Genomic DNA, 57,671 nt, shown 5'->3' on the forward strand with positions numbered 1-57,671 from the left:
GATAGCATCGCCAGGAAAGATCTTGAAGAAAAAATGATTAAAAAGGATTTAATTCACAAGAATAAAACATGATCATCTCAGCCATCGTAGCAATGAACAAAGATCGCATCATTGGTCTCAATGGTCAAATACCCTGGTATCTTCCGGCAGATTTAAAATATTTTAAAAAAATGACTTTGGGACAGCACGTGCTGATGGGCAGAATTTGCTATGAAAGCATTGGCAAACCATTGCCGAAAAGAGCCAATATAATTATCAGCTCCAATCCATACTTTGTTGTTTCCGGATGTTATACCTGTCATTCGATTGAAGAAGGAATTACTTTGGCATTGGAACAGGGAGCCACTGAATTGTTTATCATCGGAGGTGGAGTCATCTATCAGCATACAGCCCATCTTTGGAACAGAATCTATCTGACGCTTGTAGATTATCAGGGAGAAGGAGATGTTTTTTTTCCGCAGATTGACTGGAAAGAATACAAATTGGTTTCTGAGCAAATGGGTGCAATAGATTCTAAAAATTCACTGGGCCATTCTTTTCAGCAGTTTGACCGAATTCGGTATGAATGAGGCATTGATCAGTTTTATTTGGACGAGTAAGAAACTACTGGCTAAGTCATTGTTCTCGACCTCAGGAAAAAAATTGAGAATCATTCACCCCGGAACAAAAAACCACAATCAAGGTCCTGATTTCTTGTTTGCCAAAATAGAAGTGGACCATATTTTATGGGTTGGACAAATTGAGATTCATGTTAAAAGCTCTGATTGGTTTAAGCACAATCACCAGGGAGATGCAAATTATCAAAACTTGATTTTACACGTTGTCTGGGAAAACGATCTATTGCAGGAAGACGCAATGGAAAAGTTTCCAGTATTAGAACTGAAATCTGTAATTTCTGCACAGGATTTTGAAATTTACAATAATTTGATGAAAGAGCCCCATCCGATTCCCTGTATCAATCTCATTCATCAAGTTTCTTCCCTGGTTTTGACAGATCAGATTGAGAGAGCCTCCGTTGAAAGACTACAAATAAAATCCAATCAGATAGACGAGGAATTGAGTGAAAATAAATTTGACTGGGACTCCTTGTTTTATCAGAAAATGTGTTACTATATGGTAAGTCCGGTAAATGTAGATGCCATGAATCAACTCACAAAGCGGGTCAACTTCAGGCATGTTCTGAAACTTTCAAGTGATGCATTGGCTCTTGAAGCATTGATGTTCGCCGTATCTGGATTACTACCTTCACACAGTGACCATGAATGGATTCAACAATTGATATCAAAAGGGCAGTTTTTCATTGACAAATTTAATCTATCAGCCATGCAAGCCCATAATTGGTATTTTCTAAGAATGAGACCAGCTCATTTTCCAACAATTCGCATCGCCCAGATTGCTTCTTTCTTTCATCAAACGCCCAGACCATTCGAAGAATGGGTGGACTGTTCTTCGGTTAAAGAAGCCAAAAAACAATTAAGGGTAAAAGCATCAGATTATTGGGACAGCCATTATCAGTTCTCAGATAGGACACACCCTGCAAGCAAAAAATGGATTGGGACCTCGACGGCAGATTTGATTCTGATCAATGTGATTTGTCCTATGTTGTTTAAATATGGTCAATATTACAGCAAACCAAAGTTGATTGAGAAATCTTTGAACTGGTTGGAACAATTGAAGCCGGAAAATAATAAGCCCATAAGAGTCTGGTCACAAACAGGATTTAAGACTACAAACGCCAGACAGAGTCAGGGTGTTTTACATCAACTCAATGGGTATTGTAATCAGAAAAAATGTCTGGAGTGCAAAATTGGATTTAAATTGATGGAAGGATTTTAATTATCATATATAAAAATAATTAATATTATTATCTTTGTATTTCTAAAAATCAGATTTATGAAGAAAATAATAGGAATAATTTTGGTCGTATGGTCGATCGGCATTCAGTTAATTGCACAAAAGTCTCCCTTATGGATAGGATTGGTGCTTGGCCCGCAAAGTACTTGGATTTTTAATCAAGACGATTTTGATCGCGGAGGGGAGTTGGATTTTACCAGCAGTTTTGGTTTTTCATCTGGTGTAGAGTTGGGTTATCAGATAAAAGGAAAATCTTCACTTCTCAGCGGTGTGATTTATTCAACTCAGGGACAAAATTATATCACAAAGAATAATCCAAACGCCGATTTCAAAACCAATCTAAGCTATTTGAAAATTCCGCTGCTTTATCAATGGAATTCTTCCGGTAGTAGCAGATGGAAATTTTTATTGCAAACAGGATTTCAACTCTCTCTCTTGTTAAGTGCAGAAAGCAGCCGATTGGATAAATTTGGTATTTATAGTCCGGTTACCAATGACGTGAAAAAAGATTACTCTTCTTCTGTCATTGATTTTGTTTTTGGCATTGGATTGCAATATCAATGGAATAAGATTTCCATCGCTGCATTAATAAGACCGGATTATTCATTAAACGACATTGAAAAAACAGGAATAAAACCCTCGAGTAGACCACAATCGCAAAATTTTACCGTTGGCCTTCCTCAATTGGTATTTAGATACTACTTTGCACCATAAGGATTCATTATTTTGAATACACTGTTTAGAATATTATTAGCGCCTCTTTCTTTGATCTATGGAATTGTGGTAGGCATCTATCAAGGCTTGTACCTTTCAGGTGTTCTGAGGTCAGTCCGCTTCAACCTACCGGTAATATCCATTGGTAATTTGACCGTAGGTGGAACCGGCAAGTCCCCTCACGCAGAATATCTGATCCGATTACTTTCTGATTATTTTCCCGTAGCTTTGATCAGTAGAGGATATTTGAGGAAAACACGAGGTCACCGGGAGCTGACATTGAACTCTTCTGTTGAAGAAGTGGGTGATGAGCCCCTTCAAATCAAGTTAAAGTTTCCTGAACTTCCGGTAGCAGTCAATGAAAATCGTGCTTTTGGAATTCCGCTGCTGCTCAAGAACCATCCAGAAGTACAAACCATCATCATGGATGATGGTTTTCAACATTTGCAGGTAAGGCCGGGATTAAATATTCTATTGACTGAGTTCAATCATTTGTATTCAAAAGATTTTCTATTGCCGGCAGGTAGATTGAGGGAATGGCGGTATGGCGCATCGAGAGCGGATGCAATTGTGGTCACGAAATGCCCGGAGAAAATGGATCAAAAGCTGAAAGACGAAATCGCTGAAGAGCTCAAACTATCGCCTCAACAAAAATTATTTTTTAGTAGGATTAAATATGGACAACCTTATAATATATTCAAACAGGATGAAGAGTTTGTCCTTAACCATGGAATAGAAGTCATTTTGATATCAGCCATCGCCCAGAGCGAACATCTGATCAATTATTTAAATGCTTCTGCTGCAACTGTAAGGGAATTTAAATATGAAGATCATCATTTTTTTACAGAAGCTGAGCTCATGCAGGCCATTCAAGAGTACAAAAAGATTTCACATTATAACAAGATATTATTGACGACCGAGAAGGATGCCGTAAGGATCAGAAAATTCAATTCTTTGCTTTTGGAAAATGATGTTAGAATATTTGCCATCCCCATTGAGATTGAATTTTTTGAGAAAGAGCATTTTGATACTTTTATCAAAGATTATCTTTTAAATTTTAAAGCCTGAGTGAAATTATTAAAATTTCTTTTATTTCTTTTGAGCGCAGAGTATTTGCATTCGCAGGCTGTTTTTCATTTGAAATTAAGCGAAGAGCAAAATGAGTTGGACCGAAGAGAAATTTTGGGTCATAGATTGTTTAGCATTCATCGCGATCTGCCGGATCAGGGTTTGAATAAACTGGCCCTGGACCTGAGAAAGTTTGATGATTCAACCTCAAGCGAAGTTATACCTACAATTGATATTCTGGGAGAATATCCGGAATATATTTATTACCAAGACAATCATTTTTTAAATGGTTTTGGAGGAAATTCAAGAAAGAGTTTATTGTCCTCCCTATTCAGAGACAAACATTTTCTGTCTTCATTTGGCAAGGATGGTTACATCACATTGGATCCGTTGTTGGAAGTAAAAATGGGATTGGGAAATAATTCGATCAGCAGAATTCCATTTATCAATCGACGTGGAATTCGTATGACAGCAGGGATCGGACGAAAACTTCATATTTATACCCAACTGGTGGAAACACAAATTGGAACCTTAAATCATCTGGAAGAATATGTAAATCTCAATGGAAATTTCCCGGGTGCTTCCTTCCTTAAAGATTACAGCCCTTCATTCATTAAAAATGCAAAGGCATACGATTTTCTGGTGGCTCAGGGCGCAATCCGATACGAGTTCAATGATTTTCTTTCTTTTACTTTTGGTCAAGGAAAGCATTCCTTCGGCGAAGGGTTGAGAAGTCTGTTTTTATCTGATTTTGCCGCCCCGCGGTTTTATCTGCAGATGAATGCCAATATGGGTCCCGTCAATTACCAAAGTCTGTTTTATGAATTGGTGGGTGAATCAAGGTACCAAAATGGCGTCGATCGATTGCTGAGAAAAAAATACATGGTTTCCCATTATCTGAGTTTAAATCTCACTGATCGTTGGAGCCTTGGGTTTTTTGAATCTGTTGTGTTCAACAGGTCCAACGAATTTGAATTGCAATATCTGAATCCGGTTATTTTCTACCGCTCCATAGAACAAGCCATTGGAAGTCCGGATAACGCACTGCTTGGAATGAAAAGCTCTGCACTGGTTTCCGGAAATTTGAAAGCCTATGGTCAGCTTCTTTTGGATGAATTCATTTTTGGAAAATTATTCTCTTCTCCCCGTGGTTGGTGGGGAAATAAATATGCAGTTCAGCTGGGTTTAAAATGGGTGGATGTGATGGGATTTAAGCACCTCAACCTTAGAGCGGAATACAACATGGTCCGACCTTTCACCTATTCCTATTCTGATAGCCTGTCCAATTATTCACAGCTTCATCAATCACTGGCTCATCCTTTGGGTTCCAACTTTAGAGAGGTCCTGGTCCATTTTATATACCAACCTTCAAAGCATTGGAGTTTTGAATGGATCAACCTCTATTATCACAAGGGTTTGGACAATGATCAGGATAATTTTGGTGGAAATATACTTAGGCCCAATCTGATCAGATATTCCGATTACGGTAATCATACAGCGCAAGGAGTCAGGGAAAAAGTATTCTATTCCACAATGATGGTTTCACGCAGAATACATCATCGCTGCTGGATTGATCTTGACCTGACCGGCAGAAAAAGCAATCTATCATCCTCCGGATTTGACTTTTGGTGTCAACTGGGACTTAGATGGAATTTAGAAAGGGAAAGCAGAAATTGGATTTTTTAGAACTTATACGCGTACAATGTTTGCACCAATGGCATTGAGTCTTTCGTCAATGCGTTCATATCCCCGATCTATTTGGTGCACGGAATGGATGGTACTTTTTCCATGGGCTGATAATGCAGCGATGAGAAGTGCGACACCTGCTCTGATATCCGGTGAAGTCATTTCAATGCCCTTTAGTGGAAATTTTCGATTTAAGCCATTGACTGCAGCGCGATGCGGGTCACACAATATTATTTGCGCTCCCATATCAATCAGCTTATCCACAAAAAACAATCTTGATTCAAACATTTTTTGATGGATTAAAACATTGCCCTTTGCCTGGATCGCCATGACAAGCAAAACGCTCATCAGATCGGGAGTAAATCCGGGCCAGGGTGAGTCGTAGATGGTCATGATGGACCCATCCATAAAACTTTGAATTTCATATTCATCCTGAGCAGAAATCAATATGTCATCATTTTCCATTTGCAGATGTACACCCATCCTTTCAAATATAAAAGGTATAATACCAAGCTCATTTACAGCTGCATTTTTTATGGTAATATTTGATTGTGTCATGGCTGCCAGACTAATAAAGCTTCCAATTTCAATCATATCTGGCAACAATTGATGTTGGGTTCCGCCCAATTTTTCTACCCCTGTGATTGTGATCAAATTGGATTTTACGCCTTCTATTTTGGCTCCCATTCTGATGAGCATTTTGCACAACTGCTGGATATATGGTTCACAGGCTGCATTGTAAATAGTTGTAGTACCAGATGCCAGTACCGAAGCCATAATAACATTGGCAGTACCTGTTACAGAAATCTCATCCATTAAAATATCACAACCCTTCAGATTGTCTGCTTTTATGTGATATTGATTGCTGTTTTCATCGTAGTTAAACTCTGCGCCCAATTTTTGCAAACCAAGAAAATGGGTGTCCAGCCGCCTTCTTCCAATTTTATCACCACCCGGTTTTGGCAATACGGCTCTTTTAAATCTCGCCAGCAGTGGGGCAAGAAGCATGACAGATCCCCTGATTTTTTTGGCTTTGTTTTGAAACTCATCGGTTCCGAAATATTCCAAATCCACCTCATCGGCTTTGAATGAATAAGAATTGGGCCCCAATTTTACCACCTTTACACCAAGACCGGCAATCAGATCGATGAGATGGCGGATGTCCAAGATATCCGGGACGTTGCTGAGGACGATTTCTTCAGAGCTCAACAAGGTTGCGCACAATATTTGTAGGGCCTCATTCTTAGCACCCTGTGGGTAAAGCTTTCCGTGTAAGGGTCTGCCACCTTCGACGATAAAACTATCTCCGGTATTCATATTCAAAAATTTAATTAAAGATCAAAATCAATGGTATCTCCGGCTTTGAGCGTTTTATTTTTGGAAGTGGAAGGAGGAACAACATGTTCTACCACCTTCGTTAATGGAATATCTTCTATCTTATTTCCCAATGCTTTCCATCCTTTGATGTCCACAAATTCAGCAATGGTCAATATCTCTTCGATTTTTTCATTTTTTCTTTTATAAGCAATCAATACTTCCGGATTTGATTGGGTACTTGCATAATACAATTTGGAATCTTTATGATCAGAAATAAACTGGAATCTCTGATTGGTACTGCTGGTTTCAATATTAAATCGCTTGGCCATAGACCAGCGTTTTTCCCCTTCAAAGTAAATCGCAGATACTACCAAACCTTCCTTGTATTTTTCAATGGAGATCAAATCTTCATACGAAAATCTAAGATTGAGCTCATATTCAACCATCTCATAGGTTCCATTTTTAAAAATGCACAACAAAATATCTCCACGATTGAGCCCTCCCAGAGATTTTCCGCGACCCTCTGAATTTAATCGACCTGTGCTGCTGTCATACCAGACTTGTTGTGCTCCGATGGTAGATCTTCCTTTTTCTTTAAGGACAATCTTGCGCACGGGATATTTTGTCACAATATTTCCAAGAGAAGTTCTTCCCTTGATCTCTATCGTTGAAAAATCAAAATCAAAGGATTTAATTTTAGCCGAACATCCTGGAGTTAATTGTATGGTGACAATTTCTGCTTCTCCTTCCGGATTTACAGAAAAGTACAAAACCTTTGATTTGGCATGACCTTTGGATAATTCGTATTCTTTGTCTCTGGTGATGGCAGTTACATTGAATCTCTTGGCCATGGCCCTGCCGGTTTCACCATCAACATAAATCAGATTGTAAGTGGTTCTTTCATCCGATTTTTTCCAGACATCCACATGAATAATATCTTTCCCAACAAAAGTCTTTTCTGCTATCCTACTGACGACAAATTTTGCATCACTTCTAAATACGATAATGTCGTCAATGTCAGAGCAATCTTTGACAAACTCATCTTTTTTCAAACCGTAGCCAATAAATCCCTCCTGACGATTGACATACAATTTCGAATTATTAGCGGCCACCTGTGTTGCCTGAATGGTTTCGAATTCAGTAATTTTTGTCAGTCGCTCACGGCCTTTTCCAAATTTTGTGAGCAGGTTTTCAAAATAGCTGATGGTATATTCTGTAAGATGAGTAATATGATGATTGACTGATTCCAACTCTTTCTCCAAAGATTTTAGATGTTCCTCTGTCTGGAATTTATTGTATTTTGAAATCCGTTTGATTCTGATCTCTGTCAAATGGCTGATGTCGTCAATGGTCACTTCACGATTTAGACGGATTCGTTTATCGGAAATTCCGGCCTTGACAGACGGCGTTATAATGTATTTTTTTAAACCAGCATCGATCACTTCAAGGACTTCTTCCCAGCTTTTGCACTCCTCTATGTCTCGATATATTCTGTTTTCAATAAATATTTTTTCGAGACTGGTAAGATGCCATTTTTCGAGCAGCTCAGATTTCTTTATCTGTAATTCCTTTCCCAGCAAGGATCTGCTGTTTTCAGTAGAAATTTTTAGAATGTCCTGAACTGAAAGGAACATGGGTTTATCATCTACGATTACGCAAGCATTTGGAGAAATCGAAACCTCACATTGTGTAAAAGCATATAATGCATCAATGGTTACTTCAGGTGAAATTCCAGGCTGAAGCTCTATCCTGATTTCAACGTCTTTAGCAGTGTTGTCCGATACTTGTTTAATTTTAATTTTACCTTTTTCAGATGCCTTGACAATAGATTCTATCAAGGATGTTGTGGTAATCGAGAAAGGCAGTTCCCTAATCACCAGGTTTTTTTTGTCCTCGACTTCGATCTTAGCTCTGATTTTTACTTTTCCACCTCTTTGACCCTGTTGATATTCTGATACATCGATCGATCCACCTGTTTCAAAATCAGGATATATTTTCACCTTATTTCCTTTCAATAGCTGAATGGAAGCTTTGATGAGTTCTATAAAATTGTGGGGCAAAATTTTTGTAGCCAATCCCACCGCAATTCCTTCAACTCCCTGGGCCAAAAGCAGAGGAAATTTCATCGGCAGTGTTTCAGGTTCTCTGTTTCTGCCGTCATAAGAAAGTTGCCAAACTGTTGTCTGAGGATTAAAGGCTACCTCCAGCGCAAATTTCGATAATCGGGCTTCAATATACCTGGGAGCGGCAGCAGAATCTCCGGTTCGGGCATCACCCCAGTTTCCCTGAGTTTCTATCATGAGATTTTTTTGACCCAAATTGACCAATGCATCACCAATTGCTGCATCTCCATGTGGGTGGTATTGCATGGTATGACCAATGAGGTTGGCTACTTTGTGAAAGCGTCCATCCTCCTTTTCAAACATACTGTGCAAGATTCTTCTTTGTACGGGTTTTAGTCCGTCTTCAATGGCCGGCACGGCCCTCTCGAGGATGACGTAGGAGGCATAATCCAAAAAATAATTCTGATACATCCCGTCAAGGGTTAGTATATGCCCCTGATCTTCAGGATCATCCGTATCAAATAACAGTTTCTTATCCATGAGTTATAGGATTGGCCACAAAGTTAAAGGATTTAAACATATTATAAAATATATTTATATGTCTTGACTGATTGGATGGTTAAATTAGATTTAAAGTGATTGGAAGACTTAACCTTGCTTAAAACAACAGGGTCCAATGGTTAAATTTTAAAATTATGAAAAAAGTTATTTTGATTTCAGGTCTTTTAATGTTTGGTATTGCAAACATCCTCAACGCACAGGAATCCAGGGATGCAATGGCTTATGAAAGACAAAAGGCAGGTCGGGATTATGAAAGGGGCAGATTTTCCAAAGCTGAGATTAGAGAGATGAAAAGAGATCATCGGAAGCTCAGAGCCTACAAACGAGCAGCCAAAGCGGATGGTTATATCTCAAGAAGAGAAGCCAATCAGTTAAGAAAAATGGAGAACAGAATTTATCACAAACAACGCTTTGCTAGCAAAAAGAGACACAGAAGCTGTTTATAATAGCCTTCATTGTGATTATTAAGAAAAATGGCAATCAATAAATCATTTTGTCATTTGGAATGGGTGATGGAGTTTATGATTTCTCCAAAACCCATTTTTTTTTCTCTAGCTTTGGTTTTGTTATGTAATAGCCAATCTTCAATATTGTGTTTAAGCTCACACAATTGCTAAAGTACGAAAATGCAATTCGGAATTTTGATTCGTTCACCCAAATTACAGGGTAGAAAAGAAAATTCTTTTAACAACGATTGCTAAAAATTTTCTTCAATATTTCTTTTTTTTGATTCTCTATAACTCACATTATTGTCCGATCTGAATTCAATCCATTTTTTACATTGTGACGAACCACATTTGCATTCAAAAGCTTCTGATTCATTGTTCAAAAACTCTGAATAATCCAAAGTAAGTTCTTCCCCTTTGGAAATTTCTTTGCTTGCGATGACATTCAGTCCGGAATATAAGGTATTGGGATCGCAACTATGATTCTGAGGTGCCCATTCGGTGGGGTTTATGTCCCAAAGACAATAGACTTCCTTACTGAGTGGATATGCATATTGTCTAAAAATTAATTTTTCTTTTTCATTCCAGTTGTTATCCACATGGCTTTTGGTAACTATTCTCTGGGCTCTTTCTTCGCCTTTGAAAATAACATCTCCTTTGCGAAATGACTTTAGTGCATATATACCAAATCCAGAAATGGCATTACCTCTCATTTCATAGCATTTCTTTTTTGATTGATGGCGTTGGATTCCTTCTTCGACGATGGCTTTCAAAAATTGATCTTGACCAAAACCACTGATCTTCAAAATATGATCAGCAGAACCCTCAAATCCATCGGGGTAGAAAACCGAACAAGTAAAATTAACTTCCAAAAAATATATTTCACCTTTTGGGTTAAGCCTAAAATCCATCCTGGCATATCCTACCCCACTGAATGCTTCAAATATTTTACAGGCAGCTTGTTTTAAACGTTTGGTCAGATCTATGTCAGAACAAGCCTGGTTGGCATCTGAATGCAATTCCGAAGTTTTAAGGGCATAAGTTTTAAAAGAATATCCACTTGGAAATTTATACTCTATTGGGTGGAGGCTCATACATTTTTCAGGACCATTTGGGGTTGAAATCACCAATACTGTAAATTCTCTCCCTTCAATAAATTCCTCCACCAGAAGTTTCGGATATTCTTTTAGCAAATCCATCGCCTTGCTGTAAAGTTGATCTTTGGTTTTGACCAACGAATTCTGGTCAATCCCCAACGAATCTCCGGCTTTAATTGGTTTGACAAAAAGAGGGAATTTAAGGGCATCGATATTTGGATTTTCGACAGAATCCAAATCGAGAATGGTATAAGCAGGAGTTTGGATACCTTCGCAATAGGCAATGTATTTCATGAGATCTTTTGGAGGATCGTACAATTCAAGGTTTGGTCCGGTGTATGGAAGGTTCAATTGTTCGAGCGAATAAATCACATCAATGGAAGGTATGTCCCATTCCAGATATCCCTCACACAGATTGACATAGATGTCAAAATTTTGTAAGGATAGATTCCTAAGCTGTTTGTACACAGAAAGCTTGTTGAGAAACTCATGATGGAAACTGGCTTCAGGCCACCACTTGGAAAGATCCCTTGGTGGATCATAGTGTCTGTAGTCTAAAACAGATTGACCATAATCAGCTTGTAAAATACAAATTTTCATTGGGTTCTTCTTCTTAATGCGTCTTCAATGATTTCCAAAATCATTTGAGAAAAAGTATGTCCGCTGAATCTAAGGATAGCGCCGATGCTCGTAAAATTTTCATCCTCACTTAATCCGCACTGAGCGTTGGCTTCCAACACATACAACTCACCGGTTTTTTCTTTTTGTCGAATATCAATTCTGGTGTAGCCAGTACCTTTCAAACAATGGTAAACATCCAAGCTGAGTTTATGGAGTGGATCGATCATTGCTGATTCGCAAGCAGAATAATTAAACAGAAATTCTCCTCCCTCTAATTCATCTTCTTCTTCATAAGTTTCCCACAATCTGTCAAATGATAAAATTCTTTCTGTGGCGGGGATATTTTGGCTAAACAATCTTTCGACCGGAGGATAGATTTTCAAGAACTTTGGTTGGTGAGCGGATCCTGTCAACAGGGTGGTAAATTCGCGTCCATCGATAAACTCCTCTGCTAAAAATCCATCAATGTCGAGTTTCCATCCCTTGTACCCGTTTTTCAATGATTCATAAACTTTCAACGCATCTTCGACTGTGTAAACCACATTCTTTATTCCCAAACCCATGCTTCCTCCGGATACAGCAGGCTTGATAATCAAGGGTGCATTGAGCTTATAAAAAATTTCCTGAAATTGGTCTTGATGACCCGTCAAAATCTCCCATCTGGGAGTTTTAATCCCTGAAAGATCAAATAACTTTTTCATGGGAATTTTGGAAGTGGTAATCTCATAGAAGAATTCTCCGGCTCCAGTATAAACCATACCCATTTGCTCCATTTCCTGCACAAATTTTAAACCAGGAGCTCCATTCACTTCATCTCCATCGCAAAGGTTTATGATTAATGGATTTTTGGGCAGAGACTCTTGCTTTATTAATTCCAATTGTTCTATGTAATTGGATTGGGTAATGTATCTCCATTTCCAATCCAAACCCAATTCCATAAAACACTTTTTGTATTCAGCATGACTTTGCTCAAAATCATAATAGTATTCCAAATAGTCATCATGATGAGGTATAGAAGGAACAAGTACCCAGATCAAATATTCTTGTCTAATTTCAGCTATCGAGGTATTCACTTTTTTTCCTGAGGATATGATTACTGATTTTGTATCGAAGCAATTTTGATAGATCAATGCTATAAGCACCTTTGATAGATTGAAAACAATCTGCCGAATGGCAAAAACAATCAAACGCCTGATCCATCTTCCATTCGGTGGACGGATAAAAATAACAAAGTTGTTCTCCTGCATTAATATCAGTCAGGGCAATCAATTGGAAACTGTCAGGATCTGGGAAACAATTGGGAGAACAGGAATGGTTAAGGTATTGAAGAAATTCTGGTTGAAGTTCAATGTGTTGCTGGTCGTTGATTTGGATGGTGAGATAAGTAGGAGAATCCAAAATCACCGAAGCACCGAATTTTTGGAGTACCTCCCCTTCTTTACAAAATCGCTTTGCAAACAATCCTTTTTGTTGATTGCTGGGGTTGATTCTTAGTTCTATGCTTTTGTTACATTGTGTTAAAGGAACCCATTCTCTGGGATTCACTTCAACGATTGGATCAGGCATCCGTTTTTTTTTGTAAAGATGATATTATTCCTTAATATGGATCAATAATTATCACCCAAACTTTATTCTTATCAATGAAGGATTTTTATGTCATTGATAACCAGAATATTTAATCTGCTCTTCAGCTTGAACATTTCACCTGAAGGAGCTTAACTTTAGTTATTCTAAGCTTGGATTATTTCAGGCCCAACAAAAACCCAATGGTAAAATTGGCATCCCAATCAAAGATAAAATTTTTGCAGCCGGTTTCATCTGCTATCGCTTTGTAAATATTGATACCAGCCTTTTGCTTTTCTCCGCTCGTAGAATATTCCGAAGGAGATTTAAGTACAGTGTACCTTTCTTTGCCATTTCGCACTTGTTTGGCCAATTCAAAAGGAATTCCGCCAATGATAAAACAATAATCTCTATGACTGACCGGGACTTGTCCCACAACTTTGGAAACATCGGAGGCAACCTGGCTATCTGATAGTCCTTTTTGAAAATATTTGGATCCATGGGATTCCAATGCGGTCATCTTACCAGCTAACTTAAAGGCAATTTTGGTATTGCCGGAGCCCATGTCCACCATAAATGCTTTGTCTTCAAAACTACTTGGCAAGGCACATTGGAAACCATAGGTTCCTTCCTGGGCGGGTGTTACTTCATTGACATAATAACCTATCTCCTTTAATCCTTTGGCTATTCTCACCACCTTTTCTTCGTTTTTCGCACCGGAACTCACTACAAAGTGTATGTCCTTGCCGGCCACCCCATAATCAAGCATTCCCCGGATATAATTTTTCAGACCGCTGCGAATATCGTCATCTGTAACCATTTTTTCATGCACTAAACTGGATCCAAACTCTGCTTTTTCCAATTTCCATCTTTTCTGATCATCAATCAAAACAATAAAGGAGTTAAATCCTGCAGCACCAAGTTCAACAACACCCCTGAGTTTTCCATTTACAGGAACCGGGGCCGTGTAGTTAAAAGAAGTGCTTGTGGCAGTGCCTGACGCCTGTTCTGTACCATTTGGATTGCTATTCTCGGCGCTTGCTTCTGTATTCGGACTTTCAGTACCGGATGGTGCATTAGAATTGGATTGAACTCCAAATTTTTCCTGAAGCGTCGGTTCATATTTCTTATAGACAAAAAACAAACCACCCAAGATGATGGCAATGATCAGGATTTTTGAAAAAGCAGTTAGTTTCATATTAACAAGTTTTGTGTGTTTGGCAGAAGAATTGAACAAATATCCATGCGAAAATACAACTGGTCGCCAAATTGATGAAAGAATTGTTTGTTATTTAAGGTTAAGAATCTGTAAATCAATAAGATTTATTTAGACCTAAATGGCGTAAATTAAAAAAGGCCGGAGTAATACTCCAGCCTTTGATTTGCTACAAATCCCTGCTAAACCTATAATGCGATATTGGATTAGTTTTTGAGGCATTATTTGGGCAAAACCCCACTCATTCGATGATGATTTTTTCCTGCAATACCTTTTCACCCTGGGTAATTTTGAGTACAACTGTTCCCTTGGCGTGTTCAATGTTAATTTCCTTTTCGTAGTTTCCATTAAAGTCATTTACTTTCTCGGAGTATATTTCTTTACCTGAGAGATCCACCACAGAGACATGGATGGGTGATTTAGAACCAGAATAAGAAATTTTTAAAAGCCCCTGACTTGGGTTGGGTGATCCTGAAAGATACCTGATTTCAAGATTTTCTGAGGACTCCTGTTGAGAGGATTCATTTTTCTGTTTCCACTCCATTTCGAGTTCCTGCTTCAGCTCTTTTGCCTTCTCTTTCAATTTAATGGCTTCTTCTTTAAGCTCTTTTGCGCCCTCTCTCATCTGTTGCTTGAATTCTTCAGAATCAAAATGAAAATTTTTAAAGCCAGCCGGTTTGCACATTTCAGGAGTGCAGGCGCCAAGCGTTACATTGGTTTTTTCTGTTTCACCATTGCGCAGATAACTGACTTTGATTTTGTCATTAATTTTTAATCCGGATAGGGCTCCTATCGCGGACTCAACATCGGTAATTTTGGTGTTGTTGATTTTTAAGATAATATCACCTTCCTTCAATCCGGCGGCACTGGCACCACTGCCTTCAAAAATGCGTTCAATGGCAGCACCATTGGCGCCACCTGCATTTCTTAAGACGACTCCCATCACAGCCTTGTCTGGAGGACATTCAGCACCTGCCTTGGCACAGCATTTGCCTTTGGATTTGGCACAACAAGCTGATTTGCCTTCATTCTTGAAAACAATGACTTTATCATCCCCGTCAATGACCATGTTTTGATTTTCTCCATTTTTCCGGACGATGACCTTTACATCACCATCCGCCCCAGCTTCTTTCAATTCCGCTTCCACCATTTTTTGAATCTCCTCATCTGTCATGTTGTTTTGGTCTCCTCTGGAGATTTTTTTCACAATGATTTTCTTCTCCGTTTTTTCAGCGTTTTGATCTTTCGAATCGGAGGAATTGTTTTGTGCTTGCAAGGTCAATATGCTGCACATCATTATTAATGCAAAAAAACTTTTTTTCATTTGAGTATAATTTATAAGTTAACTTTAATTGATTACAGAGCCATCGGTATTATAAAGTCCATGATTGGGAATGGAATTTCGGATATTTTTTAATTCCTCAAGTAGCATCAACTTGTTTCTATTTTCTTTGCTTCTTCTAAATGCCTCAGATTCTGATATCACCCTTAAATTTCTTAAGTTTGATTGCAAGGCCTCTTCCGTGATAAGCTGTATCCATTTTTTTAAGTCTGTTCTCTGATCAATAAGCATTGGTTCGAGATATTCGCTTTTAATGGTCATGGCGTATTGATTAAAACGGATTGTTTTTAAAGAATCTTTAAACGCAATGGGTTTTTCTTGAGCTTTTAATGGATTGTATTCGTTGATTGGAATTTGGAGGTTTGGATTGGGTAAATCCTTTGACTCCAAATGAAGAACTATTTCTGTGCGATCTCTTTGGTCAATCTCATTTATATTTTTTGTTGGTTTGGCTTTTATCTTACTTTTTACTTTTTTTCTTTTTATCACATCACTTTTAAGAGATTCACCAGAATTATCGGCGCACTCGACTGAAGAAAAGCCCAACAAATGATTGGTTTGAGTCTGTAGGAAATGAGCAGTAAACTTTTGTGAATCCATAAATACAGAAACCATTGCTAGAAAAGCACTGAGAAATATAAATCCCGGAATTTTATAAGAATAGTCCATTGGTACCGGTAATCTCAACAAATTTTTAACTCTTTTGAGAAGTTGATTCTTCTCTGTGGCAAAAGCAACAATGCGATGATGATTGTTAAGCGAAGGATCTTCTCCAAGCTTCAGGATCAATGAGGCATAGGCATGTAGATCTGGTAAAAAGCTGACCGCTTGTTCGTCTGCACAAAGCTCACGGTGAAATTTAACTTTCGAACTTAAGTATTGAACACCCGGATTAAAGAAAAATACCAGATCGCAAAAGTGACAGATCAGATTAAAAACATGATCACCGGCTTTAAGATGGGACAATTCATGTGCTAGAATACACTCAGCCTCCTGATACGAAAGTTTGTTGACCCAGCAAGTGGGGACAACCACCATTGGTTTGAGTACACCATAGACAAAGGCAGACTGAACTTTGTTGGAATGCAAGAAAATAATTTTGACTGGAATCGCCATTTTTGATTTCAAGCTTTCAAAAATTTGGTACCAGTGTTCCGGAAAATGATGACCCCCATTGTTTTTAATTTCAGAGATATATCGATAGGATCTAATGTACCTCATTCCGAAATAGGCAAAACCGATCAGCCAGATTCCAAATGCCAATACACCAAAATTGGAATTTGAGAAATCCCCGGAAATGGCAATGAAAGGTAAAATGTTCAGGATTTCTAAATATTCCAGAACAAATGATGCAGACACGCAAAAAACAAAAAAGACCAACACGCTCTTGTAAAGTGCATTTCTTGCGTGATTGCTTTGGATTAATTTTGATTTTTCAATCAGCATAATCACGCCAGTGAGAAATCCGGCTATCCACAAGGAATGAAGCAGCATCCAACTAAATGCGTTGGCAACATCCATGGCAAAATCTAGAACAGAGTTTTCCATTTGCTTTGAGATTTAATGTTTGTTTTCGAGCTGCTTGATCAAAGACTTTATTTCTTCTAGCTCAGCTTCATTGGGTTTGTAATGTCCAAGCGTTTGAATGACCATCTCCAAAGCGGATCCTTCAAATACTTCATCCACCAGCTCGGTTAACGCGGAAGTTTTTAAGGATTCCTCTTCCAAAATGGCAGAGTAAGTATGTGTTTTACCGGTTAATTCTCTAGAGATTAATCCTTTTTCAGTCATGATCTGCATCAGTTTAAGGGTAGTTGTATAACCGGTATCTTTGTACTGTTGAATTAATTCATGGACATTTTTTACGGTACTGGGACCATGTTTCCACAAAATTTGGAGAATATCCAGTTCTGATTCTGTTGGTTTGTATTTATGAGTTGCCATATCCTTGACCCTTCAATTCAGAGCAAAGATAATCTTTTTCTGTCAATGTACGAAAGATTTCGTATTTTAAGAAGAATTTAACGTAGGCTTTTTACAAACAACAATTTTTCCTGCTTTTTACCATCCGTAATGGATAAAATGTATGCTCCGGGCATTAATTGTTCAATATTTATGCTGTACTGGTTTTGATCCAATTGCTTTGTATAAGTATTTGCAATGGTTTTTCCGGTGGCATCAAATATCCTAAAGTTTATATCTCTTGTTTCAAACCCCTTTATGCGGACCCATAATTCATTTTGAGCAGGATTGGGGTACAAGGTGGATGTATGTTCTAAGTAATTTTTAGTAGATACGCGTAGAGGAATCACAAATTTTTGTTTTGTCTGACACCCATTTGCATCGGTAAGGACAAGCTCATATTCTCCCGCAGCAAGGTTTTCGGGGTCAAAATTGCCGGTAATACGATAAGTATAAGGTGGTACACCACCAGAAGATCCTACGGAAAGCAATTTTCCCCGCTGACCACCGGGTATTTCTCCCAATACCTGAATGCTGTCTATAACCAATGCATCGAAAGAAGGTAAATCAAATTCAAAACTGGCTTTTGTATTTTTAGAGGAACTTATTAACACGGATACTTTACCAACTACTTTGGAAGAATAAGAAAGTTTGCTTTCTCCCTGACTCCATTCAAATTCAAAAGGCCCCGCACCATCTATTGTATCCAGGTAAATGATCGTACTATCGCCAAAACACAAGATGGGTGGATCTATCCTGGAAGCCCTCAGCCTTGGAGTGCTGCACAAATAATCCAATTTTACTTCTGTGGTATCTGAATTACAAGGCCCAGATGCGATCAGCTGTAAGTTGGCTGCCCCGTCTACTTCACAATCTATCCTATAATCTATGGCAGAATCAGAACTTTGATAATCATTCAGATTCCAAATTAGTGTATTGTAATTGGTCGAGCGAGAATTAGCTTTTACAAATTCATAGTCCAGGACAAAATCCAAATCTGATTTTGTTTGATGATCCTTATTGATGGTAATGCTGTTTCTTGCACCGGGAGAATTCATATAAAAACTTCCGCTTGCGTTTGTAATCAACTTCGTAGCAGTAACAAGGTAGTCAAACGTCGAATCCAAAGGAAGGCAGCGATCAATATAAAGGGTGTCTTTGATATCGCTTGCAACGATTTTGTAATATAGCTCTGATCCTGATTTTCTGTAAACATTATACCCTTCTGTGGCATCAGCAGAAGCGGTCCAGTTGAGATTCACTTGTCCAGTCTCTTCTAAAATGATCAAATTTTTCGGGCCTGAGATAGGATACATATTTAAACTCGGATCTCCGAGCAAAGCCATGTGGGTACCTCTTAAACCAGTTGGACTGACCTCATATTGTGTGCCGTTGTTGTTCATCGATGTTCTTGCACTGAAACCAATGTTAAAACCAAGCGCCATGTGGTGAAACTGCCAACCGGGCCTTCCTGCCCAGGCACAAGTCAAAATGGTCCCACTTCCCAGGGATGAACGCATAAAATTGTTCTGACTATCCCAGTCCCCGTGATAACTTCCAAATAACAAAGTAAAAATACCTCTCAGGGAATCAACAGCCATGTTTGCTGAAGTGGATATTCCTCCTGCAGAGGTATAGGTTCCACCACCGCAACCATAAGACCAAAGATGACTTTCTGTCAATAAAGAGTTTCGGTAATTACCGTTGATGACCGAATCGGGTCCAAAAAATGGAACAAAATTCTTGAAGCCTGTTGACCCAAAGTATTCTCCCTGAAAATTAAAATTGTCCATGACCACCGCTTTGTGATTTGCCCTTATCTGAGCTGTTCTGAACAAGTGGTTTTTATTGAGATACTTTTTGAGGAGTTGGATTTCTGAAATTCCCATCACCGGCATATCAAAAAAGTCAAGCCTTCCGACTTCCAGATCGGCATCACTTGGTAAAAGACTTTGGTCAAATTTTCCATCACCGGGTATGTTCTTGTTTTGGTTTCGGGCAGGACCGTTGTTATTCACCGAGACATCGGTCCAATTGCCATCGATGTCAGCATAATAAGTATCCGCCGGCCAGGCACCGGTGTGATCCGGAGTATGCCCATCCCAAGGTGTATTTCCGGAATAGGGTACTGCCACATGTCCGACAATAAAAACAGTGGTCAAGCCAGGAACAGAATTTCTAAGGTTGCGAATGTTATTTCTGACCTGAATTGCAGTGTAATTCTGTGGTACATCTTCTCTCAATACATGCCAGCTTTCATTTTCAAGATCGCTGATGAGCCTGGACAATTCATTTTGTAGGCTGTCTTTGATCCGGCCTTCTACCAAAATCAAAATAGATTTTTTGGGAGGAAGGGCTGGCACTCTGATCCCGCCAGTTAAAAATCCTGAAGCATTGATGTTCATTCCAAGTCTTCTGACCCTATATTCATAGGCCACGCCTCTGACGACCGTTGTGTCTCTAAAACTTGATACAGAACCCGTCAAAGTGGCTAAAGAAACACCCCAGTTGGTGGATCCTAAAACCCTTCGGTGTATGACGTAATTTATTTCATTGTTTTCAAGGATCCAATTTAAGGTAATGGCTGGTTTGGATTCATCTACCTGCGCAGAAACACGCACTGATGCCAACTGGGACCAGTTTTGGGCTTGTAAACACAAAACTGTTAAATTTAAAAGGAAGGTTAAAGTCCGCTTCATAATTCTGATTTCCCTAATTAAAAATACAAAAGTATGAAAATGAGCTAACAGCCATTTAGAAATAATGTCAATTAAAACTAGTTGATTAAGTATTCTTCAGGTACTGTGCTGCTGCAACCAGCTCTTCATAAAAGTCCGGACCAAATTTACGAACAATGGGTTCTTTTAAAAAGAGATACAATGGAAGTTTATCTTTTTCTCCCGCTCTACAGGCAGCGCCGCAAATTTCCCATCGGTGGTAATTGACAGCGGTAAAGCCCAATTCCTTATTTTCAGTAACTCGGATCGGGTACAAATGGCAGGAAATGGGTTTTTTGAAATTTGTCAGACCTTTTTCATACGCTTTTTCAATGCTGCAATATGCGATTCCCATTGGATCTCTCCCCATAAAAACGCAGGCCCCATCCGGCATCAATTGGGTGACCTTCGCGCGGGCTTCTTTGTGATACATTGATGTTCCTGAATTCTGGAGTTTGGCAAATGACTCAGGAGAAATAAATTCTTTCACAATATCTTGTATCGAAGAAAGTATCTCCGACTCCTCATCGGTCAGTGGAGCTCCGTAATCGCCTTCAATACAACAAGCACCTTTGCATGCGCTCAACTCACATCTGAAATAAGAGTTCAATACCTCATCGCTGATCAAAACGTCTCCAATGGCTATCATATAGATCCATTTAAATCAACACCAACACCATAACAATCAAGACCATGGTATTTTACAATTCAGAACCGGCTTCTCCGTGGATCACCATCCGGAATCCACTCCCATGAATATTCGTTATTTCTATGCTCTTGTCTTCTGCAAAATATTTTCTAAGTTTGGTCACAAAAACATCCATACTTCTGGCGGTAAAATAATTGTCCTCTCCCCAGATTTTGGTCAATGCTTCTGATCTTGGTAAAATATTGTTTCTGCGATCACTAAACATTCTGAGCAGTTGGGCTTCTTTTGGACTCAATTTAAATTTTTCAACGATATCATCTCCATTCTTGAAGTAGAGAACCCGTAGAGGATAATTGAAAACATATTTTCCAATATGGTATTCAACTTGTTCTGTCTGCTCACCTTCTTTCAATTTATGGGATCTTTTCAAGATCGCAATGATTCTGTATAACAATTCTTCGGAGTTAAATGGCTTTGTGATATAATCATCAGCTCCAATTTTAAATCCTTCCACAATATCTTCCTTCAGCGTTTTAGCTGTCAAAAAAATAATTGGTATGTCAGCATTTTTAGAACGAATGTCTTTGGCCAGTGTAAACCCATCCCGACGCGGCATCATGACATCCAGGATACAAAGGTCGTATTCGCCACGTCTGAATTGTTCAAATCCATCAATCCCATCAACGGCGAGATCAACATCATAATCGTGCATCTCCAAATAGGATTTAAGCACATCTCCAAAATTGCGATCGTCTTCAACCAGAAGAATCTTTGTGTTTTTGTTTGAATCAGGGTTGCCAGCTGTCATCTTAGTTTTTGTTTAGTAGTATGAACGAATGAATGAACAAAATATTTAAGTATTTCTCCATAATTTGGAATGTTGGGGCAAAAATACGGTAAACACACTTCCTTTACCTGGTTCACTATCGACCTCGATGGTACCATGGTGGGCCTGAACCATTGCTTTGACGTAACTCAGTCCCAATCCAAATCCCTTTACATTGTGCACGTTGCCGGTGGGAACCCGGTAGAATTTTTCAAATATAAGTTTCAGATTGTCCCTGCTCATACCTATACCCTTGTCTGATACTTTGATCAACAATCCTTTTTTGACATTGGAACTGTGGATGGATATTTCCGGTGTCTCGGGAGAATATTTATTTGCATTGTCCAGCAGATTGTAAATAATATTGGTGAGATGGGTCTGATCGGCTTTGATGTTGGGATCAGAAGCATCGAGAAACATTTGAATTTTTCCTCCCTTTTGGGTCACTTGAAGGTCAATATTTTGGACAGCCTCCCGAATGATGTCGTGTACATTGAGTTCTTTGGGGTTCAGTTGAAAATCTTGTTTGTCCAAAAGAGCCATTTGTAGCACCTTTTCTACCTGACTCAGCATTCTCCTGTTTTCCTGTTTGATAATGCCCATAAACCTCTGAATTTTTTCAGGGGATTGAATGATATTGGGCGAAAGAATTGAGTCTGAAGCAAGAGATATTGTGGCAATAGGTGTTTTGAATTCATGGGTCATATTATTGACAAAATCATTTTTGATTTCTGATAATTTCTTTTGTCTGAATATCACCAGGATCACATACACAAAACAGGCTAAGATTAGACCGGTCAGGATCAGAGAAAGGAAAACAATGGGAACCACATTCCGCCTGAGCCAGGATGTTTTCTTGGGAAAAATTACTTTTAAGGTACCGGGTGAACCCGCTGCACTGCTAAACAGAGCTACCTTGTAACTGGTTTCTTTCAGAATCTGATTGGGGTCTATGTCGGATTTGGAAGCCTTGGGTTTCTCCTTAAATCCCACCACATAATTTTCATTAAGGATCACAAAACTCTCCGTTTTATTGTCATAGACACCAAAATTGTAATTGAGGTCCAGATTCATCTCATGAAATTCGTGTTTGAGTAAGGCTGAGAGCTTCTGAGGATTGATCCTTTGCTCCAATCTGGCAGGGTGAATTCTTCGCTCTCGATCGATGAGTTCTACCAGTTGCTTTTTTTTGTCCCAGCTAAGAGTAGGATCAATTCTGGGATAATTGGTGGAGTCCATGTGGATGGACAATTGATTGCTCATCAATAACTTGGCATATTCCAATAATTTGGTTTTGTCTTCCTGAGACCGATCACCTGAGTTGATCCACTTTTCGATTTGATTGATTTCCCAGTTTTCTTTTTCTTTTTCCAGTCGGTCTGCAACCCTTTTGAGTGCTCCAATGACCTGATCTTCAAATTGTTTTTCGTTGAGCCTGATCGACCAGTTGATCCAGTAGAATTGTAACATGACCGTACCCAGTAAAGCCAGACTCATCACCACAATGACCAACCATATGGTTTTCTTGCTCATTTTTCCAATTTAATCATTTCCGTCATACCAATATCGGGAGATCAAAGACCTGAGAAAAACCAAATTCTTGACAATCGGTTCTGAGGTCTATCCTGATTTCATTGCTTTTGGTACCAGTTTTTTAACACCAATCCTGCCTTTTTGCCTTGTGGGGTATAATCTTTGTCCGGATATCCTTCATGACCCTGACCTTCTGGAAACCATTTCCATACAAAGCCCCCTCCCCAAAACTCCTGCTCCCAAAACTGAAGAAACAGAGCTTCATAGGCAAGTTCTTGTGCGGTCTGGTCCATTGGCAGTTGATCTATTTTTTGTTCCAGTTCCCAGGTTTTACCGGCAGCTCCGGGAACGCTGAGGTATCCAAACTCGGTAAAGATTATTTTTTTACCCAGTTTCTTGGAAAATGACTTCATGGATTCTAACCAAGGCTTCCAGGCTTTCATTAATACTTCTTTCTCAGGATGCACTTCCTCAGTCAGTGGAAAATAAGCGCTGATGCCTATATAGTCCAATCTATCCCAAAAAGGCGTCTCTTGATAATGATCCCAATTGGCTGAATAGATTAGTTTACCTGAATAGATCGATCGAATGTCCTGTATGAGTCCGAGCCAAAAGGGCAGTCGTTCCTTTACAGATGCGGAAAATTCTGTGCCCAGACAAAACATCTCTACCTTATATTCAGAGGAAAGGATGGCCATGTCGAGAATATATTTTTTATAATCTGCTTCCCAGGATTTCCATTCTGCCTCGCTTTGAAAACGCAGGGTTCCCGTCCAGGCTCCGGGAATATACACCTGTGGTTTGAGCATGACCTTTAATCCATTTTGATGGGCCAATTGGATGGTATGCCGGACACCCTCACGGGTTTCACCCCACCATTGCCAGTCTGTCTGATTGTATTTCACCAATGCCTTGTTCTTTGGAGTAAATGCGTAAGGAATGACAGATACCCATTCTATATGGTGTTCCAAAACCTCCCGAAAAGGATTTTCTTTGAAGGGAGACGGAGGTGCCACAAAATTGATGCCTTTGATTTTCTCAGAAGCTAATTTGCTGATTTTATCGGATTGTTTTGTTTGCATCAGACCGAGAAAAGTCAATGCATAGGGAAACAATAGGAGAATGCCCAAAACACCAATTCCCAAAAACCATTTCAATTTTGATTTTTTTAAATTTGAAGGATGAAAATCTTTTGCAATGTGCATCGGTGCAAATATCATGGATCACTGGAGGAATTTTTCAAGAATGTTGAATCCAATGCGTCACTTTTATGTTTGTAATTTTCTCTTCGCCAGGATCGATTTACTCAAATGAAATGGATGGAATCATCTGCAGGAAACATTGGTAAAGACCAGCAGATAGGTTTCAATCCATATAGTTTAAGTTCAGATTGGAAGAAGCATCCATTTATTGAAAAAGAATTTTCTTCACCAATTTTTCTTGATCATTTTCTACCATCAAAAAAAACATTCCAGGTCCAAAATTCGATTTTTGAAGCCTTAGTGTGGAATGACTCCATGTGCCATTCGCCACTACCGTGCCGATTGAGTTGTATATTTTGTAATAGAGCGGTCCAGTAAAATTTTCAACAGAAATCGCCATTACCCCCGTAGATGGATTGGGTTGACAAATGATTTGAACATTGGATGGACTTTGATCTTTGTTTTTTGTTTGGACCGATGGCGGATTATTAAACAGATTCCAGAAAATTCTGGGTGCATCCACGACATGGTTTATACCATTTGGATACTGGTGGTACAAATTTCTAATTAACGAAAAAACAAATGGAGCACATTTTTCACCAGGTCTGCATTCATTAAAAAGGTAGGTTTTGGTCAGAGCAGTTTCATTTTTTTGAAAGGATTCTGTAAGTCCCTGACTGGCCAATGTGCGGCGGATATACTGATTCAAATAGGCCAAAATAGAATCTTCTCCAAACGGCAGTTCTGTATAAGATGGAACAATAAAGCGATCATCCAATGAACCAACGGCATAGTAGATGGGCACCCGGACAATGGGGTTGATCGAATCCAATTCGTGGTAAATTCCTCCAACACCTCCAACGGCTTTGAATACATCACCGGCTTCCATGGCAGTTTTGAAAATCATGACACAACCATTGGAAAATCCACTTCCAAAAACCCTGTTTTGGTCAATGGACAAAGTATCGGCCAGCAGCTCAATGATCCTTCTGAAAAAAAAGACATCGTCCACCAATTCAGCCGTATCTGAGGGACATAATTTCTCCAACAGTTCACCACATACAAATTTTGTATTGTTTTTAATCATGCTGTCTTCAACATAGCACCATCTGAGCGAAGATGGAAATACAGTAATAAAATTCTCCTCTTGTCCCAATTCCTTCCAGCCATGGGCATTGTAAAAGACATCTTTGTCTCCACTGGTCCCGTGCAACATCATTACTACGGGATAACCCTCAGATGGCGCTGGTTTTGTGGGAACAGAAACGATAAATTCCCTTCTCTCGCCCTCCAATTGAAGCGAGAGCTCAAATTTAATTTGAGATTGGGCGAAATAAAGGTAGCTGAACAAAACCAGGGAAAGTAGTAGTTTTTTCATGGTTGCTTATTTTCAACAAAAATAAGGAAATACAATGGAATGATAATCCTGTATTATTATTAACCGCTGAAATTCGAAACATTTGACCTTAATCGAGGAAATAGAGGTATGATCGGATGTCAAAAATTATTTGAAGGAATGAATACTCCTTAAATCTTCCTTTGCCATAAAGTCAAGCTACGGGCTCTTATTAACCAAGCATTGAAAACCGCTGAGCTGGGCAATTTTATAACAATATGGGCCTAATTCTTGGGCCTCTCAACCCTTTTGACTGTAAGCAAGAATCCTTTCCAGGGTTTCGGCTTTTGCGTAAAAACTGACTTTTGGAAGCATTCTCTTGGCATCCCTCAAGATTTGCATTTCCTGACGGATTTCCTGATTTCCGGCTGCGATCTCTTTAAGAATAAGATTTTCTTCCGCGTTGCATTCGGAATAGGCAAATCTGACCAAACTGTGAAGTGTAAAAGTATCTACCATAGGCTGTGATATGTGGTTTGATAAATTAAACGCTCATATCAGGACATTATTGTTAGGTTTACTGGCTATTTCAACCGTTGCCATATCTGGGTTCTTCCCAAAAGAGATACGCCAATATAACCTCTCACTTTGAGCCGATCTGCTCCGTCTAAAGTGATCAGGCAACTATAAATTTTCCCATTTTTGGGATCGACGATCTGACCCCCTTCCCAGCCATCGCCTGCGCTGATCATATTCCAGAGAATATCCATGCCGATCAGGGATTTGCCATTTTTTTCGCCGGGACAGTTGTTGCACACTTTGGTGGTGGCTGCCGGCAAAAGGTCGGTGACCCTGCCAAACATTTTGCCTTCTTTCATGTAAAGCTCCACATGTGATTTGGGCTGTCCGGATTCATCGATGGTTTTCCATTTGCCCAAAACCTGGTTATTTTGGGCTTCCGAATGGTAATACATGGTCAAAATAAAAAAAAGAACAAGCATCGAGTTTTTCATTGTTTTTCAATTTGTAATCAGAGTAACAAATGCAAAGAAATCAGGTTTACTCCACTAAAAATCCAATTCTTTGGAAGGGTCCCAAAACAGCTTTTCAAAATCTAACACCCTGTCATTGATTATATCGACCCCTTCTTGTTTTAGCAGGGCTTCCATTTCTCCCGGACCAAAAAAGTTCTTTCCGCTCAGGATGCCTTTTGAATTGACGACTCTTTGAGCGGGTACTTCAGATCTTTTCCCTTTAAGTTGATTGAGCGCCCAGCCCACCATTCGGGCGGATCCCAGACCCAAATATGCGGCAATCGCGCCATAGCTGCTCACCCTGCCGCTTGGAATGAGTTGGACAAGGTCGTATACCAATTGATAAAAGTGCTGTCCGGATCCATTTTTGGCATAATATTCTTCCAGTGCTTTGTCTTCGGCTGCCCGCATGCGCTTGATGTCGGATTTGGTTTTGTCCTTATAACCCAGAAGATGCAAAATACCATGAATGATAACCCTTAGAATTTCTCTCTCAAAAGGTTCGGACAACTCCAAGGCCTGATTCCTGACCTGATCCACACTGATGTAAAGTTCTCCGGAGAGAGGATTTTCACCCAGAGGAAAAGTAAGGATGTCGGTATGGTAATCGTGGTTTAAGAACTTTCGGTTGTAATCCAGAATAAATTCATTGTTGCAAAACACAATGCTGATCAATCCGCAAACCTGGCCGTGCTGATCCATGGTGTCCTTAATCCAGCTTTTGATTTTTTTATCAGACAGACCAATGGGATCGACGAGGTAATGCAATTCAACCACGGAGCAATTTTGAGCAAAGGTAAATCATGGCTATGGAATCTTTGCGATTGAATCGCTTTAATGTACAGGAATGTGCTAAGGGTTAAATTATTCCTAAATCGAGCTTGCCAAAGTTAAAAAAAAATTAAAGACGGATCTGCTCAAAAACCTTCATATAGCTTTGGGATCAAATCAAAAAAAAAATATGAAACTGGTTCAGCTATTGATCATTGTAGCGGGTCTTACTCTGATCTCCTGTAGTCCGCAACTTACTCCTCTCACTCAAAAAATCATCGACAAGAACCACTGGGGTCCGGATGAATTAACCCGAATGCAGTTTTACCTGTCAGATGACATCGTACTGAGAAGAGAGGTAAGTACCTCCAGGACCGCGATTAACAAGGGTAAAATTAAAAATGTCAATGGTGCAAAAATTGAAGAAATCATTATAGAGAGAGGGACTCCCGGAGTGATGCTTTTCTCTCCCAAAGAGAATAGAATTGCTGTGAGTTTTGAATCCACAGACAAAGAATCGTATCTAATGTTTGGGCCGAATCCCAAGTTTGACCAGAGGTATTTACTCTTGGGTAAGGAGTGGGACCGTCACAGCGGAATGGTCACATACAACGGCCAGGAATACAGCACCTCGTCTCATTCTGCTTTCGCTGGTCTGCTGGTCAATCTAAAACAAAGCAATAGGGTCGAGAAAAAAACCCAGGTGGTGGGCGGCAGGAAGATTTAAACAAGTTGTTTAAATCAAGAGAATGAAGGAATTTTAAAAAATCAAAGTCCTTACTCTTTTACAAATTTAAATCCATGTCGGATTTTATGGGATTGAAGACTTCCCAAATAAATTCCGGAAGTTAATCTGTCTACGGCAATAGGAAATTCCAATTCTTCTTTTTAGATCTTTCCTGTTTTTATCTGTTGCCACGTAATATCGCTTAATATATACTACACTTCAGGTTTGCTGACTTTCTGATCAAATTTAATGGTTAAAGTATTTTGTTGCTCATCCAGTGAATAACTAAAAACTTCTTTGTTTTTATGCTCTTCCAAATCCGAGATCATTCTTATATTGTAAACATAAACCGAATCGGCATCCGTGCAACCCAGAAATGGACAACCCAAAGAGTCCAGGCCTATTAAATAAGTATCATTATCCAGTTGCTGCCATTGATCATAGGTATAGTAGTCTCCACTCACCACAATATTTATATTGGGAAGTTGGAGTGCATCAAAAAAATACAAGCCATCTGCATTAAATTTTTTGGGTAGATAAAATCGTCTGCACCAGTTTACATTGCCTGATCCATCAAATGAAATCAGACCTGAACCATCCACATATTGTTCTGAACCAGGATATGCGTATTCATACCATTCAAATAATCCCAGGAATTTATTTTCTTCTATTTTTTAAATTTTTGAATAGCTAGACTGAATACTAAACTTTGGAGTTTTAATAAAATCAACATTTCCTATTGTGGCCAATCCAAAAACTACAATTTCAGTATATGCGCCTACTCTGCAAATCAACCAAATTGTTTTGCCTGATTGATCAAATGAACCTGTCAAGTATTGTAAAATGGAGTTCCCTGCACTTTTAGAATCCAGCGAATCTCTTAACATTTTATCCGCATCAATACGGTACTCACTGATGATCTTACCCCAAGAATCCACAAGTGTGGCATAAGAATATTTTTTGCGATTAGAAATAACTGGCCAGGTGACTGTCTCACCCATCTCGGCGCAGATTTCAGCCCGTCCCTTTTCATTGACCGTAAAATATATCGAGTACGGAGTCTTGGTTTTAGGATAATCCGGGTGTGTATTGAGCTGGGTGCGCCAGATTACATTGGCCAAATTAACCAGTTTAAATAATATGTTTCCAGTCCAAATTTCAATTTTATTATTACATTTTGATGCAACAATATAAATCCTGCACAAGGATTCCTACCTCTTTGAACCTAACAATTTCCCCAATTTAATAAGATCGGCTAATAAGATCAATTTTGAAAAATAAAGAGCCATTATAAAACCTGCAAGAATCATGGATAGTTGCAAAACTAAAGTCACTGCAAGAATCTTACTCACAATAAAACCAAAGACACAAATCAACATAAAGACTAGAATGGAATAAAAAAAGGAGATGTTCTTTTCAGACCCTATTTCTAATTTGTAAAACTGAACAAACATCAACACCGTCTGTCCAATTAAAAATACAAAAGCAGATGCAAGCACATGATACAATGGAATAAACACAAGGCTTAATACTGCAGAAAGCAAAAAACCCAAAGCATAGAGTTTCCACAATTGATGTTCTCTATGAGTAGCCTGAAAGTAAGCTCCAAAAATAAAATTAATGCTCGCCGGGATAAAAGCCCACATCAGGATTTCCAAAACCAGATCCCACTCTGTGTCGGATCCCGGATACAAGGTCCGATTGATGTCTGCTGAAAAAACCCCAACTACCAGTGACAGCACCATGGCCATCACAAGCAATACCGAGATGGAAGTTTTGAGTAGCTCTTCATTTTTTATAGGATCGGAATTCCCTCTTGAAAACATCGACAACAATAAAGTGCCAAAGGCCAGTGAGATCATGGAGGCAGCCTCGTACAATCTCATCGCTGAAGCGTATTGCCCGGAACGGAAAGCACCATCTTCGAGCAGTTTGACCAACCAGATATTGTCCATGCGCGTCCAGGCTGCATACGTAAGATAAATCAGGGCAAAGGGTAGTCCCATTTTAAGATAGGACAGGCTTTTGTTGAAGGATATTTTCGCAGGCCTGAAATGGAATTTTTTCAACATTAGAAATCCAACACATACTCCCAGCACCAAAACCAAACTGATGCTCTGCATATTGACAAACCATGAAATGCTGACTTTTTTGATGAGCACATCAGAATAAATAAACCAGCCGCAGCTCAGAATCAAAATCAAACGATCCAAAATTGAAATCAAACTATCCGTCCTGTAATACCCAAGTCCCGAGATCTGTCCCCTCAAAAACAAAATGCCGCTGATTAAAATCTGATTGATACAAAGCCGTAGGAATAATTCCAAATTGAGATTGCCGCCAAACCAAAGCAGCCCAAACCCTAAACTGACGATCAGATAATACACACTCAGTTGCAATCGGATCGAGATGAGCTCTCCATAGTTTTCTTTAACACGCGCTGTCTGCTGCCCAATGGCGCGGTTGGTCCATGCCTGCAATCCAAAATCATTGATAAACTGGAGTATTAAAGTAAAATTGAACAGGGCTATGTATTGACCAAAATCCTCAGTACCTACCAACACCTGTACCTTCCGGTCGATCCCAAATAAATAAAGTGGTTTGACCAATACATTGACCAGAATCAGTAAAATGATATTGACTACAAACTCTTTTTTCAATCCACCGGTTTGATTCAAAAAGGCGAAAATACCAATTAATCAGGCTCAGCAGTACTTAATACGACTCTTATACTTATTTTAGCCTCTCATTTATCAAACAGAAAGACTCAGCCCATGATCAAAAATTTGCTACTTTTTATAATTATCAGCTTATTGACTCATACAATTGTCCAAACTCAGAATATCCAATTTCAAAAAACCTTTTTTATTGAAGATTATATTCCGGGTATAAAAAACATTCACACCAATTTCTATGACATCGAGGCTCTGTCAGACGGATCCTATGTCAGTCTTGGATTTATCACCGACACCTTCAATTTTTCGGAAGGCATCATCACCAAACACGATTGTCTGGGCAATCCGGTTTGGTCAAAAACCCTTGGTGCATCCGGATCTCCGACCAATACCAATTTTGGTTCGGTGGAATCGGATTCGGGAGACATCGTTTTTTCTTTTAATCTGGGTACCGGTTTTTTTAGAGGATCCATTCTTGCAGGAAGAATCACAGCGAAGGGGAATGTGCTTTGGATGAAAAGAATTGGCAATAATTCTGAGTTTGGAAGGGACATTGCGAAAACACAGGACGGTGGATTCGTGATTGCAGGAAGTACGGGTCAATACGGAACCGACCCCGCTGCTGCGGATATTTATTTGCTCAAGTTGGACGCACAAGGCAATGTACAATGGACCAAAAGTTTTGGAAATCCAGGCAGCACTTACGATGAAGCCTTCAGCATAAAAGTGGATTCGAAAGACAATATCGTGGTAGCCGGCAGATGCATTGATGAAAGTACATTCAAAGCCTTCATTCTGAAGACAGATCCCTCCGGAAATCCATTGGGATTTAAGACCTTTGGCTATGACAATCAGAGGACTTATTGTTTTGATCTTTTGGTGGATAATTCTGATCATTATTTGATCACAGGTTCTACCACCCTATTGGAAGACAATCATCAAAGTTCTGAATACGATGTATTTCTAATTAAAACCAACTCAGATCTGAATCCTGTTTTTATGAACATATATGAGGTAACCGTGGGCGAAGACAGAGGATCCATCGGAGAAGGATTGGCCTTGTTACCGGACGGATCATATGCCATAGGCGTGAGCACTTTTGCATTTACCACCCACGCTGCTTCAGGACCCAATGCACCCAATAAAAATGCACTTTATGTTATTTCAGAAACAGGCAATATCAACAGAGCTTTTATTTACAACATGAAGGGATCTCAGTATACCAGGGTGAGAACTTCCCCTCTTGGCGGAGTCATCCTTTCAGGTTTTAGCACTGCTTACGCAAACAATGTAAATTTTCAGGGTCTGCTCATCAAAACCAATGAAGAATTTTTATCAGGTTGTTTTGATATTGATGTAACCAGAGAATTGACCTTGCAAGCTTCCATTTGGACTGTAAGGGATTTTCAATACCAGAGTCGATCAGGCCAATTGGTCAACAATTATTCCAATTATAAAGACACCACCCTTCAATTCAACAGCTTATGTGAGACCACAATAGATTTAGCACCACAGATTACAGGTCCCAGACAGGCTTGTCAGGGTAAAGCCGTAGTATTCAGAGACCAATCGACGGGCGATCCTTCTGCAAGCCATTTTTGGATGGTAGATGGGCGTACTTTTGAAGGTGCCGGTGACAAGACATTCATTTTTGACTCTCCCGGAATCCACCAGGTAATCAGGGTAATGACTCTGGGTTGTATCAGTCAGGAATATGTACATCCCATCCAAGTTCTTCCATTTAAAGAAGGTATGGTTGAGGATGAAATATGCCTTGGGCAAGTGTATCATTTTAATGGGAAAGAAATTCGATTTCCAGGGATTTACAAAGATACGATCCCTCTTGGCGGAACAGATTGTGACTCTGTGGTAACCTTAATCCTTGGCTCAAATCCCTTTGAAGATATGGGGACCTTGTTTGACACCATTCAGTGCAATCAGACTAAAACCTTCTGGAATTTTAATTACAGCAGCGGCGGCACTTATATGCTTTCTTTAAAAAATGAAATGGGATGTGATTCTGTCATTGTCCGATTGCAGGTCTATGCTTTTGAAAATATTGTAAAAAATGAAATAAAATGTCATGGCGTTCCTTTTCAAGAAAGGGATACCGTATTTTCTGAACCCGGGACTTATGAGTATGTCATTAGAGGAAGCGATTGTGATCAGTTTGTGACTTTAAATTTTAGTTGGATCCAGCTGGATACGGTCACAAGAAAACTTGATATTTCCTGTAAGGAAGGAGAGTTTTTGGATGGAGTTTATTATAGTAAGGCCGGGTCTTATAGGATCTATAAGCTTGAAGGAAATTGTCCGGTTCAGGATTATAAAGTAGAGGTGGTGAACGAAAACTGTGAAGATTGTACCTTTATTCCCAATGTTTTTACCCCGAATGATCAAGACAATAGAAATAAAATTTTTCGACCTGTCATCCCACCGGAATGCGATGCTCAATTCTTGAATATCAATTTTGAAATTTACAATCGTTGGGGACATAAAGTATATTCCTCTTCCAATATTCAATCTTTAGGTTGGGATGGTCTGCAAGATGGTAATCCGGCACCAATGGATTCTTACATCTATTCTTTGAAATACGATCTTCATTTGGAAAAACTGAACAAAGATTTAAAAGGTATGGCCAAAAAAGGCGTGGTCAGCTTGATCAGATAATTTGGATGAACATCTTAGTGCGCGAATGTGGCATCTTTGGAGATAGGAAAGCACACAGATTTTACAGATTCGCACAAATAATCTTACTTCTATTAAACTCATCCGTGTACAACTGTGGCATCGGTGAGCAAGAAAAATTGCACCTGCATTATAACTGACAGATTGCCTACTTCTAAACTCATCCGTGTCCATCTGTGACATCTGTGAGCAAGAAAAATTGCACCTGCATATTAACAGACAGATTGCCTACATCTACATTCATCTGTGTCCATCTGTGACATCTGTGAGCAAGAAAAATTGCACCTGCATATTAACAGACAGATTGCCTACATCTACATACATCTGTGTCCAACTGTGACATCTGTGAGAAAGAAAAATTGCACCTGCATATTAACAGACAGATTGCCTACATCTACATTCATCTATGTCCATCTGTGACATCTGTGAGCAAGAAAAATTGCACCTGCATATTAACAGACAGATTGCCTACATCTACATACATCTGTGTCCATCTGTGACATCTGTGAGCAAGAAAAATTGCACCTGCATATTAACAGACAGATTGCCTACATCTACATACATCTGTGTCCATCTGTGACATCTGTGAGCAAGAAAAATTGCACCTGCATATTAACAGACAGATTGCCTACATCTACATTCATCTATGTCCATCTGTGACATCTGTGAGCAAGAAAAATTGCACCTGCATATTAACAGACAGATTGCTTACATCTACATTCATCTGTGTCCATCTGTGACATCGGTGAGCAAGAAAAATTGCACCTGCATATTAACAGACAGATTGCCTACATCTACATTCATCTGTGTCCATCTGTGACATCTGTGAGAAAGAAAAATTGCACCTGCATAAGTGGGCTTATGGAAATAAGACAAAATCATTCAAAAAAAAAAGTCACCCACCGAGCGGTGGGCGACTTTTCCTAATCCCTGTGGGAATCCTATCCCGATTTAAAACGAAGCCTTTTAATTTGATTATCTCATGTGATTGATATAACGCAACAATTCATTGGATAGATCCCTGCAATGTGTTAAAAAAAGTTTAAGGTTCAAGAGATGGACAAATTAGTTGAAGGATATTTTAACATAATTTCAAAATAATATATTGTAATTATGATAAAACAAAAACTAATAGTAAAACGAGCATGTATTTTTTCCAGGTAGGCAGAATAATATTTTGTAATATATATTGACAATTTTGGCCCAATTCAGCCCTTATTTACATTTTAATCTTTTCCGGAACTTGCTCTGAAGCTTGCATTTTATACCCGGACGCCTGCAACAATTGCTCAATATTCTTCAAAAGATCAGTTTTTCTCTCAGATGCTCTCGCCAGAAGGTCCGTTTTGTCCAATGACCTCAGGATGATGTCCCTGGCCTTTTCATTGAGTAAGCTCAATTCCTGAGCACTAAAACTGTTAAACGTACCTTGCTGAAGATCGTAATAATCGATTTTCTGATCGATGTAGAGGATTTTTGCTGGGCCTGGCATTTTGATCTGAACCAATTTGCTCTGTTCGTCTATGAGTATAGCACTGCTGTCTAAATCAAACCCTGCCGCTGCTTTCGCGCGAACTCTAAGGATAATGGATTTTCTGAATGGGCTGATGTCTAAGAAAGTATAGCTCTTTTGGGTAATAAGCTCACTGATTTCAGCCTCCACAGTAGCTATTTTTAAAACATCTTTAATGCTGTGCAGAATGGTCGTTGAATCTTGTGTCTTATGTTGCTGATCGCTGTGAAGATATTTGCCAAGCTGATAACCAATGAGCAAACAAATCATACAAAGCAGAGCACAAAGTAGATTCCTCACAAGCGTTGGATCTTACAATGAAAAGGATGCTTCAGATTTTCTTCTGATTGCAGGATTGCTTTGACCGAACCAACTGACAGTGGAGATTCAATCATAAGTGGTAGTTTGTTGTGGTCATCGCCAACATACACTTTCAGTTGAGTATTTTCCTTAAATACTTGCCCTTCCACAACACTGCCCTTACACTCCAGCACATTGAAGTGACCTTTTTCTTTTATGTGAAATTTTGGTCTTTCCTTCTCCAATTTTATTCCCAGATTGTAAATGCGATTGTCAAGAATCATATTAAAATCGATTCTTTTCGATTTTTTAAATTCATCCAGCTGGTGATTTCTTAGATGATATAGGGTGGTGACCATGTCAAAACAATCGCCTTCCATTGGTATCTCTTTGGGTTTTGCTTCTTTCATGCTTCGACCCGTATAGGATATCATTACCTTTCGAATGTAATCGTACTCCACTTTTTCGTAATGCACATAACTGCCTTGATGTACGTCCCTGATATACAGTTTGGGCAACAGGGTTTTTTTGTCAATGTAAGTGTGGTATTTGTCTCTCACTTTGTAAAACCATTCGTAAGAAGAATAGGTCCTTCCAGTTACTTCAATGTGATAAAGATCTCCTTCATCTTTTACCTCAAAAACAACTTCACCCGCAGACAACCAGACAAAATTCCAGTTGTAGTACAATTTGTAGTTGATCTTTTCTCCGGGAATAAAGGCTGGTTCCCGATCGTTGGCGAAGACATTTGAAGGATTGGCGAAAATAAGGCACACTAAAAATAAATAGGTCAAAACACCTTTTGTCATATTAGAACAACAATATTTAGGGACCATGGGTTCTTTGCGAAGTTTTATTGGTTTTTGTTTTGACAACGAATTGACTGAGAAGTTTATTTCCTTCTCAAATTTCCAGTTTTTTGTTTAATGGAATCCACAATTTACACTTAAGCTTTTATTTTTTCATATTAATTTAGTTTACAGACTCATACGATTGGTGAATTTTCCAATACCTTTGTATTCTGGTATGACTCATTTAAGAAAGGAAAGAATTTTAGGAATCGATCCCGGAACACAAATACTTGGATACGGGATCATCGAATACCATCCGAATGAAGTAAAGGTACTTGATTGCAGTGTCATCAAAATGAAAGACCTAGAAGACGATCAAACCAAACTCAAAGAAATCTTTCTTCAGGTGCAGGATATCATAGAGGCGCATCAAACGGGTATTCTTTCGATCGAATTGCCTTTTTATGGGAAGAATCCCCAATCCATGCTCAAGTTGGGCAGGGCACAGGGTGTTGCCATTGCAGCTGCCATCGTCATGGGGGTTGAGATCCATGAATTTTCTGCTAAAAAAATTAAAAAATCTGTCACTGGGAATGGCAATGCCAGCAAACAACAAGTCGCTGATATGATATCAAGGTTGTTGAATTATGAATTGGAATCAAAATATTTTGATGCCACCGATGCCCTTGCAGCAGCATACTGTTATACCTGTCAGCGCCAATTGGGATCAACTTCAAAAAGTTTTTCAGGATCTTGGAAGAGTTTTCTTGCCAAAAATCCTGACAGAATTCTTAAATGAATCCTAATTGTTTATAGTCAGGTAACAAATTTGGATAAACTGCGTTAGCAAATCAAAGAAACAAAATGCAAAAATTATTTTTTATTTGCCTGATTGGATTTTTTAGCCTCTCCCTTCAAGCGCAAAAATATTTTTCCAAAAATGCGAGCATCCGCTTCTATTCAGACACTCCGTTTGAAAAAATTGATGCCGTTAACAGCACTGCAAATACAGTTTTGGATATCAGCACCGGTCAAATTGAATTTGCTGTTTTGGTGAAGGGGTTTCAGTTTGAAAAAGCGCTGATGGAGGAGCATTTTAATGAGAATTATTTGGAAAGTACCAAATACCCCAAAAGTACCTTTAAAGGCATGATTGAAACTCCCACATCGGTCAATTGGTCAAAACCAGGAAGCTATAAAGTGAATGTAAAGGGGAAATTAAGCATCCACGGAGTGACAAAAGACGTTTCGATTCCCTCGATGTTTATTATTTCTGAAGATGGCATCACAGGCAAATCCAAATTTAAAGTAGTTCCTGGTGATTACGGGATTAAGATTCCCTCTGTTGTTAAAGACAAAATTGCACAGGAAATTGAGATCAGCGTAGAAGCCAAATATCAGGCCTTTAATCCATAGTCCAAATATCTCCTGCCGAATGATCATGTGTTGCTCCGGTAACTGAGGCTAGTACATTGATTTGATTTTCCATTCTCAGTTTGGCCAAAAGTGCAAATATCAGGGCCTCTTTGTAATTGATGAGCAATTTGTCCGGTAGTATCCATTCGATATTCGGGTAGGTTTTTTCCTTCAGCCTTGCTATTAGAAAATGATTGTAAGTACCTCCTCCTGTCACCAAAACTCGTTTGGGAATTGTACCGGAGTGAGTCAAGAGAAATTCAGAAATAACACACGAAATGTGTTCGGTTGCAGTTCTAAGCAGGTCATAGGTGGAATGGGCAGGATCTCTAATATCGTTGATAAAACTCTCCAGGAACCACTCGCGTCCTAAACTCTTTGGGCCAGAAAGCTTGTAATATGGAATCGATTGCCATTTCTCCAAAAGATTTGGGATAATTTGACCTTGTGCTGCCAAGCTACCTTCCGGATCATATTCCATTTCAAGTATAGCGGACAATTCATTTAACAATATATTGCAGGGACTCAAATCACAGGCCTTTCTGACTCCATTTTCAGAAAAGCTGATATTGGAAAAACCCCCCAGATTTAAACAAAAATCGTATTCTGAAAATAAGTATTCATCACCGATGGGTACCAATGGGGCACCTTGCCCACCCATGAGTACATCCTGGTATCTGAAATTATTGACAACGGGTATTCCTGTCATTTTACAAATGGTTTTACCATGGCCGATCTGTAAACTGATGCCAATCTGAGGTTTGTGTCTGACTGTGTGTCCATGGCTTCCGATCAAATCAGGTTTGAGCTTGTATTTATGGATAAATTCAATGACTGATTCCGCCAGGAAAGTACCATAATCTTGATCCATTGCCTCCATTTCTGCACCCTCCATTTGATTCGCTCTCGAAAGCAACTGTCTCCAATATGGCTTATAAATTAAAGTCTCAGCGCATAAAATATTGAATGACAATTTATTATTTTTTAATGGCGCAAACTGACATGCAACTATATCAAGACCATCCAGAGAACTGCCGGACATAAGACCAAGAAAAGTAGATAGCATCAATTGGTATTTTTACGGTTCTCGCCCATTAAAGTATCTTAGATTCCTGATAATGCTGATACTAAGCCATAAAGAAAACAAGTTTTACAACAAAATTGGATTTATTAACATTAGATTACTAGATGGTATATATTGTTGACATAGCTTTGTGTCGTTAATATTTCAGTAAAACAAAATAGTAAAAATATGATGAAAATGAATTCGTTGAATGGTTTGTTGACCTTGATGGTTGCAGGAATGTTGATGGTGTCATGCAGCTCTTCTAAAAAAGCCGCTGATGCGACGACCACTCCTTCAGAATCGGACATGGTAAAAACCATGGTGGCAGAAACAGATGCCAATGCTTCATTGATCGAAAAATCGGTCAACTTAAAGGGAACTGAGAAGGGAAGTGTCAGCTTTTACACCGATGAGAATGGCAATGTTAAAAAAATGGTGAAAAAATCCATGAGTTCTGTTGGTGAAAAAATGAGTTCGTATTATTTCAGTGGATCAGATTTGATCGCGAGCAGGCATTTGGACAAAAATACAGTCAAGGAAAAAGGAAAATTGCTCTTTACTTCTACCGAATATCTCTTCAAAAATGGCAAGGCGATTAGTTCACTGAGCAAAGTACTTAAGTTAAAACCGGCAGATGAGGCCATGCTTGTTGAAAAATTGGAGAAAGTAAAGTTTAAGTCCTTTGTACCAAATGCAAACATCCTCAGAGACGAATTGGCCATCATTAAAAAGCTTAAACAGCTGATGTAATCGGATATTAATTCACTAAATTTATAAATCAACTTATTATGAAAAATTTATTTTATTTTATGTTCTGTGGTCTCATCCTATTGGGAATGAGTTCTTGCGGAGATGATTTGGGTGACGATGCGACCACGGGTCCGGTGATTGATTTTACCTCAAATCCCGGAGCGGGATATGTAACCGGGAACACCAGCCTGGATGCGGGATCCACCATCAGGGTAAAAGTAAGCGGAACCAAAGGTTCCAGTCTCCTGAATACCCTCACCATAACTTCTCAAAAATCTGGGCAATCAGAAGTAAATATTGATATTTCAGATCTTGTTAAGGATGGTTCACCAGCCAGTGCGAATCCATTGTTGATTCTTGACGCATCAGAGCAAAATAGTTTTAACTATACCTTTGAATGGAAGCACACCACAGAAATGGTAGATGTGACTTATGCATTTTATCTGTCAGATAAAGCCGGAAGGCAAGATGTTCTGAGCTTCACCGTAAGTACCCGGGGTAGGGCTGTAAGAACAATTACAGACAGCATCTTAACAAATAGCGCTGGTCCGGTTGGTACAGGAGGAATCAATCTCTTGACCGGAGCTCAGACTGGTTCTGCAGATTCATTGGCTGTATTATCAGCCAACGGTAATTTCCCGAATTTAGACTGGAGCCAACAATTCAGAGCCACCAACCCTAACAACACCGTCATCAGAAGAGCTGCTTCAGGTCTTGATTTTGATGCATTGGCTACCACCATCGACATTGAAAATGCTTACAACAACGGTACAGTATTAACCGGTGATATCACTGGTCAATTAAATGCTGTTTATCTGGTCAATAAAAACAATTACATTTGGGCTGTCAAGATCACCAATATTGTATTAACACCACCATTGACCATGGGAGGTGACAATCTCGATCATTTCGTTCTAGATATAAAGCAATAATTGAGCTTCCTAAAAGTATCGATTCACCTTAGAAAATCCTCCCCAATCGGGGAGGATTTTTTTTTTGATTGAACCCTGAATTTGTATTAGAATTCAGGTACATAACTTATTGCCTTTTTTTACAGCTCCCTTCTCCTAATTTGTGCTCATTGAAATATGAATCAGAACTAAGTACATTTCTTTTTAGGCGTATTGCCCTTTTGGTTTTCTCCACGATTCCTAAAGACAATATTGGGTTTTATTTACAAGGGAAAAAATAAAGAAAATACATCCTGGAATGAACCAGCAAAAAGATAAAACGGATAACTGAATTTGGAGAAATTCAGAATCCTGTTTTTGTGAATAGGCAGGAAATATTTCACGGAGAGTTCTCCACATCCGAATAAAATTATACCCTTTCCAAAATCACTGCATATCCTTGACCTACACCAATACACATGGTGCACAAAGCGTATTGTCCATTCTGACAATGCAATTGTCTTGAGGCTGTTAAAATCAATCGGGCTCCGGTCATACCCAAAGGATGACCCAAAGCGATGGCACCTCCATTGGGATTAATTCTGGGGTCTTTGTCTTCCAGTCCAAAACTACGTGTACAGGCTAAAACCTGAGCGGCAAAGGCCTCGTTGATTTCAATCAGGTCCATGTCCTCCAATTTTAAACCAGCTCTGTGGAGCGCCAGTTTTGACGCTTCGACTGGTCCAATGCCCATAATGCGTGGTTCAACACCGGTAACAGCAGAAGCCACGATCCGCGTGAGAGGACTTAAGTCATATTGTTGGACCGCTGCCTCTGAGGCAATCAAAAGACAGGCAGATCCATCATTCAGTCCTGAAGAGTTTCCGGCAGTAACACTTCCTGCAGATTGAAAAGCTGGTTTGAGTGAGGAGAGTTTGCCAAGCTCCGTATTGGGTTTTGTAAATTCGTCATAAGCAAAGTGGATGGTTTCCTTTCCTTTTGAAATCTCCACAGGAAAAATCTCAGCTGCATAGTATCCTTGTTCTTCCGCGAGTTTGTATTTTTTTTGAGACCAAAACGCAAACAAATCCTGGTCTTCCCTTGAAATTTGATAATCTGCTGCGAGGTTTTCTGCGGTCTGTCCCATGCTGTCACAGCCAAATGTGGATCGCATTTTCGGATTGATAAATCTCCATCCAAATGAACTGTCATACATTTGGGCATCGCGACCAAATGCGGTGGAAGTTTTTGAAATGATCCATGGCCCGCGGGTCATACTTTCTACACCTCCTGCCAGAAAAATATCGCCTTCAGCTGCAGCGATGGCGCGGTAGGCGTGGACTACCGCAGACATGCCGGAAGCACATAATCTGTTGACCGTCTCTCCGGGTACCCTGTGTGGCAATCCCGCTAAAAGTAAGGCCATTCTTGCAACATTTCGATTGTCTTCTCCTGCCTGGTTTGCACAACCCAGGATCACATCATCGATTACTGCAGGGTCTATTTCCGGATGTCTTTTAACCAATTCGAAAATGGCTTTTGCAGCCAAGTCGTCTGTTCTTACAGTTGACAGACTTCCACCAAAACTTCCGATGGCAGTTCTTATTCCATCAATGACAAAACTTTGTCTTTTCATTCTACGATTATTTTATCGGTTCGGTAACAGCATCCTTTAAAAACCGCAACAATATCATTGTCCTGATTTTTTACGATCACCTGAAAAGTGCCAATTTTATTGGATTGGGTGATGAGGGCCGCCTCGGCAACCAAAACATCCCCTTTGCGAACAGCCTTGTTGTGAGAAATGGAGGTCTCAATGGAGACACTCAGTTTGTTGTAGCTGTTGCAGGCAAATGCAAAGGCACTATCGGCCAAAGAATAAGTTATTCCTCCATGTGCTACTTCAAATCCATTCAGCATTTCTTCTCTCACGGTCATTCTCAGGATGCAATGCCCTTCAGAGATTTCCAGTTTTTCAATTCCCAACCATTGACTGAAACCATCTTTGTTGTACATTTTATCCAGCACTTTATCGTGAATTCCAGGTTCGATCATCTTGCAGGTAGTTAAAAAAATTTTTGATTGGATGCAGCCATTTTTCTGAGTAGCAATGAGCATCGATAGCGGTCTTCCCGATACTGTTCAAATAGTGAATCCAGTTGATTAACCAAGGTGGAAATACCAAGATCATCTGCCCATTTGAGAAGTCCTTTCGGATAATTGACTCCCTTGGTCATAGCCAGATCGATGTCTTCCTTAGAAGCTATGTTGTAGTACAATGCTTCAGCCGCTTCGTTGATGAGCATGGCCAGAATTCTATTTAAAATCATTTGACCAATTTCTGCATTTTTAACGGGTTCTGGAGCAACAAAACCACCGGAATAATCATAAAATCCCCTTCCGCTTTTTCGTCCAAGAAAGCCGGCTTCCACCAATCTTTTTTGGGTAAATGAAGGTTTGTATCTCGCATCAAAATAAAATGCCTTAAATACAATTTCGGTCACCTGATAATTGACATCATGGCCAATAAAATCCATCAGGGTAAATGGACCCATTTTAAATCCTCCCATTTGCGTCATGGCCCAATCAATCGTGCTGATGTCGGCAATTCCTTCCTCCAGAATTCGAATGGCTTCTCCATAATAAGGTCTTGCAATTCGGTTGACAAGAAAACCAGGCGTGTCCTTTGCGGTGATGCCTAATTTTCCAAATTTCTGAACGATTGAAATTGTCCGCGAAATAGTTTGAGCTTCGGTTTGAAGGGCAGGAATAATTTCTACCAATGGCATCAGTGGGGCAGGATTAAAAAAATGAACACCAATGAATCTTCCAGGCAGTGAAACACTGGTGGCCAGTGAGGTAATGGAAATGGAAGATGTATTGGTCGCGATAATGCATTGATCAGATACAACTTTACTGATTTGATGGAAAAGCTCTTTCTTAATATCAGCATCTTCTCGCACCGCTTCGATGACGAGCTCAGCTTGAAAAATCTGGTCAAGTTGAGAACACCAATGGAATCTGGACAAAATATTTTGACCTTCTTCCGAAGTCATTTTTGATTTTAAAATTTGGGTTTCGAGAAATTTTTTCAGATCGGATTTGCAACGCTCCATCATCGGAGTGTGACTGTCAAATACCAGTACTTCGAAGCCAGACATGGCAGCCACTTGTGCTATTCCACTTCCCATGGTCCCCAATCCAATTACTGCTATCTTATGCATGTCAATGGCATTTAAAATAATCAAAGGGTTCTAAACAATCATTGCATTTATAAAATGCCTTACAAGCAGTGGAACCAAATTCTGAAACACATACGGTAGATTTGGACCCACAACGCGGGCAACACACCATTTTAGAATCATCCATCATGCCTTTGATTCTTTTCATGTTGACGGGTGGGGCAATCCCATAGGACCGCAATTTTTCTTTTCCTTCCTCTGTCATCCAATCTGTGGTCCAGGGTGGATGAATAACTGTATTTATTTTGATTGGGGATAATCCCGCTTCCTCCAATGCAAGACGTACAGACATTTCGATGACCCTCATTGCTGGACATCCGGAATAAGTAGGGCTGATATCCAATTCCAAAATTCCTGCATTTTCAGAAACAGATCGTATGATCCCCAAATCCAGCACGGATAATACCGGAATTTCAGGATCAAATACATTTTGTAAGACCAGATAGGCCTTTTCTATTCGAGGAGAGATGCTGCTTGCTTCTGTCATCATGATTGACTTTGATGACAAAATTACCATTCCAAACCTGGATAAGCCCGCTGCATGTACTGCATTTCCGCCAGCAGAAAACCAAAGTGTTCAGTGTGATATCCTTTTTTTCCTCCGGCTTGTTGCCATGGGTTGGAAGGAATGTTTAAGCGAGCCTCAGCAAAGGTGGAAGAATTTCTTTGTTGTCTTGAGGACTTTATAATGTCATAATCCGGAGCAATATTTTGATGCATCATGGTTCTTTCAGCATCTGATGGTTCTGTGATTTCAGCTTGAAATTCCCAAAGGCGGTCCAAAGCGGTTTGAATCTTTTGTTGACTTAGTTCCGTTCCATCACCAAGGCGAATGACCCAATCCCTGCTCCACTTGTAATGATATTGGGTTTCTTTTAATGATTTGTCAGCAATGTGTGCCAATTGGGTATCTGCAGAGCGATTCATTTTTTCAAAAAATTCAATATAAAACGAGTCAATCAAGAACTGTCTCATCACTGTAAATGCAAAGTCTGTATTGGGATATTCCGCGAGCAGCACATTTTTATATTCCATTTCATCCCGCATAAATGCAAACACATCTTCTGACCTGTGTGCTGAATCCAACTCAGATGCGTATTGATACAACAATCTGGCACGACCGATATGATCCAGAGCGATATTGGTCATTGCCATGTCTTGCTCTAAAACAGGACCATGGCCACACCATTCACTCAGTCTTTGAGATAAGATCAAAGAATTATCAGCGTGAATCAGGATGAAGTCCAAAAGTGGATTGCCATTGCTCATGAATTACATGTGTTTTAATTCCTCAGGAAGATCATAAAAAGTAGGATGCCTATAAATTTTATCCATGGCGGGTTCGAACATTGCTTCCGCTTCTCCGGGATCAGATGCGACGATGTTTTTGGATTCTACTACCCAAATGCTTATTCCTTCCATTCTTCGGGTATAAACATCCCTTGCATTTTCAATGGCCATTTGCGCGTCAGCTGCATGAAGGCTGCCTACATGCCGATGGTCCAATCCATTTTTACTGCGAATAAAAATTTCAAATAAAGGCCAGTTTTTCATTTTGACGATTATGCGGTTTTTCGATTTCTTTTTTCAGCATGAACCATGGCGGCCTCTCTTACCCACGCTCCTTCAAGGTGTGCATTCAATCGATCAGCCAATCTCTCCTTGTTGCAAGGGCCATTTCCTCTGAGCACATTGTTAAATTCAACCCAGTCAATTTCTCCAAAATCATAATGACCCCGCTCGGAATTCCAAACCAATTTGTCATCCGGTAGCTTCATCCCCAATATATCACATTGCGGCACCGTCATATCCACAAATCGTTGTCTGAGTTCGTCGTTGCTTACTCTTTTGATTTTCCATTTTAATGATTGTGCAGAATGCGTAGAATTGGCATCAGAAGGTCCAAACATCATGAGAGAAGGCCACCACCAGCGATTGATGGCATCCTGACACATTCTTTTTTGAGCATCGTTGCCTTTGCTCAGGGTCAAGAGAATATCATAGCCCTGCCTTTGGTGAAAACTCTCTTCTTTACAAATTCTTACCATTGCCCGGGCATAAGGTCCATAGGAAGTTCTGCAAAGAGCTACCTGATTCATAATGGCCGCTCCGTCCACCAGCCAGCCAATGGCGCCCATATCTGCCCAAGTCAGGGCAGGATAATTAAAAATACTGGAGTATTTGGCTCTGCCGGCGTTTAGATCTTCAATCAGATCGTTTCGTTCGACGCCCAGAGTTTCTGCAGCGCTGTAAAGGTAAAGTCCATGTCCGGCTTCGTCCTGAATTTTGGCCAATAAAATGGCTTTCCTTTTGAGATTGGGCGCTCTGGTTACCCAATTTCCTTCAGGCAACATACCTACCACTTCTGAATGAGCGTGTTGCGAAATTTGACGGATCAGGGTTTTTCTATAATCCGCAGGCATCCAATCCTTGGCTTCAATTTTTTCTTCCGCATCAATTTTTTCTTGAAATTTTTGCTCTAATTGTTCTATGGTCATGATCCAAGTTTATGTAAATTCAACAAAAGAATGGGCTTATTGATCAAAATCCACCTGAATGGCATCGGTTTTTGGAATGGCCTGGCAGGTGAGAATGTATCCATTTTCAATTTCATCTGGTTCTAATCCATAATTTCTCAACAATTGTACCTCACCTTTAATTAGTTTGGCCTTGCAGGTACAGCAAACACCTCCCTTGCAGGCGTAAGGCAGACGTGCGTTGTTTTTGAGCGCGGCATCCAGGATATTGTCAATGCCCTTGCTCATGTCAAAGTGGATGGTTCTGCCATCTGCCTTGAGTCGGACCTGAACTCTTTCTCCCGCACCTTTTATTGCTTCGACCTTGGGTGCAGGCAATCCAAAAGTACCAAATAATTCAAATTTGATTTTGGATTCTTCAAAACCCTGTGAAATAAGTGCATCCCGGGTATCGAAAATCATTTGTTCGGGACCGCAAATAAAAACTTCGTCGATGGAATCCGGTGAATAGATTTTTCCATTGAACTCACTCAATTTGTCAGACGAAATTCTTCCGTGAAATAATTCTTCTTCCATGATTTCCTGGCTTAACACAAAATACAAAGCCAGTCTGTCTATGTATTGGTTTTTAAGGGATTGAAGTTGTTCTAGAAAAATAATCTGATCCGTTGATTTGCTGCCATAAATTAAACGCACGCTGGATGCAGATGACAAAAGTATGCTCTTAATCAAAGAAAGACAGGGTGTAATTCCACTGCCCGCGGCAATAAAGAGGTAATTGATATTTTGGGATACATCGGTGGTAAATTTGCCATTGGGAGGCATTAGTTCTATAATCTCACCAGCGCACAAATCATTGTTTGCATAGCTTGAAAACGCTCCTCCAGGGAGCAACTTGATGGCAACCCTCCATTCTGAATCCATTGGGCTTGAACAAAGAGAGTAGGATCTGTGAATTTCCTGACCATGTAAGTTTTTAATCAGGTTGATGTACTGCCCTGGTTTGTAGGCAAAAATTTCTTTGAGTTCATTGGGGATATCAAATGCAACTGAGACACAGTCAGGTGTTTCCCTCCTCACTTCTTTGACAATGACAGAATAACTGTGCTGCATGGATTATGATACTTAGGCTGGCAAATATAGAATTAATCTACTAATCAATTTTTCAGGAAAAGAAACTGCCCGTAATGAGCAGATCAACAGGATTTTTAAAAGGGTGAATAGGTTTATTTACCAGATCTAAACCGTTGATTATTAATAAAATTAAATGATAAACCTGACATGAATGATTTTGATCAGTTTTAAGAAGGTTAGGATCGGAAAATCAAAAAGCGGGCTTGGCGCCAACAGCAGGGTCATCTAAAAAAAATACCCGTGCCACAAGGCAACGGGTACTTTTTCATTCTAACCACAAATTTCTATCAATAACCTGAACTCTGGTGTTTAACTCCCTTTGGTTCAAGGCCAATATAGTATTCAACATCTTCCACCCTGTTGACCTGGACAAGTGTTTTTTCTTCATAACCTGTCATAGAAACAATCAGATTGAAAGGAGTTTTGGAAATTCCGGAAAGTAGAAAATAACCGGACTCATCGGTCAATGTTACCCATTCACCTGTGAGAGCCTGAATTTTGATTTCAGCCCCGTTGATAGGTTGAGAGGTTTTCAAATCATAAATGACTCCCCTGAAAATTTCAGGTTTGGAGGCATCGCTCAATTGAGCATTGACCAATACACTCATCATTAAAAGGCTCGCAAAAATCATCAGCTTCTTCATAAGACACCAAATTTTATATTGTAATAATCGATTTTAATTCTATAATAAAGACAAATCTATTGTAAAAACGTTGCAAAGTTGTCATTTATTTTGTACTATAGACAAGAAGAACCGACGAAAGGTTTATTTTTTTAGACCAATTTGCGATTTTTAAAGATCCATTAACAGAGCTTAAGATTTCTATAAGGTCATGATAGTGATTTTTTATTACATTATTAATATATGTAATATGTTTTTAATTTAGGATATTTCCATCTTAGTTCTTTGGTCTTTTCTGCCTTTTTTGACCCGATATTTTGGTCAAATGATCGTTTTGACAACTTTAATATGACACAGTTTGGTCCGTTCCAACATCTTCTATGGGCAATTCTGAAAGATTCATTTGTAAATGGATCTATGGTCTGTTAATGCTGGGTTAAACCACTATTCAGCTTCCTAAATAGAAGTTTTGGAATCCTTTTCGGAGAATTTTCAGACACCTTCTTGCTTGCTTTGAAGCGGCTCAATCCCTGCCAATCATTTGTCAATAATTGCTTTATCTTTGCCGCTCGAAAAAAGAAAATACATGGAAAATTTAATTTATCTAATCCCTTTATTTGGTTTAATTGGTCTTTTGTATATGGCTTATTTATACACCTGGGTTTCCAAACAGGATGCAGGAGATTCTAAAATGAAAGGTATATCCGATCATATTGCGGAAGGAGCCATGGCTTTTCTCAAAGCAGAGTATCGTGTATTGGCCATTTTCGTTGTTGTAGCCGGTATTCTGTTGGGAGTTTTGAGCAATATTGTGGATACAACCCATTGGTTTATAGTTATTGCATTCATTTTAGGCGCTATTTTTTCCGTCTTGGCGGGCTTCATCGGCATGAAGATTGCCACCAAAGCAAATGTGAGAACCACCCAGGCTGCCAGAAGTAGTTTGAAAAAGGCCCTCGAAGTATCTTTTAAAGGTGGAACTGTAATGGGTCTTGGTGTGGCCGGACTTGCTGTAATGGGTTTGAGCGGATTGTTTGCTTTCTTTTTTATGTATTATATGGATGGAACATGGGCCACAGCTTCTATTAAAGGAGTTAGTCGGAATCCTGTTGAAGCCATGAGCATTATCCTGGAAGTTCTGGCCGGATTTTCATTGGGTGCAGAATCCATTGCACTTTTTGCGAGGGTGGGCGGTGGTATTTATACCAAAGCAGCTGATGTTGGTGCAGACCTGGTTGGAAAAGTAGAGGCTGGCATTCCTGAGGATGATCCACGCAATCCAGCTACCATTGCTGATAATGTTGGAGACAACGTCGGTGATGTGGCGGGAATGGGTGCTGATCTTTTTGGTTCATATGTAGCAACGGTACTGGCTTCCATGGTTCTGGGCAATTATGTGATTCGCGACATGGGTGGTGATATCAGTGCTACGGATGCATTTGGAGGACTCGGCCCGATTTTATTGCCTGTTGTATTGGCGGGTGTGGGTATCTTGTTTTCGATTGCAGGATCATTTTTTGTCAGAATAAACAATGAGAAGGCCAAGGAAAGCGAGGTACAGTCCTCTTTGAATATTGGAAACTGGAGTTCCATCGTATTAACAGCAATAGCTTCTTATGTGCTCATTCACTGGATGTTGCCCACTCAGATGCAGATGAACTTTTTTGGGCAAGGTTTGGTAAACGTGGGTCCAAATGATGTGTTTTATGCAGTTTTGATTGGATTATTTGTAGGTGGAGCGATCTCCTGGTTGACAGAGTTGTTCACCGGATTGGGCAAAGGCCCTGTATTGGATATTGTCAAAAAATCAGGTACCGGTGCAGCAACAAACATCATCGGAGGTTTGAGTTCGGGTATGCTGAGTACTGCAGGACCTGTGTTGTTGTTTGCAGGTGCAATCTGGGGGGCCTATCATTTGGCTGGATTTTATGGGGTGGCCATTGCAGCATCTGCGATGATGGCGACGACAGCCATGCAATTGGCCATCGATGCCTTCGGCCCAATCGCTGACAATGCAGGAGGTATCGCAGAAATGAGTGAATTGCCCAAAGAAGTCCGGGTCAAAACTGATATTTTGGACTCGGTGGGAAATACGACGGCGGCGATCGGAAAAGGTTTTGCCATTGCTTCTGCTGCATTAACAGCTCTAGGTTTGTTTGCTGCATACGTAACTTTTACTGGAATTGATGGCATCAATATATTTAAAGCAGATGTTTTGGCTGCATTGTTTGTTGGAGGAATGATTCCGGTGGTTTTTTCGGCACTGGCCATGCGTTCGGTGGGAAAAGCCGCCATGGAAATGGTGAATGAAGTGAGAAGACAATTCAGAGAAATACCTGGAATTCTGGAAGGAACAGGAAAGCCGGAATATGGCAAATGCGTTGAGATTTCTACCCGTGCCGCATTGAAAGAAATGATGCTCCCGGGTTTGATTACCATTATTTCACCAGTTATCATTGGTTTTGTAATGGGTCCTGAGGCTTTGGGTTCCTATATGGCAGGAGTTTGTGTAAGTGGGGTTTTGTGGGCTATTTTTCAAAACAATGCAGGTGGTGCCTGGGACAATGCCAAAAAATCATTTGAAGCAGGAGTTGTCATTGACGGCCAGACTTTTTACAAAGGTTCCGAACCACACAAAGCTGCAGTGATTGGTGACACCGTGGGTGACCCTTTTAAAGACACATCAGGGCCATCCATGAATATATTGATTAAGCTTACCTGCCTTGTTGGATTGACCATAGCGCCTATTCTTGGTGAAATGTATGGAGCAGGACACAGCAATGTGGACCACAAGGAAAAAACTGAAATTTGTTTGATCAATAAGAAATAAGTAATAGGTAAGCAAAAACACCAATCCAGTTTTTTGTATTTGCCAAATCAATCATAGACTTAGTCTTTGTTTACTTATTACTTCTTTGTAAGGTAAATCCAAAAGAAATCAATCAAACCTGTTGGATGATTTCATCTACATATTGGCGGGTGTTTGACAACCTGGGAACTTTTTGTTGAGCGTTCACTTTGTTTTTAAATTTCAGCCACTTCATAAAGGTTCCTGATGGAACCACAGTGAGTTTTAAGCTTTCCAAAGCGAGATCACGATACCTCTTTGCTTCGTAATCAGAGTTCAATTTTTGAAGACATTGGTCCAAGTCCCGTGCAAATAAATCATGGTTTTCAGGCGACTGATCAAACTCGATGACCCATTCGTGACCACCTTTGGAGGATTTGTCCAAAAATATCGGAGCCACTGAGTATTCCTTTACGGTTGCATTCCATTTTTTGCAGGTCTCTGCCAGGGCCTGATCGGTATTGGAGACCATGACCTCTTCTCCAAAAACATTGATAAATTGCTTTATTCGACCTGTAATTACAATTTTGTGTGGACGGAGTGAGGTGAACATCACAGTATCTCCAATTTTATATCGATAGAGTCCTGAGTTGGTGGTAATAATCAATCCATAACTCTTTCCCAACTCCACATCAGATAAGCCAATGGTATTTGGAGAGCTTGACTCCCATTCGCTCATTGGAAGAAACTCATAGTACACTCCATTGTCCAGAAGCAACAACATATCTTGGTGGTCAAGGGTATATTGTACTCCAAAATATCCTTCAGAGGCATTGTAGGTTTCAAAATATTTGGTGTCGGGCGAGGGAAAATATTTTTGAAATGGTTTTCGATAGGGCACAAAACTTACCGCCCCATGTACAAATAATTGAAAATTGGGCCACACATCATTTAAATTTGATTTACCGGTGATGTCCAAAATTTTATTGAATAATACCATGGCCCAGGTGGGGGTTCCTGCCACCATTCTGATGTCTTGATGGCAACATATTTCTGCAATCCGATCCAGTTTTTGTTCAAAATTTTCCATCAGATTGATATCCAAACCGGGGCTGATGCGATTAAGGGCTAGCGGAGAAAGGCCAGACATGATTACAGCAGAAACATCACCTACAATGCTTCCGGGAAATTCCGGCAAATCATTTCTTTTACTGCCGGCCAATAAAATGCTTTTACCGGCAACAATCGAAGGTTTGTTCAAATTAGAATAAATTCTGGACAACAATCTAAAACCTCCTTTGGTATGACAGTATTTGTGATTGTCATCGGTGACCGGTATAAATTTACTTTTATCAGAAGTAGTGCCCGATGATTTTGCATATTTATAGACCCTACCTGGCCAAAGTATGTCTCTTTGACCTTTCATCATTCTGAAAATATCTTCCTTAATATCATCATACTCAAACACAGGAAGATGATGTGCCAGCAATTTGCCGTTATTGATTTTCGAAAATTGATACCGCTTTCCCCATTCGGTATGAGCAGCCTTGTTTAATATTTTGGACAATTCCCTGGATTGGGTGCCATGCGGGTCTGAGATAAACGCATTGATTTGATTTTCATGGACTTTTAGCGCAGACCTCCAAATCAAATTGATCAGATTGTTTATCATGTTAGTTTTCTGAAGCCTCAAAAATAGATAAAATCTACCATCTGGTTGATTTCCATCCCATTATTTTGGAATTAGAATTTCGTAGCTTTTTTTGTTTTTGTTGGGAAGGTTGGCTTTCATCAGCCAGGGGTTGTATAGTTTTAATTGGCGATATGTGATTTGATGCTGATGGGCAAAATCAGCAAGATTGTCAATGGAAGTATCCACAACAATTTTATCACTTACTTCCAAAGGTGAGTAGTAATCTTCTGGATCGAGATAGTATCCGTATTTTTCAGGTTGGCTAATAATTTCTCTGAACGCAATGATTCTAAAAAGGTAACGATTGGTTTCTTCACCCAAATTCATATCAAAAAAACGATTTTCCTTTTGCTCCTCAATGCTCCTTTGAAGAGCAGTAGGCCCCATGTTGTAGGCAGCAGCAGCCAAGGTCCAAGATCCAAATTTCTCTTTGAGTTTTTTTAGATAGATTGCAGCAGCTCGGGTGGACTTCTCGAAGTGATTTCTCTCATCTACATATTCGTTGACCTCTAAATTAAATTCAGTAGCAGCGGCTTCTCTAAATTGCCATATTCCGCGGGCTCCTGCCGGAGAAGTACTGTATCTGAAAGAACTTTCTGCAATGGCGAGGTACTTAAAATCTTCTGGCACTCCTTCTTCTTTTAATATTTTCTCGATGATTGGAAAATATCTTGTTGACAACTTCAAATGAAGAATCATTGAAGAGTGCTGATAACTGTTGAGCAAAAGTTCGCGTTCCATTCTTTCCTTTATATCAGCCTGATGGGTGGGAATTGCCTCCCCTGCAAAATGAATGTTTTTTACAATTTTGATGGGGTGAATTTTCTGTGGCAGTGGATCAAATATCGAATCAAAAGGAACCACATAGGCAAAAAACAAAAGTGTAGAGAGCCCAAGTATGAAAATTAATAATGGTTTTTGCTTCATGCTAAATTTATTTTTTTATATTACAATGTCAAGCTTTTCCGACATCAATAAACAAAGAAGACAAATTGAAACAGTATAGGTTGAAGTACAGCCATTGCTCCCATGTTAATTTTGAGTAATTATTTGAATTTTCCAAAGACCAAATTGTTTGATTTTATAAGTATCTCCAAATTTCTCAATGGAATAAGTTCTGGGTATTAAAATCACAGAAATTCCTTCCAAAGTGTAGTAAAAATTGACCCCTTTTTCAAGATCTGTTTGAGAGGAAATATTGTAGGATTTGAATCCAGCATGCTTCGCTTTTAAACTATCTATTATATGTAGCTTAATGGTTTCACCTGATCTGGAGACATAAATGAGGTCTTCTTCGTTTTCAGAAATGAAAAACGATTGAAGGGATTTTTTCCCTTCATAATTATACCAGGGATCGCATTGAATATCCGCTATTTCCCATTGATCAAAAGATACCTCGAAGTTCTTGTCAGAAGGTGGAAAATACTGTAAATATTCAGTGGTATTGTCTCCTGGGTTTCTGACTGGGCTTATAAACTCGAGCATCTTTTGTATTTGCATAAAACGATCAGCAGCTAAAATTTCTTTTCTTGCCACGCTGTCGGATATTTTATCAATCCACGGATCGAGCGCATTCTTATCGTTTAGATAATTCAGAAGGTTGGCGAGTCGATTGTAATCCTTTTCGGAAAGATGATTGGAGGGTTTCCAAAATCCATTTTCAATCAGTTGATTAAATTCACAAAAATGGGTCAACTGCTTTGTCTGACTTTGAAGAGAAACTTTGTGAATACCCAGTGGCCCGAATGATGCCAACACGCTGATGATCATAATGGTCAAAGGATAATAACGCAAGTCTGATTTTCCCAAAATCAAATGATACACCAACAATGATGAAGTCCAAAGAGTGAATAGTAAAACCAAATAGCGCTGCTCTGTCAGACCGTATTCCAATATTCTGACACCGATGGAAATTCCCAATAGAATGACAACAGGAATCAAAGATGATATAAAATATTTTTTATAGTTTCGAATTAATGCAGCTCCATCCCATTCAGGCATTCGATGACTTAAAAGATACACCAATATTCCAAGGGATGAAAAACCAAGACACAAACTACCCAACCAGCCCTTTGGAAGCTCCCATTGAAAAAGGATTTTGAGCCCGTAAGCATAAAGGATTAAAAAATAGAGAATGACCAGAGGTATTAGAATAAATTTAATAAAAACCTGATAGGTTTTCTTGTAGTCAAAGTCTTCAATAGATTGCACCAAAGAATCGGGAATGTTGCTGCTGAAATAAGAAGTGCTAAATACCGCAAACATTACAACAAATACATCCAGGTAAATTTCGCTGTACCATCTGACATCGAAAAGATATTCAATGGCCACCACAGCAGCTTCAATGCCCAGCGCTATGATCAAGCCATAACACAATCCCAGAATCCAGGACATCAACAATTCCTGATTGAATACCCAAAATCCCGATTCACTTTTTTGATTTAGGAATGGCAAGACAAGCACTGAGCAATGAGAGGAAATGATGAGTAGAATAAACAGATATCTGAATGAATTCACATCATGATCAGGAGAGAAGAAATACCAAACAGAAGCCAATCCAAGAACAGCAATGTGAATAAAGATTTTGTTCAATTTTGAAATCTTTCCAGATTCAATCCAGAGCTGAACAGCTATTGAAACAGGATAAAAAAGGATGCTGCTACTAAAAATTCTGATCCACTCTACACGATTGCTGGCATCTCTGATCAAAATGAGCAGACTAATTGCAGTCAGAATGCTAAACAGATAGGATAGAGGAAACCTTGAAATAGACTTCCACCACAATTCTCTTATTCTGTCCCAATCGAAAGAAATCATTTTTTAGGTTTTAACGAACATTTCATCTGATTTGGTATTTAATCCATCGATGTTTACTTGGAGCAATAAAGATATACAGAATTTACTGAACGAATATGTTGATAAGTACAATCGAAAGGATTTTATTGAAACAGATCCCATTTCTATACCACATCGTTTTGTAAAAAGCCAGGACATTGAGATTATGGCATTTTGGACATGCATTCTTTCGTGGGGAAACAGGAAGTCGATCATCCAAAGTGGCCGAAAGTTGTGCGAACTGATGGATCAGCAACCCCATCAATTTATTATGGAGCACCGAGAAATGGACAGAAGGAGATTTGAGCATTTTGTTCACAGGACTTTTCAATATACTGACAGTTTGTACTTTATGGATTTTCTGCAATTCTGGTATGGGCAAAATGACAGTCTTGAATCAGCATTTCTGGTTCAGTTTCCTGAGAAGGGTGGCAGATATTTGGAGAAAGCTTTGATGCATTTTAAGTTGAATTTTTTCAACCGACCTATTGTTTCAAATCGAACCAAAAAACATATTTCTGACCCATCCACCGGTTCTAGGTGCAAACGCTTATTGATGTTTCTGCGATGGATGGTGAGGAAAGATGACAGAGGTGTGGATTTTGGCTTATGGCGACAAATTCAGCCTTCTATGTTGCATTTACCGCTCGACTTACATGTAGAGCGGACAGCCAGAGCCCTGCGCCTACTGACAAGAAAAAATTTGGATTGGAAGGCGGTTTGCGAACTGACTGATCGCTGTGCAGAAATGGATCCTTCTGATCCCTGCAAGTATGATTTTGCATTGTTTGGATTAAGCCTGGAGAAAAAACTGGAGGGAATCCGGTGATGCGAGAAAGATTATTCTTTTCAATTTAAAATTCAGATCAGAAATGTGGAGTTCAATTGACTTCAAACTTAATTGATTCAATTTTCTATCTCTGCAAGTAAATCTCCATTGGAAGAAAAGTCTTTTATCTTTACCGTCAGAATTTGATTGATCAAGTTTTCGTCGGATGAATTTAGAAGTACCCTGAGATAATTTTCTGTAAAACCGCCATGGGAAGGTGCCGCATGTTTAGGGTTTCTTTCGATCAGCACTTTTTGTTTTGTACCAATAAATTGAGAATAGAAATAATTCTTTTTCTTTTCGGATAAGTTACGAAGAATTATTGATCTTTCTGCACGAACCGACATTGGTACTGAATCAGAATAACCAATTGCAGGTGTATTTATCCTTTCTGAATATGTAAATACATGAAGGTAGCTCAGTTCAAGTTGATGTAAAAATTCCAAAGTGTTTTGAAAATGAGTCTCTGTTTCTCCAGGGAATCCGATGATGACATCAGCTCCAATGCAAGCATGGGGCATGGCGGATTTAATTTTAAGCACTTTGTCCGCATACAATTCCCTTTTGTATCTTCTTTTCATTAAAGACAGAATTTCATTGTCTCCAGATTGAAGCGGCATGTGAAAATGCGGCATAAAATGCTTTGAATCTGCTACAAAATCAATCAGATCTTGGGTACACAAATTGGGCTCAATGGAGGAAATGCGAAATCTGGGAATGACATCCATATGATCCAAAGCCCTGGCCAGATCAATAAATAGTTCATTTTTTTTTGGTTTTTGTCCTTCGATGACTTCTGTCCCATTTCCAAAATCTCCTAGATTCACTCCGGTCAGGACGATCTCCTTGACTCCTTTTGCAGCAATTTCTTCAGTGATCCTGAGCAATTCATTTATTTCTCCCGATCTGGATCTTCCTCTTGCCAATGGGATGGTGCAAAAACTGCATTTGTAATCACATCCATCCTGCACTTTTAAAAAAGTTCTTGTCCTGTCTTCAATGGAGTAAGAGGGTACAAAATGATTGACCTCTGAGATTCCACCCATGATCACCCTGCTCAAGTTGTTGGTTTGATCCAATTTTTGCAGATGCTCCATCAGATTAAATTTCTCAGATGCACCAAGAACCAGATCTACACCGGGGATGCTTGCAATCTCTTGGGGTTTTAATTGGGCGTAACAACCCATCACAATCACTTTGGCATCGGGATTATTTTTGACGGCCTGCCTTACTGATTTCCGACATTTTTTATCTGCCAGCTCCGTCACACTGCAGGTATTGATGACATAAATGTCTGCTTCCTGATCAAAATCTACTTCTTCGTATCCAGCCGATTTAAATTGTTGACCAATTCCTGAAGTTTCAGAAAAATTGAGTTTACAACCGAGGGTATGAAAAGCTATTTTGCGACCAGTGGACAATTGGGTGAATTTTTATATTTTGCAAAGGTAAGCAGTCGCCGGGATTTTATTGCAGTGATGACACCTACGATCGTTGTCAAAGGATTAAAATACTCAGTATTGTCTTTAGAATTTTATGAGGCCCCAAAATGGCTATCAAAAAAGCTTTAAGCTAAAATTCGTTCGTAATGAAATATTACTTTGGTGCCCCATGAATTTCTCTCTATGGCTTTTGCCTTTATGCTGGATTAGGCTC

At 39.5% G+C, this 57,671-nt stretch carries 52 protein-coding genes (1 of these 52 only partly in view); 15 read left to right on the forward strand and 37 right to left on the reverse strand.

The annotated features are described in order from the left end of the window. The 6 genes in view from IPM48_05870 to IPM48_05895 are tightly spaced (at most 57 nt apart) and all read left to right on the forward strand, a layout consistent with a single transcriptional unit that may run on beyond the window. Positions 1-72, forward strand: partial view of a penicillin-binding protein 2 gene (locus tag IPM48_05870; GenBank protein MBK9271103.1) — the final stretch only. 1,776 nt of this gene lie to the left of the window's left edge; the window shows 72 of its 1,848 coding nt (coding positions 1,777-1,848); its start codon lies off the left edge, out of view; it ends in the stop codon at positions 70-72. Further along, on the forward strand, positions 72-569 hold the full coding sequence (locus tag IPM48_05875; protein ID MBK9271104.1) for a dihydrofolate reductase: 498 nt from the start codon (positions 72-74) through the stop codon (positions 567-569). Before IPM48_05870 ends, IPM48_05875 begins: the two co-directional genes overlap by 1 nt. Continuing rightward, positions 562-1,836, forward strand: a complete 1,275-nt coding sequence (locus IPM48_05880; GenBank protein ID MBK9271105.1) for a DUF2851 family protein — start codon at positions 562-564, stop codon at positions 1,834-1,836. The genes IPM48_05875 and IPM48_05880 overlap by 8 nt, the downstream gene beginning before the upstream one ends. 57 nt (positions 1,837-1,893) lie before the next feature. Continuing rightward, a complete protein-coding gene (locus tag IPM48_05885) occupies positions 1,894-2,568 on the forward strand; it encodes an outer membrane beta-barrel protein (protein MBK9271106.1) in 675 nt (224 codons plus the stop codon). Between the two features lie 12 nt (positions 2,569-2,580). Then, on the forward strand, positions 2,581-3,636 hold the full coding sequence (gene lpxK / locus IPM48_05890) for a tetraacyldisaccharide 4'-kinase (GenBank protein MBK9271107.1): 1,056 nt from the start codon (positions 2,581-2,583) through the stop codon (positions 3,634-3,636). Beyond that, positions 3,637-5,322, forward strand: coding sequence for a hypothetical protein (locus tag IPM48_05895; GenBank protein ID MBK9271108.1), 1,686 nt, complete (start codon positions 3,637-3,639; stop codon positions 5,320-5,322). Positions 5,323-5,325: 3 nt separating this feature from the next. Here the strand turns inward: IPM48_05895 and murA are convergent, their stop codons facing one another. Together murA and IPM48_05905 are read right to left on the reverse strand one after the other, a co-directional pair. Then, positions 5,326-6,639, reverse strand: a complete 1,314-nt coding sequence (murA, locus tag IPM48_05900; protein MBK9271109.1) for a UDP-N-acetylglucosamine 1-carboxyvinyltransferase — start codon at positions 6,637-6,639, stop codon at positions 5,326-5,328. A 14-nt stretch (positions 6,640-6,653) separates the two neighbouring features. After that, positions 6,654-9,242 carry a DNA gyrase/topoisomerase IV subunit A gene (locus tag IPM48_05905; protein ID MBK9271110.1) on the reverse strand — a complete coding sequence of 863 codons (2,589 nt, stop codon included), beginning with the start codon at positions 9,240-9,242 and terminating at the stop codon, positions 6,654-6,656. Between the two features lie 155 nt (positions 9,243-9,397). Here IPM48_05905 and IPM48_05910 point away from each other — a divergent pair, with 155 nt between their 5' ends. Then, on the forward strand, positions 9,398-9,709 hold the full coding sequence (locus tag IPM48_05910; GenBank protein MBK9271111.1) for a hypothetical protein: 312 nt from the start codon (positions 9,398-9,400) through the stop codon (positions 9,707-9,709). Between the two features lie 251 nt (positions 9,710-9,960). On the opposite strand, the gene IPM48_05915 is transcribed toward IPM48_05910, so the two are convergent. The 16 genes from IPM48_05915 to ybeY form a co-directional block, all read right to left on the reverse strand. Further along, positions 9,961-11,406 (reverse strand): SET domain-containing protein-lysine N-methyltransferase, encoded by a 1,446-nt coding sequence (locus IPM48_05915; protein ID MBK9271112.1) that lies wholly within the window; start codon positions 11,404-11,406, stop codon positions 9,961-9,963. Continuing rightward, the gene (locus tag IPM48_05920; protein MBK9271113.1) at positions 11,403-12,500 is read right to left on the reverse strand and encodes a hypothetical protein; all 1,098 of its coding nucleotides are present in this window, start codon (positions 12,498-12,500) and stop codon (positions 11,403-11,405) included. The genes IPM48_05915 and IPM48_05920 overlap by 4 nt, the downstream gene beginning before the upstream one ends. Beyond that, positions 12,481-12,993 (reverse strand): SET domain-containing protein, encoded by a 513-nt coding sequence (locus tag IPM48_05925; protein ID MBK9271114.1) that lies wholly within the window; start codon positions 12,991-12,993, stop codon positions 12,481-12,483. The genes IPM48_05920 and IPM48_05925 overlap by 20 nt, the downstream gene beginning before the upstream one ends. 175 nt (positions 12,994-13,168) lie before the next feature. Next, positions 13,169-14,188: a hypothetical protein gene (locus IPM48_05930; GenBank protein ID MBK9271115.1), complete on the reverse strand. Its 1,020-nt coding sequence runs from the start codon at positions 14,186-14,188 to the stop codon at positions 13,169-13,171. A gap of 259 nt (positions 14,189-14,447) precedes the next feature. After that, positions 14,448-15,530, reverse strand: coding sequence for a PDZ domain-containing protein (locus IPM48_05935; protein ID MBK9271116.1), 1,083 nt, complete (start codon positions 15,528-15,530; stop codon positions 14,448-14,450). A gap of 24 nt (positions 15,531-15,554) precedes the next feature. Beyond that, positions 15,555-17,096, reverse strand: coding sequence for a M56 family metallopeptidase (locus IPM48_05940; GenBank protein ID MBK9271117.1), 1,542 nt, complete (start codon positions 17,094-17,096; stop codon positions 15,555-15,557). A gap of 12 nt (positions 17,097-17,108) precedes the next feature. Further along, positions 17,109-17,492, reverse strand: a complete 384-nt coding sequence (locus IPM48_05945) for a BlaI/MecI/CopY family transcriptional regulator (GenBank protein ID MBK9271118.1) — start codon at positions 17,490-17,492, stop codon at positions 17,109-17,111. Positions 17,493-17,569: 77 nt separating this feature from the next. Then, positions 17,570-20,140: a T9SS type A sorting domain-containing protein gene (locus IPM48_05950; protein MBK9271119.1), complete on the reverse strand. Its 2,571-nt coding sequence runs from the start codon at positions 20,138-20,140 to the stop codon at positions 17,570-17,572. A 154-nt stretch (positions 20,141-20,294) separates the two neighbouring features. Beyond that, positions 20,295-20,876: a DUF3109 family protein gene (locus IPM48_05955; protein MBK9271120.1), complete on the reverse strand. Its 582-nt coding sequence runs from the start codon at positions 20,874-20,876 to the stop codon at positions 20,295-20,297. 52 nt (positions 20,877-20,928) lie between these two features. Further along, positions 20,929-21,684, reverse strand: coding sequence for a response regulator transcription factor (locus IPM48_05960; protein ID MBK9271121.1), 756 nt, complete (start codon positions 21,682-21,684; stop codon positions 20,929-20,931). A gap of 45 nt (positions 21,685-21,729) precedes the next feature. Then, a complete protein-coding gene (locus IPM48_05965; protein ID MBK9271122.1) occupies positions 21,730-23,235 on the reverse strand; it encodes a HAMP domain-containing histidine kinase in 1,506 nt (501 codons plus the stop codon). A 98-nt stretch (positions 23,236-23,333) separates the two neighbouring features. After that, positions 23,334-24,392 (reverse strand): hypothetical protein, encoded by a 1,059-nt coding sequence (locus IPM48_05970; GenBank protein MBK9271123.1) that lies wholly within the window; start codon positions 24,390-24,392, stop codon positions 23,334-23,336. A 250-nt stretch (positions 24,393-24,642) separates the two neighbouring features. Next, entirely contained in the window at positions 24,643-25,815 is a 1,173-nt protein-coding gene (locus IPM48_05975) for a T9SS type A sorting domain-containing protein (GenBank protein MBK9271124.1), read from the reverse strand. Positions 25,816-26,073: 258 nt separating this feature from the next. Next, positions 26,074-26,292, reverse strand: a complete 219-nt coding sequence (locus tag IPM48_05980; GenBank protein MBK9271125.1) for a hypothetical protein — start codon at positions 26,290-26,292, stop codon at positions 26,074-26,076. Between the two features lie 65 nt (positions 26,293-26,357). After that, positions 26,358-26,786, reverse strand: coding sequence for a DUF2147 domain-containing protein (locus IPM48_05985; GenBank protein MBK9271126.1), 429 nt, complete (start codon positions 26,784-26,786; stop codon positions 26,358-26,360). Positions 26,787-26,840: 54 nt separating this feature from the next. Further along, complete coding sequence (gene ybeY, locus IPM48_05990; protein MBK9271127.1) at positions 26,841-27,584, reverse strand: rRNA maturation RNase YbeY; 744 nt, start codon at positions 27,582-27,584, stop codon at positions 26,841-26,843. A gap of 184 nt (positions 27,585-27,768) precedes the next feature. On the opposite strand from ybeY, the gene IPM48_05995 reads away from it, so the two are divergent. Then, positions 27,769-28,305, forward strand: coding sequence for a hypothetical protein (locus IPM48_05995; protein ID MBK9271128.1), 537 nt, complete (start codon positions 27,769-27,771; stop codon positions 28,303-28,305). A 212-nt stretch (positions 28,306-28,517) separates the two neighbouring features. Here IPM48_05995 and IPM48_06000 read toward each other — a convergent pair whose 3' ends face one another. The 3 genes from IPM48_06000 to IPM48_06010 form a co-directional block, all read right to left on the reverse strand. Next, on the reverse strand, positions 28,518-28,907 hold the full coding sequence (locus tag IPM48_06000) for a hypothetical protein (GenBank protein MBK9271129.1): 390 nt from the start codon (positions 28,905-28,907) through the stop codon (positions 28,518-28,520). 72 nt (positions 28,908-28,979) lie between these two features. Then, entirely contained in the window at positions 28,980-29,426 is a 447-nt protein-coding gene (locus tag IPM48_06005; protein ID MBK9271130.1) for a hypothetical protein, read from the reverse strand. Between the two features lie 90 nt (positions 29,427-29,516). Then, the gene (locus tag IPM48_06010) at positions 29,517-30,965 is read right to left on the reverse strand and encodes a polysaccharide biosynthesis C-terminal domain-containing protein (GenBank protein ID MBK9271131.1); all 1,449 of its coding nucleotides are present in this window, start codon (positions 30,963-30,965) and stop codon (positions 29,517-29,519) included. Between the two features lie 153 nt (positions 30,966-31,118). On the opposite strand from IPM48_06010, the gene IPM48_06015 reads away from it, so the two are divergent. Beyond that, positions 31,119-33,650 carry a gliding motility-associated C-terminal domain-containing protein gene (locus tag IPM48_06015; protein ID MBK9271132.1) on the forward strand — a complete coding sequence of 844 codons (2,532 nt, stop codon included), beginning with the start codon at positions 31,119-31,121 and terminating at the stop codon, positions 33,648-33,650. A gap of 1,237 nt (positions 33,651-34,887) precedes the next feature. Here the strand turns inward: IPM48_06015 and IPM48_06020 are convergent. Together IPM48_06020 and IPM48_06025 are read right to left on the reverse strand one after the other, a co-directional pair. Beyond that, the gene (locus IPM48_06020) at positions 34,888-35,481 is read right to left on the reverse strand and encodes a DUF4230 domain-containing protein (protein ID MBK9271133.1); all 594 of its coding nucleotides are present in this window, start codon (positions 35,479-35,481) and stop codon (positions 34,888-34,890) included. Next, positions 35,478-36,290 (reverse strand): DUF3108 domain-containing protein, encoded by an 813-nt coding sequence (locus tag IPM48_06025; GenBank protein MBK9271134.1) that lies wholly within the window; start codon positions 36,288-36,290, stop codon positions 35,478-35,480. The genes IPM48_06020 and IPM48_06025 overlap by 4 nt, the downstream gene beginning before the upstream one ends. A 217-nt stretch (positions 36,291-36,507) precedes the next feature. On the opposite strand from IPM48_06025, the gene ruvC reads away from it, so the two are divergent. Next, positions 36,508-37,071 (forward strand): crossover junction endodeoxyribonuclease RuvC, encoded by a 564-nt coding sequence (ruvC, locus tag IPM48_06030; protein MBK9271135.1) that lies wholly within the window; start codon positions 36,508-36,510, stop codon positions 37,069-37,071. Between the two features lie 65 nt (positions 37,072-37,136). Further along, complete coding sequence (locus IPM48_06035) at positions 37,137-37,688, forward strand: YceI family protein (GenBank protein MBK9271136.1); 552 nt, start codon at positions 37,137-37,139, stop codon at positions 37,686-37,688. Here IPM48_06035 and IPM48_06040 read toward each other — a convergent pair. Continuing rightward, on the reverse strand, positions 37,678-38,754 hold the full coding sequence (locus IPM48_06040) for an anhydro-N-acetylmuramic acid kinase (GenBank protein ID MBK9271137.1): 1,077 nt from the start codon (positions 38,752-38,754) through the stop codon (positions 37,678-37,680). The genes IPM48_06035 and IPM48_06040 overlap by 11 nt on opposite strands. Before the next feature lie 186 nt (positions 38,755-38,940). Here IPM48_06040 and IPM48_06045 point away from each other — a divergent pair, with 186 nt between their 5' ends. Beyond that, entirely contained in the window at positions 38,941-39,504 is a 564-nt protein-coding gene (locus tag IPM48_06045) for a hypothetical protein (GenBank protein MBK9271138.1), read from the forward strand. Positions 39,505-39,542: 38 nt separating this feature from the next. Next, a complete protein-coding gene (locus IPM48_06050) occupies positions 39,543-40,436 on the forward strand; it encodes a hypothetical protein (protein ID MBK9271139.1) in 894 nt (297 codons plus the stop codon). A gap of 388 nt (positions 40,437-40,824) precedes the next feature. Here the strand turns inward: IPM48_06050 and IPM48_06055 are convergent, their stop codons facing one another. The 9 genes from IPM48_06055 to IPM48_06095 form a co-directional block, all read right to left on the reverse strand. Continuing rightward, a complete protein-coding gene (locus tag IPM48_06055; GenBank protein ID MBK9271140.1) occupies positions 40,825-42,030 on the reverse strand; it encodes an acetyl-CoA C-acyltransferase in 1,206 nt (401 codons plus the stop codon). Then, the gene (locus IPM48_06060) at positions 42,027-42,449 is read right to left on the reverse strand and encodes a hotdog fold thioesterase (GenBank protein ID MBK9271141.1); all 423 of its coding nucleotides are present in this window, start codon (positions 42,447-42,449) and stop codon (positions 42,027-42,029) included. The genes IPM48_06055 and IPM48_06060 overlap by 4 nt, the downstream gene beginning before the upstream one ends. Before the next feature lie 11 nt (positions 42,450-42,460). Further along, the gene (locus IPM48_06065; protein ID MBK9271142.1) at positions 42,461-43,618 is read right to left on the reverse strand and encodes a 3-hydroxybutyryl-CoA dehydrogenase; all 1,158 of its coding nucleotides are present in this window, start codon (positions 43,616-43,618) and stop codon (positions 42,461-42,463) included. Position 43,619: 1 nt separating this feature from the next. Continuing rightward, positions 43,620-44,126 carry a phenylacetate-CoA oxygenase subunit PaaJ gene (gene paaJ / locus IPM48_06070; GenBank protein ID MBK9271143.1) on the reverse strand — a complete coding sequence of 169 codons (507 nt, stop codon included), beginning with the start codon at positions 44,124-44,126 and terminating at the stop codon, positions 43,620-43,622. A 20-nt stretch (positions 44,127-44,146) separates the two neighbouring features. After that, on the reverse strand, positions 44,147-44,905 hold the full coding sequence (gene paaC / locus IPM48_06075) for a phenylacetate-CoA oxygenase subunit PaaC (GenBank protein MBK9271144.1): 759 nt from the start codon (positions 44,903-44,905) through the stop codon (positions 44,147-44,149). 3 nt (positions 44,906-44,908) lie between these two features. Next, on the reverse strand, positions 44,909-45,190 hold the full coding sequence (gene paaB, locus IPM48_06080) for a 1,2-phenylacetyl-CoA epoxidase subunit B (protein ID MBK9271145.1): 282 nt from the start codon (positions 45,188-45,190) through the stop codon (positions 44,909-44,911). A gap of 8 nt (positions 45,191-45,198) precedes the next feature. Continuing rightward, entirely contained in the window at positions 45,199-46,134 is a 936-nt protein-coding gene (gene paaA / locus IPM48_06085) for a 1,2-phenylacetyl-CoA epoxidase subunit A (protein ID MBK9271146.1), read from the reverse strand. Positions 46,135-46,170: 36 nt separating this feature from the next. After that, on the reverse strand, positions 46,171-47,226 hold the full coding sequence (locus IPM48_06090) for a 2Fe-2S iron-sulfur cluster binding domain-containing protein (GenBank protein MBK9271147.1): 1,056 nt from the start codon (positions 47,224-47,226) through the stop codon (positions 46,171-46,173). A gap of 308 nt (positions 47,227-47,534) precedes the next feature. Continuing rightward, on the reverse strand, positions 47,535-47,891 hold the full coding sequence (locus IPM48_06095) for a carboxypeptidase-like regulatory domain-containing protein (GenBank protein MBK9271148.1): 357 nt from the start codon (positions 47,889-47,891) through the stop codon (positions 47,535-47,537). 565 nt (positions 47,892-48,456) lie between these two features. Here IPM48_06095 and IPM48_06100 point away from each other — a divergent pair. Continuing rightward, entirely contained in the window at positions 48,457-50,700 is a 2,244-nt protein-coding gene (locus IPM48_06100) for a sodium-translocating pyrophosphatase (protein ID MBK9271149.1), read from the forward strand. A 112-nt stretch (positions 50,701-50,812) separates the two neighbouring features. Here the strand turns inward: IPM48_06100 and IPM48_06105 are convergent, their stop codons facing one another. From IPM48_06105 to IPM48_06115, 3 genes are all read right to left on the reverse strand, one after another. Then, on the reverse strand, positions 50,813-52,330 hold the full coding sequence (locus IPM48_06105) for a GH3 auxin-responsive promoter family protein (GenBank protein ID MBK9271150.1): 1,518 nt from the start codon (positions 52,328-52,330) through the stop codon (positions 50,813-50,815). Between the two features lie 60 nt (positions 52,331-52,390). Next, positions 52,391-53,278 carry a lytic transglycosylase domain-containing protein gene (locus tag IPM48_06110; GenBank protein MBK9271151.1) on the reverse strand — a complete coding sequence of 296 codons (888 nt, stop codon included), beginning with the start codon at positions 53,276-53,278 and terminating at the stop codon, positions 52,391-52,393. A 105-nt stretch (positions 53,279-53,383) separates the two neighbouring features. Next, on the reverse strand, positions 53,384-55,168 hold the full coding sequence (locus tag IPM48_06115) for a DUF4153 domain-containing protein (protein MBK9271152.1): 1,785 nt from the start codon (positions 55,166-55,168) through the stop codon (positions 53,384-53,386). A 49-nt stretch (positions 55,169-55,217) separates the two neighbouring features. Between IPM48_06115 and IPM48_06120 the strand changes: the two genes are divergently transcribed. Further along, a complete protein-coding gene (locus IPM48_06120) occupies positions 55,218-56,015 on the forward strand; it encodes a TIGR02757 family protein (protein MBK9271153.1) in 798 nt (265 codons plus the stop codon). Positions 56,016-56,092: 77 nt separating this feature from the next. On the opposite strand, the gene mtaB is transcribed toward IPM48_06120, so the two are convergent. After that, positions 56,093-57,436, reverse strand: coding sequence for a tRNA (N(6)-L-threonylcarbamoyladenosine(37)-C(2))-methylthiotransferase MtaB (mtaB, locus tag IPM48_06125; GenBank protein ID MBK9271154.1), 1,344 nt, complete (start codon positions 57,434-57,436; stop codon positions 56,093-56,095). Between the last annotated feature and the right edge of the window lie 235 nt (positions 57,437-57,671).

The organism is Saprospiraceae bacterium (genome assembly GCA_016715965.1).
Classification (GTDB): Bacteria; Bacteroidota; Bacteroidia; order Chitinophagales; family Saprospiraceae; genus Vicinibacter.

Coding starts and splice junctions, on each gene's coding strand:
- IPM48_05880 (MBK9271105.1), top strand. CDS start 562: ATGAATGAGGCATTGATCAGTTTTATTTGGACGAGTAAGAAACTACTG.
- IPM48_05885 (MBK9271106.1), top strand. CDS start 1,894: ATGAAGAAAATAATAGGAATAATTTTGGTCGTATGGTCGATCGGCATT.
- murA (MBK9271109.1), bottom strand. CDS start 6,639: ATGAATACCGGAGATAGTTTTATCGTCGAAGGTGGCAGACCCTTACAC.
- IPM48_05905 (MBK9271110.1), bottom strand. CDS start 9,242: ATGGATAAGAAACTGTTATTTGATACGGATGATCCTGAAGATCAGGGG.
- IPM48_05910 (MBK9271111.1), top strand. CDS start 9,398: ATGAAAAAAGTTATTTTGATTTCAGGTCTTTTAATGTTTGGTATTGCA.
- IPM48_05915 (MBK9271112.1), bottom strand. CDS start 11,406: ATGAAAATTTGTATTTTACAAGCTGATTATGGTCAATCTGTTTTAGAC.
- IPM48_05925 (MBK9271114.1), bottom strand. CDS start 12,993: ATGCCTGATCCAATCGTTGAAGTGAATCCCAGAGAATGGGTTCCTTTA.
- IPM48_05930 (MBK9271115.1), bottom strand. CDS start 14,188: ATGAAACTAACTGCTTTTTCAAAAATCCTGATCATTGCCATCATCTTG.
- IPM48_05935 (MBK9271116.1), bottom strand. CDS start 15,530: ATGAAAAAAAGTTTTTTTGCATTAATAATGATGTGCAGCATATTGACC.
- IPM48_05940 (MBK9271117.1), bottom strand. CDS start 17,096: ATGGAAAACTCTGTTCTAGATTTTGCCATGGATGTTGCCAACGCATTT.
- IPM48_05945 (MBK9271118.1), bottom strand. CDS start 17,492: ATGGCAACTCATAAATACAAACCAACAGAATCAGAACTGGATATTCTC.
- IPM48_05955 (MBK9271120.1), bottom strand. CDS start 20,876: ATGATAGCCATTGGAGACGTTTTGATCAGCGATGAGGTATTGAACTCT.
- IPM48_05960 (MBK9271121.1), bottom strand. CDS start 21,684: ATGACAGCTGGCAACCCTGATTCAAACAAAAACACAAAGATTCTTCTG.
- IPM48_05965 (MBK9271122.1), bottom strand. CDS start 23,235: ATGAGCAAGAAAACCATATGGTTGGTCATTGTGGTGATGAGTCTGGCT.
- IPM48_05975 (MBK9271124.1), bottom strand. CDS start 25,815: ATGAAAAAACTACTACTTTCCCTGGTTTTGTTCAGCTACCTTTATTTC.
- IPM48_05980 (MBK9271125.1), bottom strand. CDS start 26,292: ATGGTAGATACTTTTACACTTCACAGTTTGGTCAGATTTGCCTATTCC.
- IPM48_05985 (MBK9271126.1), bottom strand. CDS start 26,786: ATGAAAAACTCGATGCTTGTTCTTTTTTTTATTTTGACCATGTATTAC.
- IPM48_05995 (MBK9271128.1), top strand. CDS start 27,769: ATGAAACTGGTTCAGCTATTGATCATTGTAGCGGGTCTTACTCTGATC.
- IPM48_06025 (MBK9271134.1), bottom strand. CDS start 36,290: ATGACAAAAGGTGTTTTGACCTATTTATTTTTAGTGTGCCTTATTTTC.
- ruvC (MBK9271135.1), top strand. CDS start 36,508: ATGACTCATTTAAGAAAGGAAAGAATTTTAGGAATCGATCCCGGAACA.
- IPM48_06035 (MBK9271136.1), top strand. CDS start 37,137: ATGCAAAAATTATTTTTTATTTGCCTGATTGGATTTTTTAGCCTCTCC.
- IPM48_06040 (MBK9271137.1), bottom strand. CDS start 38,754: ATGCTATCTACTTTTCTTGGTCTTATGTCCGGCAGTTCTCTGGATGGT.
- IPM48_06045 (MBK9271138.1), top strand. CDS start 38,941: ATGATGAAAATGAATTCGTTGAATGGTTTGTTGACCTTGATGGTTGCA.
- IPM48_06050 (MBK9271139.1), top strand. CDS start 39,543: ATGAAAAATTTATTTTATTTTATGTTCTGTGGTCTCATCCTATTGGGA.
- IPM48_06055 (MBK9271140.1), bottom strand. CDS start 42,030: ATGAAAAGACAAAGTTTTGTCATTGATGGAATAAGAACTGCCATCGGA.
- IPM48_06060 (MBK9271141.1), bottom strand. CDS start 42,449: ATGATCGAACCTGGAATTCACGATAAAGTGCTGGATAAAATGTACAAC.
- IPM48_06065 (MBK9271142.1), bottom strand. CDS start 43,618: ATGCATAAGATAGCAGTAATTGGATTGGGGACCATGGGAAGTGGAATA.
- paaJ (MBK9271143.1), bottom strand. CDS start 44,126: ATGATGACAGAAGCAAGCAGCATCTCTCCTCGAATAGAAAAGGCCTAT.
- paaC (MBK9271144.1), bottom strand. CDS start 44,905: ATGAGCAATGGCAATCCACTTTTGGACTTCATCCTGATTCACGCTGAT.
- paaB (MBK9271145.1), bottom strand. CDS start 45,190: ATGAAAAACTGGCCTTTATTTGAAATTTTTATTCGCAGTAAAAATGGA.
- paaA (MBK9271146.1), bottom strand. CDS start 46,134: ATGACCATAGAACAATTAGAGCAAAAATTTCAAGAAAAAATTGATGCG.
- IPM48_06090 (MBK9271147.1), bottom strand. CDS start 47,226: ATGCAGCACAGTTATTCTGTCATTGTCAAAGAAGTGAGGAGGGAAACA.
- IPM48_06095 (MBK9271148.1), bottom strand. CDS start 47,891: ATGAAGAAGCTGATGATTTTTGCGAGCCTTTTAATGATGAGTGTATTG.
- IPM48_06100 (MBK9271149.1), top strand. CDS start 48,457: ATGGAAAATTTAATTTATCTAATCCCTTTATTTGGTTTAATTGGTCTT.
- IPM48_06105 (MBK9271150.1), bottom strand. CDS start 52,330: ATGATAAACAATCTGATCAATTTGATTTGGAGGTCTGCGCTAAAAGTC.
- IPM48_06110 (MBK9271151.1), bottom strand. CDS start 53,278: ATGAAGCAAAAACCATTATTAATTTTCATACTTGGGCTCTCTACACTT.
- IPM48_06115 (MBK9271152.1), bottom strand. CDS start 55,168: ATGATTTCTTTCGATTGGGACAGAATAAGAGAATTGTGGTGGAAGTCT.
- IPM48_06120 (MBK9271153.1), top strand. CDS start 55,218: ATGTTTACTTGGAGCAATAAAGATATACAGAATTTACTGAACGAATAT.